Origin of the sequence: Nitrobacter winogradskyi Nb-255 (genome assembly GCF_000012725.1) — a bacterium.
GTDB classification, from domain to species: domain Bacteria; phylum Pseudomonadota; class Alphaproteobacteria; order Rhizobiales; family Xanthobacteraceae; genus Nitrobacter; species Nitrobacter winogradskyi.
In genome coordinates, this window is sequence record NC_007406.1 from 2823136 (window position 1) to 2880327 (window position 57192).

The 57192-nt window shown below is 63.8% G+C and carries 52 protein-coding genes (2 of these 52 cut by a window edge); 28 read left to right on the forward strand and 24 right to left on the reverse strand.

Features of this window, described 5'->3' with window-relative positions:
* Positions 1-425, reverse strand: partial view of a glycosyltransferase family 39 protein gene (locus tag NWI_RS13495; protein WP_011315800.1) — the 5' portion only. The gene continues 1144 nt to the left of window position 1, outside the view; only the first 425 of its 1569 coding nucleotides appear in the window; it begins with the start codon at positions 423-425; the stop codon falls past the left edge of the window.
* 208 nt (positions 426-633) lie between these two features.
* A complete protein-coding gene (locus NWI_RS13500; protein ID WP_244374916.1) occupies positions 634-1368 on the reverse strand; it encodes a ribonuclease HII in 735 nt (244 codons plus the stop codon).
* A gap of 148 nt (positions 1369-1516) precedes the next feature.
* Here NWI_RS13500 and NWI_RS13505 point away from each other — a divergent pair, with 148 nt between their 5' ends.
* Positions 1517-1846 carry a DMT family transporter gene (locus NWI_RS13505; protein ID WP_011315802.1) on the forward strand — a complete coding sequence of 110 codons (330 nt, stop codon included), beginning with the start codon at positions 1517-1519 and terminating at the stop codon, positions 1844-1846.
* 50 nt (positions 1847-1896) lie between these two features.
* On the opposite strand, the gene NWI_RS13510 is transcribed toward NWI_RS13505, so the two are convergent.
* The 3 genes from NWI_RS13510 to ypfJ all read right to left on the reverse strand — a co-directional run bounded on the left by NWI_RS13510 (position 1897) and on the right by ypfJ (position 4627).
* A complete protein-coding gene (locus NWI_RS13510) occupies positions 1897-3057 on the reverse strand; it encodes a PA0069 family radical SAM protein (RefSeq protein WP_011315803.1) in 1161 nt (386 codons plus the stop codon).
* Between the two features lie 66 nt (positions 3058-3123).
* Complete coding sequence (gene moaB / locus NWI_RS13515; RefSeq protein ID WP_011315804.1) at positions 3124-3687, reverse strand: molybdenum cofactor biosynthesis protein B; 564 nt, start codon at positions 3685-3687, stop codon at positions 3124-3126.
* Positions 3688-3700: 13 nt separating this feature from the next.
* Positions 3701-4627: a KPN_02809 family neutral zinc metallopeptidase gene (gene ypfJ, locus NWI_RS13520; protein ID WP_011315805.1), complete on the reverse strand. Its 927-nt coding sequence runs from the start codon at positions 4625-4627 to the stop codon at positions 3701-3703.
* A 579-nt stretch (positions 4628-5206) separates the two neighbouring features.
* Here ypfJ and NWI_RS13525 point away from each other — a divergent pair.
* A complete protein-coding gene (locus NWI_RS13525) occupies positions 5207-6337 on the forward strand; it encodes a site-specific DNA-methyltransferase (RefSeq protein ID WP_011315806.1) in 1131 nt (376 codons plus the stop codon).
* A gap of 359 nt (positions 6338-6696) precedes the next feature.
* Positions 6697-7380: a glutathione S-transferase family protein gene (locus NWI_RS13530; protein ID WP_011315807.1), complete on the forward strand. Its 684-nt coding sequence runs from the start codon at positions 6697-6699 to the stop codon at positions 7378-7380.
* A gap of 38 nt (positions 7381-7418) precedes the next feature.
* Here NWI_RS13530 and NWI_RS13535 read toward each other — a convergent pair whose 3' ends face one another.
* Positions 7419-8666 carry an A/G-specific adenine glycosylase gene (locus tag NWI_RS13535; protein WP_011315808.1) on the reverse strand — a complete coding sequence of 416 codons (1248 nt, stop codon included), beginning with the start codon at positions 8664-8666 and terminating at the stop codon, positions 7419-7421.
* A 188-nt stretch (positions 8667-8854) separates the two neighbouring features.
* Between NWI_RS13535 and NWI_RS13540 the strand changes: the two genes are divergently transcribed.
* The 4 genes from NWI_RS13540 (at position 8855) to NWI_RS13555 (ending at position 14928) form a co-directional block, all read left to right on the forward strand.
* Positions 8855-9334 carry a DUF721 domain-containing protein gene (locus tag NWI_RS13540; RefSeq protein WP_041345120.1) on the forward strand — a complete coding sequence of 160 codons (480 nt, stop codon included), beginning with the start codon at positions 8855-8857 and terminating at the stop codon, positions 9332-9334.
* Between the two features lie 110 nt (positions 9335-9444).
* Positions 9445-10107 (forward strand): DsbA family protein, encoded by a 663-nt coding sequence (locus tag NWI_RS13545; RefSeq protein ID WP_011315810.1) that lies wholly within the window; start codon positions 9445-9447, stop codon positions 10105-10107.
* Positions 10108-10338: 231 nt separating this feature from the next.
* A complete protein-coding gene (smc, locus tag NWI_RS13550; protein ID WP_011315811.1) occupies positions 10339-13845 on the forward strand; it encodes a chromosome segregation protein SMC in 3507 nt (1168 codons plus the stop codon).
* Positions 13846-13881: 36 nt separating this feature from the next.
* The gene (locus NWI_RS13555) at positions 13882-14928 is read left to right on the forward strand and encodes a small ribosomal subunit Rsm22 family protein (RefSeq protein ID WP_011315812.1); all 1047 of its coding nucleotides are present in this window, start codon (positions 13882-13884) and stop codon (positions 14926-14928) included.
* 11 nt (positions 14929-14939) lie between these two features.
* Here NWI_RS13555 and NWI_RS13560 read toward each other — a convergent pair whose 3' ends face one another.
* Positions 14940-15293: a YbaN family protein gene (locus NWI_RS13560; protein ID WP_049750641.1), complete on the reverse strand. Its 354-nt coding sequence runs from the start codon at positions 15291-15293 to the stop codon at positions 14940-14942.
* A gap of 259 nt (positions 15294-15552) precedes the next feature.
* Between NWI_RS13560 and NWI_RS13565 the strand changes: the two genes are divergently transcribed.
* Both NWI_RS13565 and NWI_RS13570 read left to right on the forward strand, forming a co-directional pair.
* Positions 15553-16113, forward strand: a complete 561-nt coding sequence (locus NWI_RS13565) for a LemA family protein (RefSeq protein WP_011315814.1) — start codon at positions 15553-15555, stop codon at positions 16111-16113.
* A 102-nt stretch (positions 16114-16215) separates the two neighbouring features.
* Positions 16216-17367 (forward strand): M48 family metallopeptidase, encoded by a 1152-nt coding sequence (locus tag NWI_RS13570; protein ID WP_011315815.1) that lies wholly within the window; start codon positions 16216-16218, stop codon positions 17365-17367.
* 48 nt (positions 17368-17415) lie between these two features.
* Here the strand turns inward: NWI_RS13570 and NWI_RS13575 are convergent, their stop codons facing one another.
* On the reverse strand, positions 17416-17955 hold the full coding sequence (locus tag NWI_RS13575; RefSeq protein WP_011315816.1) for an adenine phosphoribosyltransferase: 540 nt from the start codon (positions 17953-17955) through the stop codon (positions 17416-17418).
* Between the two features lie 146 nt (positions 17956-18101).
* Positions 18102-20285, reverse strand: coding sequence for an anthranilate synthase component I (locus NWI_RS13580; RefSeq protein ID WP_011315817.1), 2184 nt, complete (start codon positions 20283-20285; stop codon positions 18102-18104).
* A gap of 440 nt (positions 20286-20725) precedes the next feature.
* Between NWI_RS13580 and NWI_RS13585 the strand changes: the two genes are divergently transcribed.
* Positions 20726-21223 carry a YbhB/YbcL family Raf kinase inhibitor-like protein gene (locus tag NWI_RS13585; protein WP_041345122.1) on the forward strand — a complete coding sequence of 166 codons (498 nt, stop codon included), beginning with the start codon at positions 20726-20728 and terminating at the stop codon, positions 21221-21223.
* Between the two features lie 233 nt (positions 21224-21456).
* Here the strand turns inward: NWI_RS13585 and NWI_RS13590 are convergent, their stop codons facing one another.
* Together NWI_RS13590 and petA are read right to left on the reverse strand one after the other, a co-directional pair.
* Positions 21457-23520: a cytochrome c1 gene (locus tag NWI_RS13590; RefSeq protein ID WP_011315819.1), complete on the reverse strand. Its 2064-nt coding sequence runs from the start codon at positions 23518-23520 to the stop codon at positions 21457-21459.
* A gap of 51 nt (positions 23521-23571) precedes the next feature.
* The gene (gene petA / locus NWI_RS13595; RefSeq protein ID WP_011315820.1) at positions 23572-24099 is read right to left on the reverse strand and encodes a ubiquinol-cytochrome c reductase iron-sulfur subunit; all 528 of its coding nucleotides are present in this window, start codon (positions 24097-24099) and stop codon (positions 23572-23574) included.
* A gap of 202 nt (positions 24100-24301) precedes the next feature.
* On the opposite strand from petA, the gene NWI_RS13600 reads away from it, so the two are divergent.
* From NWI_RS13600 to hemF, 4 genes are all read left to right on the forward strand, one after another.
* The gene (locus NWI_RS13600) at positions 24302-24772 is read left to right on the forward strand and encodes a tRNA (cytidine(34)-2'-O)-methyltransferase (RefSeq protein WP_011315821.1); all 471 of its coding nucleotides are present in this window, start codon (positions 24302-24304) and stop codon (positions 24770-24772) included.
* Positions 24769-25401: a 7-carboxy-7-deazaguanine synthase gene (gene queE / locus NWI_RS13605; RefSeq protein ID WP_011315822.1), complete on the forward strand. Its 633-nt coding sequence runs from the start codon at positions 24769-24771 to the stop codon at positions 25399-25401. The genes NWI_RS13600 and queE overlap by 4 nt, the downstream gene beginning before the upstream one ends.
* An 82-nt stretch (positions 25402-25483) precedes the next feature.
* Complete coding sequence (locus tag NWI_RS13610) at positions 25484-25855, forward strand: 6-carboxytetrahydropterin synthase (RefSeq protein ID WP_011315823.1); 372 nt, start codon at positions 25484-25486, stop codon at positions 25853-25855.
* 36 nt (positions 25856-25891) lie between these two features.
* Entirely contained in the window at positions 25892-26794 is a 903-nt protein-coding gene (gene hemF / locus NWI_RS13615) for an oxygen-dependent coproporphyrinogen oxidase (RefSeq protein WP_011315824.1), read from the forward strand.
* A gap of 19 nt (positions 26795-26813) precedes the next feature.
* On the opposite strand, the gene NWI_RS13620 is transcribed toward hemF, so the two are convergent.
* The 4 genes from NWI_RS13620 to NWI_RS13635 are packed head-to-tail and all read right to left on the reverse strand — an operon-like array spanning position 26814 to position 29606.
* The gene (locus tag NWI_RS13620) at positions 26814-28070 is read right to left on the reverse strand and encodes a CCA tRNA nucleotidyltransferase (protein ID WP_011315825.1); all 1257 of its coding nucleotides are present in this window, start codon (positions 28068-28070) and stop codon (positions 26814-26816) included.
* Positions 28067-28330 carry a DUF6111 family protein gene (locus NWI_RS13625; protein ID WP_011315826.1) on the reverse strand — a complete coding sequence of 88 codons (264 nt, stop codon included), beginning with the start codon at positions 28328-28330 and terminating at the stop codon, positions 28067-28069. Before NWI_RS13625 ends, NWI_RS13620 begins: the two co-directional genes overlap by 4 nt.
* Entirely contained in the window at positions 28327-28992 is a 666-nt protein-coding gene (locus tag NWI_RS13630; protein WP_011315827.1) for a CoA pyrophosphatase, read from the reverse strand. The genes NWI_RS13625 and NWI_RS13630 overlap by 4 nt, the downstream gene beginning before the upstream one ends.
* An 8-nt stretch (positions 28993-29000) precedes the next feature.
* Positions 29001-29606 (reverse strand): DUF1285 domain-containing protein, encoded by a 606-nt coding sequence (locus NWI_RS13635; protein WP_011315828.1) that lies wholly within the window; start codon positions 29604-29606, stop codon positions 29001-29003.
* Between the two features lie 246 nt (positions 29607-29852).
* On the opposite strand from NWI_RS13635, the gene NWI_RS13640 reads away from it, so the two are divergent.
* The 6 genes from NWI_RS13640 (at position 29853) to NWI_RS13665 (ending at position 39812) form a co-directional block, all read left to right on the forward strand.
* Positions 29853-30866 carry an AAA family ATPase gene (locus NWI_RS13640; RefSeq protein WP_011315829.1) on the forward strand — a complete coding sequence of 338 codons (1014 nt, stop codon included), beginning with the start codon at positions 29853-29855 and terminating at the stop codon, positions 30864-30866.
* Positions 30866-31807, forward strand: a complete 942-nt coding sequence (locus tag NWI_RS13645) for a DUF58 domain-containing protein (RefSeq protein ID WP_011315830.1) — start codon at positions 30866-30868, stop codon at positions 31805-31807. Before NWI_RS13640 ends, NWI_RS13645 begins: the two co-directional genes overlap by 1 nt.
* Positions 31807-34617 carry a DUF4159 domain-containing protein gene (locus tag NWI_RS13650; RefSeq protein ID WP_041345653.1) on the forward strand — a complete coding sequence of 937 codons (2811 nt, stop codon included), beginning with the start codon at positions 31807-31809 and terminating at the stop codon, positions 34615-34617. The genes NWI_RS13645 and NWI_RS13650 overlap by 1 nt, the downstream gene beginning before the upstream one ends.
* A 9-nt stretch (positions 34618-34626) precedes the next feature.
* A complete protein-coding gene (locus NWI_RS13655) occupies positions 34627-36690 on the forward strand; it encodes a membrane protein (RefSeq protein ID WP_011315832.1) in 2064 nt (687 codons plus the stop codon).
* A gap of 170 nt (positions 36691-36860) precedes the next feature.
* On the forward strand, positions 36861-37286 hold the full coding sequence (locus NWI_RS13660) for a DUF2946 family protein (RefSeq protein WP_011315833.1): 426 nt from the start codon (positions 36861-36863) through the stop codon (positions 37284-37286).
* Between the two features lie 126 nt (positions 37287-37412).
* Positions 37413-39812, forward strand: a complete 2400-nt coding sequence (locus NWI_RS13665; RefSeq protein ID WP_011315834.1) for a TonB-dependent receptor domain-containing protein — start codon at positions 37413-37415, stop codon at positions 39810-39812.
* 185 nt (positions 39813-39997) lie between these two features.
* On the opposite strand, the gene NWI_RS13670 is transcribed toward NWI_RS13665, so the two are convergent.
* Both NWI_RS13670 and NWI_RS13675 read right to left on the reverse strand, forming a co-directional pair.
* Positions 39998-40525: a GNAT family N-acetyltransferase gene (locus NWI_RS13670; RefSeq protein ID WP_041345654.1), complete on the reverse strand. Its 528-nt coding sequence runs from the start codon at positions 40523-40525 to the stop codon at positions 39998-40000.
* 79 nt (positions 40526-40604) lie between these two features.
* Positions 40605-41093 carry an NUDIX domain-containing protein gene (locus NWI_RS13675; protein ID WP_011315836.1) on the reverse strand — a complete coding sequence of 163 codons (489 nt, stop codon included), beginning with the start codon at positions 41091-41093 and terminating at the stop codon, positions 40605-40607.
* Positions 41094-41319: 226 nt separating this feature from the next.
* Here NWI_RS13675 and NWI_RS13685 point away from each other — a divergent pair, with 226 nt between their 5' ends.
* A complete protein-coding gene (locus tag NWI_RS13685) occupies positions 41320-42225 on the forward strand; it encodes a metallophosphoesterase family protein (RefSeq protein WP_011315837.1) in 906 nt (301 codons plus the stop codon).
* A gap of 113 nt (positions 42226-42338) precedes the next feature.
* Here NWI_RS13685 and NWI_RS13690 read toward each other — a convergent pair whose 3' ends face one another.
* Positions 42339-42692 (reverse strand): DMT family protein, encoded by a 354-nt coding sequence (locus NWI_RS13690; RefSeq protein ID WP_011315838.1) that lies wholly within the window; start codon positions 42690-42692, stop codon positions 42339-42341.
* Positions 42693-43132: 440 nt separating this feature from the next.
* Here NWI_RS13690 and NWI_RS13695 point away from each other — a divergent pair, with 440 nt between their 5' ends.
* Entirely contained in the window at positions 43133-43630 is a 498-nt protein-coding gene (locus NWI_RS13695; protein WP_011315839.1) for a hypothetical protein, read from the forward strand.
* Between the two features lie 65 nt (positions 43631-43695).
* The gene (locus tag NWI_RS13700; RefSeq protein WP_187147981.1) at positions 43696-43884 is read left to right on the forward strand and encodes a hypothetical protein; all 189 of its coding nucleotides are present in this window, start codon (positions 43696-43698) and stop codon (positions 43882-43884) included.
* 140 nt (positions 43885-44024) lie between these two features.
* On the opposite strand, the gene NWI_RS13705 is transcribed toward NWI_RS13700, so the two are convergent.
* Genes NWI_RS13705 through NWI_RS13715 form a run of 3 tightly spaced genes read right to left on the reverse strand, consistent with a single transcriptional unit; the run spans position 44025 to position 45092 of the window.
* A complete protein-coding gene (locus tag NWI_RS13705) occupies positions 44025-44312 on the reverse strand; it encodes a DUF3297 family protein (protein WP_011315841.1) in 288 nt (95 codons plus the stop codon).
* Positions 44309-44785, reverse strand: a complete 477-nt coding sequence (locus tag NWI_RS13710) for a glutathione peroxidase (RefSeq protein WP_011315842.1) — start codon at positions 44783-44785, stop codon at positions 44309-44311. The genes NWI_RS13705 and NWI_RS13710 overlap by 4 nt, the downstream gene beginning before the upstream one ends.
* 49 nt (positions 44786-44834) lie before the next feature.
* Complete coding sequence (locus NWI_RS13715) at positions 44835-45092, reverse strand: DUF6894 family protein (protein WP_011315843.1); 258 nt, start codon at positions 45090-45092, stop codon at positions 44835-44837.
* Positions 45093-45382: 290 nt separating this feature from the next.
* Between NWI_RS13715 and NWI_RS13720 the strand changes: the two genes are divergently transcribed.
* The 5 genes from NWI_RS13720 to NWI_RS13740 all read left to right on the forward strand — a co-directional run bounded on the left by NWI_RS13720 (position 45383) and on the right by NWI_RS13740 (position 52276).
* Complete coding sequence (locus NWI_RS13720) at positions 45383-48235, forward strand: bifunctional transaldolase/phosoglucose isomerase (protein ID WP_041345655.1); 2853 nt, start codon at positions 45383-45385, stop codon at positions 48233-48235.
* Positions 48236-48496: 261 nt separating this feature from the next.
* Positions 48497-49513, forward strand: coding sequence for a phosphogluconate dehydrogenase (NAD(+)-dependent, decarboxylating) (gene gnd, locus NWI_RS13725; protein ID WP_011315845.1), 1017 nt, complete (start codon positions 48497-48499; stop codon positions 49511-49513).
* Positions 49510-51024, forward strand: a complete 1515-nt coding sequence (zwf, locus tag NWI_RS13730) for a glucose-6-phosphate dehydrogenase (RefSeq protein WP_011315846.1) — start codon at positions 49510-49512, stop codon at positions 51022-51024. The genes gnd and zwf overlap by 4 nt, the downstream gene beginning before the upstream one ends.
* Entirely contained in the window at positions 51021-51761 is a 741-nt protein-coding gene (pgl, locus tag NWI_RS13735) for a 6-phosphogluconolactonase (RefSeq protein ID WP_049750585.1), read from the forward strand. Before zwf ends, pgl begins: the two co-directional genes overlap by 4 nt.
* Positions 51758-52276 (forward strand): gluconokinase, encoded by a 519-nt coding sequence (locus tag NWI_RS13740; protein ID WP_011315848.1) that lies wholly within the window; start codon positions 51758-51760, stop codon positions 52274-52276. The genes pgl and NWI_RS13740 overlap by 4 nt, the downstream gene beginning before the upstream one ends.
* Before the next feature lie 222 nt (positions 52277-52498).
* Here NWI_RS13740 and NWI_RS13745 read toward each other — a convergent pair whose 3' ends face one another.
* The 3 genes from NWI_RS13745 to NWI_RS13755 all read right to left on the reverse strand — a co-directional run.
* The gene (locus NWI_RS13745) at positions 52499-54292 is read right to left on the reverse strand and encodes a glycoside hydrolase family 15 protein (RefSeq protein ID WP_041345657.1); all 1794 of its coding nucleotides are present in this window, start codon (positions 54290-54292) and stop codon (positions 52499-52501) included.
* Between the two features lie 254 nt (positions 54293-54546).
* A complete protein-coding gene (locus NWI_RS13750) occupies positions 54547-56397 on the reverse strand; it encodes a putative bifunctional diguanylate cyclase/phosphodiesterase (RefSeq protein WP_041345658.1) in 1851 nt (616 codons plus the stop codon).
* A 511-nt stretch (positions 56398-56908) separates the two neighbouring features.
* A protein-coding gene (locus tag NWI_RS13755) for a multicopper oxidase domain-containing protein (RefSeq protein ID WP_041345128.1) crosses the window boundary here: on the reverse strand, positions 56909-57192 show its final stretch. It continues 667 nt past the right edge of the window; 284 of the gene's 951 nt are visible here — the last part of the coding sequence; its start codon lies off the right edge, out of view; its stop codon occupies positions 56909-56911.

A 57192-nucleotide genomic window follows, 5' to 3' on the forward strand; every position in this document is an offset into this window, starting at 1 on the left:
CATAGAGGAAGGGCGAGCACCTGCGGGCCGAATGTCAGGCTCGGAGCTCCGAACGCGGTCACCGTCATGGTCAGCAGCAGGGCAAGGACCGCTTGCTGGCTGCCGACGATGGTACGGGCCAGTTCAAACAGAACCCGGAAGGCGACAATGATGCAGAATTGCGACAACAGGTAGATGCCGAACATGTGGCTGCCGGCCGCTCGATAGGCGATGTCGGCGAGCCAGAACGCCAGCGGCGGCCCGAGATCGGTTCCGACCTGATATTCCCGGCCGAACGCCAGCGCGGTCGCGAGACCGTCTGGCGGCCCCCGGTACAACAGCAGCGGCACGAGCAGCCACATCGCCGCCTGAAACAGCGCCACGATCCAGAATACCAGAAGCGGCCTGGCGCGGATCAGTTCGACAACCAGCGATGTGAAACGCATGAAGGACCTGATGGCGACGGGTCTTGCGGAGCTCTTGAGGCGCGCCGGAGCGAAGTGGCTGCGAGTGATAAGGCGCGTGTACCTTTGAGGCAACCGGCCTGCCCAGGGCATTTCCCTTCTGGTTGAATCAGAAGCGAAGCTCTGGATTATTGTTTTGACGCGTTTTCTTCACGCGAACCGGTCCCCACTTCGCTCGAAAACGCTATGGTCAGATGACAGCCTCGACCGCTACCGTGGCCGACGTTTCACTGATGGAAGCGCTTGCTCCGGCGAGCAGCGCGCGATGACGCTCGCGCGCGGCGACAACCGGGGCGAAGAAACTGCGATGATGAGAGCTTGGCCCAAGACGGCCGAGCGCTTCGAGATGGCCGGGGACCGCGTAGCCCTTGTGTGTCTCGAAGCCGTAGCCGGGGCAATCCCGCGCCAGCTTGCACATCAGCCGGTCGCGCGTGACCTTGGCGACGATCGAGGCGGCGGCGATCGACAGCACCAGGCCATCGCCGCCGATCACCGGCTCGCACGCGCAAGCGATATCTATTCTGTCGCGCCCGTCGACGAAGACGTGCTTCGGCGTGTCCGGCAGCGCATGAACCGCGCGCGCCAGCGCCCACAGTGATGCGCGCAGGATATTGTCGCGGTCGATCCGCTCGATCGGCGCGCAGGCCACCGCGAAAGATGCGGTCGCCACGATCTCCTCGAACAACTCCTCGCGGCGCGCGGCGGTCAGGCGCTTGGAGTCGTCGATGCCTTTGGGAATATGGTTCGGGTCCAGCACGACCGCGGCGGCGACCACCGGCCCCGCCAATGGCCCGCGCCCGACCTCATCGCAGCCGGCGACCGGCCAGACGCCGCACTCCATCAGGTCACGCTCACGCATGAAACTCGGCGCAACGTTGATAGTCCCTGCTTTCAGACGACGCTTCGGAGGCGTTGCGCGAATCATGGCGTGATGGTGCGGTGGACCGCCCGACGGCGCAACCCGCAAACGGCGGATTATTCCCGCAATTCGCTTCCGTCCCGCATCGGATTGTCGTGCCCGGCAGCTATTCGTGAGGCCACCCTAAACATTTCAACATCACAAGAGAACAGCCATGAACGCCTGGGGACTTCTTGCCATCAGCATCGTCGCCGAAGTCACCGCAACAACGCTGCTCACCAAATCCGAAGGCTTCGGCAAGCCGGTCTACGGCGTTGCCGCGCTGGCGATCTTCGCCGGCTGCTTCTGGGCGCTATCGCAGGTTTTGACCCGCATTCCGGTCGGCGTCGCCTATGCCATCTGGTCCGGGGCCGGCGTGGTGCTGATCTCGCTGATCGGCGCCATATTCCTGCGCCAGTCGCCAAGCATGATCCAGATCCTGTTCATCAGCTTGATCGTGGTTGGCGCGGTCGGTCTCAACCTGACCACCAGCGTGTCGCAATGACCATCGTTTCCTTCTGACGAGATACCGCGTTCGCCTCCACCCTGACACCGTCAGAACAGGCTCAACTGCTGCCCGCTACGTTTCGGCCTGGCGAAATGGTCAGTCGTCAACTTCGAGCGCTTCCTGTTGAGCCCAAGCTTCTCGCAGGCGATCTCGAAGCGGCGGCCGATCATCCATGCGATCGGTCCCGCGCCCTTCATCCGCGCGCCCCATTGTGAATCGTAATCGCGGCCGTTGCGCATGTCGCGGATCATCGTGAACACATGACGATAGCGATCGGGATAGTTCGCCATGAGCCATTCGCGGAACAGGTCGCGCACTTCCAGCGGCAGCCGCAGCAGCACATAGTTGGCTTCCCTGACACCGGCATGGGCGGCCGCATCGAGAATCCGCTCGATCTCGCTGTCGTTCAGCACCGGGATCACGGGGGCCACCATCACCGTGGTCGGAATGCCTGCTTCCGACAGCTTGCGCAATGCCTCCAGCCGCCGCATCGGCGTTGACGCCCGCGGCTCCATCGAGCGTGCGAGCCGGGCGTCGAGCGACGTCACTGAAATCGCCACCTTGGCGAGATTGCGCTTCGCCATTCGCGCAAGAATATCGATGTCGCGTGTCACCAACGCCGATTTCGTGACGATGCCGACCGGATGCGACGCACGCTCCAGCACTTCGAGGATGCCGCGCATGATCCTGCTGCCGCGCTCGATCGGCTGATAGGGATCGGTGTTGGTCCCGATCGCGATCATTTTCGGCTCGTAGCCCTCAGCGGCCAGTTCCTTCTCCAACAGGGCGGGCGCGTCCGGCTTCGCGAACAGCTTCGATTCGAAATCCAGCCCCGGTGACAGGCCGAGATAGGCATGGGTCGGCCTTGCGAAACAGTAGACGCAGCCGTGCTCGCAGCCCCGGTAAGGATTGATCGAGCGGTCGAAACTGATGTCGGGCGACTCGTTGCGGGTGATGACTTTCCGCGCGGCGTCGACAGCGAGCGTGGTTTTGAACGGCGGCAGATCGTCGAGGCTTTGCCAGCCATCGTCGAATGCGGTTCGCGCCTCCGCCTCGAATCGACCGCTGACATTGGATTGCGCGCCGCGTCCCCTCCGCCGCTCGCGATCGATCGCGACCTCAAGCTCGGCGAAGGATGACGCGAACGCCGATGCGGGAGGCGACGTGACGACCGGGTTTCTGCGGGTGGCGGGCGAGGTTCTGCTCATGGCGGAACAATAGCAGCCACACAGAACAAAGCAAGAACATATTTCGAGCCTTTCCGATCGGGCGGCTCAGGCCGACGCTCCCCTCGCCTTCGGGCGGCGAAGATGTTCGTCCAGCCGCGGCATGATCTCGACGAAGTTGCAGGGGCGGGTGCGGTAATCAAGCTGGTGCGAGAGGATGCCATCCCAGCCGTCCCGGCAGGCGCCGGGAGACCCCGGCAAGCAGAAGACGAAGGTGGAACCCGCGGTGCCGGCGGTCGCGCGGCTCTGTATCGCCGAAGTGCCGATCTTGGCGTGGCTCAGCATGTGGAAAGCAATCGAGAAGCCATCCATCCGCTTCTCGAAGAGCGGCTCGACGGCCTCGGGGGTAACGTCGCGCCCCGTGAAGCCGGTGCCGCCGGTGGTGATGATGACGTCGATACCGGGGTCGGCGATCCATTTTTTGATCAACGTGCGGATCGCTTCAACATCGTCAGTGACGATCGCGCGCGCGGCCAGCTTGTGACCGGCGGCGGTGAGCCGCTCTGCCAGCGCCGCGCCCGACTTGTCCTCCTCAAGAGATCGCGTGTCTGACACTGTCAGCACCCCGATGTTTAGAGGAACGAACGGCTTCGTCTCGTCGATGGCCGGCATGGCGACTTCTCACTCACAAATCATCCGTCGCGAAGGTGTTGCAGGCCTGCACGGTGCCCTGCTGGTAACCGGTCATGAACCAGCGCTTGCGCTGCACTGCGGAGCCATGTGTGAACGAATCCGGCACCACACGGCCCGTCGACTGGCGCTGCAGCGTATCGTCGCCGATCGCCGATGCCGTGGTCAGCGCGGCTTCGATGTCACCCGGCTCCAGGAAGTTGGGACGTTTCTTCGCCTGGCGATTGACCCAGACGCCAGAAAGGCAATCCGCCTGCAGCTCGACCCTGACCTGCAGCGCGTTCGCCTCCGCCTTGCTGCCGGCCTGCTGCTGCAATCGGGTCACGCGCGGCAGGATACCGAGCAGGTTCTGGATGTGATGCCCAGCCTCGTGCGCGATGATGTAGGCCGCTGTAAACCGGCAAGCGCTGCCCGAGCAGCCGCGAAAGCGCGTTTCCACCTGCTTGAAGAACTCGGTGTCGAGGAAGATCTGCTTGTCCGGCGGACAATAGAACGGCCCCATCGCGGACTGCGCCATGCCGCAGCGGCCGCCGTTCGTGGCGTTACGGAACAGCACGATACGGGGCCCGGAATAGCGCTGCCCACTGGCCTTAAAGATTTCATCCCAACGATCGTCGATCTCGCCCAGCACGCCGGAAATCATGCTGCCCATCTCGTCGGTCGGCGCGCCGGGCTTGCCCTGCGAGCCGCGGCCGTCCGTCTGATAGCTCGGCGCCTGACCGCCGCCGGTCAGGATTTCCGCACCGCCGATCAAAAGGCGCGGATCGATGCCGAAGGCATAGCCGACAATGCCGAGTATGAGAATGGTGCCGATGCCGAGACCACCGCGCCCTCTTGGAAAGCCGAACCCGCCGCCGCCGAAGCCGCCTTGCCCGCGACGGTCGTCGATGTTGTCGCTCCGGCGAAAATCATCATCACGCATGAGGTTCGTCCTCGTGTCCGATCGATCGGTCACCTGCCCGCAAGTGGCGGCGCCCAGCTAAAATACTCATCTCGTTAATCAATAACCTGCCCGGCAACAATTGCCTATAGCGTTTTCGATCGAAGCGGGATCCGGTTCGCGTGAAGAAAGCACGCCGAATCAATAACGGAGAAGAGTCTTCCGCCGGTTCCTTGGGACCCTCACGCCGCCATCCCGAATTCGTGGCGACCACCTGGGGCGAACGTCGTATTCGACGCGTGGCGCGGACAACAATTCTTTCAATGGAGAGCGCGGGTTTCAGGTTCAGACAAACTGTCCTGGAAGAGCTTTCCAAACAGCACGAACAACATTGCTTCCCCCGCGCCGATGACGACACCACGACCCGCCTTCGCGCGCGAACCATGACAACGGCTGCGGGCGCCCGCTTGTAAACCTTCCACTGTTTGCGGAGCCTGCACCCGGCTCAACGAAAGCTTTCTGCAATTAAGTCGATTTTTACTTTGGCAGGTCACTATAGCGTCAGTCGGTTGTTAGGTCCCGCGTCGCCGACAGCGTCGCCTGAGTCAGAGTATTCGAGTCATGGGTGTGTCGCGTCGCGGGGCGTCTGCAAGGGCGCCCCGCACTAAATTTGACTCTCCCGTTTCGCGCATCATCATTGGCGATTGCGTCGCCGGGATGTCGAAACTTCAAGCCGGATCGGCCGATCTGATCTTTGCCGATCCGCCGTATAATCTGCAACTCAAGGGCGATCTCAAGCGTCCCGACGAATCGCACGTCGACGCTGTGAACAGCGATTGGGACAAGTTCTCGTCCTTCTCCGCCTATGATGAATTCACCCGCGCCTGGCTGCTCGCCTGCCGCCGCGTCATGAAACCGTCGGCCACCATCTGGGTGATCGGATCGTATCACAACATCTTCCGCGTCGGCGCGATCATGCAGGATCTCGGATTCTGGGTGCTCAACGACATCGTCTGGCGCAAGACCAATCCGATGCCGAACTTCCGCGGCCGCCGCTTCACCAACGCCCATGAGACCATGATCTGGGCCGCGCGCGACGAGAACGCCAAAGGCTACACGTTCAACTACGAAGCGTTGAAAGCCGCCAACGAGGATGTGCAGGCGCGCTCGGACTGGCTGATTCCGCTTTGCACCGGCAACGAACGGCTGAAGGACGAGGACGGCCGCAAGGTTCATCCGACCCAGAAGCCCGAGGGTCTCCTGGCGCGGGTGCTGCTGTCGTCGTCGAAGCCGGGCGATCTCGTCATCGATCCGTTCAACGGCACGGGCACCACCGGCGCTGTCGCCAAGCGCCTCGGCCGCAACTATATCGGTTTCGAACGCGACCGGACTTACGCCGCCGCCGCCGAGAAACGCATCGCGGCGGTCGAACCGCTTCCCGAAGCCACCCTTGCCCCCTTCATGACCGCTCGCGAGGCGCCGCGCGTGGCGTTCTCCGAGCTGATCGAGCGCGGCATGATCTCGCCCGGCGCAAAACTCGTCGATGCGAAGAAGCGCCACGGCGCGCTTGTGCGCGCCGACGGAGCCATCATGCTCGGCGACAAGGTCGGCTCGATCCACCGCATCGGGGCCGTGGCGCAAGGCGCGGGCGCCTGCAACGGCTGGACCTTCTGGCACATCGAAACCAGCAAGGGTCTCAAGCTCATCGACGAACTGCGGGCCGAAATCCGCAGCCAGATGGCGAGCGACTGAACACCTGTCACACCCGACATAATGCCGGGCGCACGGCGGTTAGAGCATTTTCCAGCGAAGTGGATACCGGTTCGCCGCAAGAAAATGCGACCAGACAATAAATTTCTGAAGCATTCTCGCTTTTGGTTCAATCAGAAGCGAAGCTCTGGATTATTTGTCCTAACGCGCTTTCTTCACGCGAAGCGGTATCCATCCTCGGGTCGAGCCGGAGGACATGCTCCGCTCGAAAACGCTATGGTAAAACTCGCCCGTTGCATTGATCCCGGAATCCACGCAGTGAATGGCGGTCTTGCGAACGTCCTCCGGTCATTCCCGGTTCAGGTCTCGCCCTACTCAAGCACGGACAGTGGAGTTTTCCGATGATCAAGTTCTATTTCAACGGCGCGCCGAACCCCAACAAGGTCGCGCTGTTTCTGGAAGAGGCCGGCCTTCCTTTCGAACTCGTGCCGATCGACACCCGCAAGGGCGATCAGTTCAAACCGGAATTCCTGAAAGTGAATCCGAACGGCAAGGTCCCCGCAATCGATGACGACGGCGTGTTCGTCTTCGACAGCAACGCGATCCTGCTTTACCTCGGCGAGAAGACGGGCAAGTTCATGCCGGAAAACACCCCGGCCCATCGTGCGCAAATGTTGTCGTGGATGATGTTCATCGCAAGCGGGCTGGGGCCGTATTCAGGACAGGCCGTGCATTTCAAGGATTACGCGCCGAAAGGTCTGGACTACGCGCTCAACCGCTATCAGTTCGAGGCGCATCGTCACTACAAGGTTCTCGACGACCATCTTGCCGGCAACCGCTACATGGTCGGCGACACCTATTCGATCGTCGATATGGCGTTCTGGGGCTGGGCTCGCATGGCGCCCCGCGTGATCGGCGACAGCGTCGCCAAATATCCGAACTTCAAACGGCTGCTGGATGAGGTTTCGGCGCGTCCGGCGGCGGCGAAAGCGATCGCGCTGAAGGATAAGTTCACCTTCAAAACGGAAAACGACGAGGAAGCGCTGGGCTTCCTGTACCGTCACATGAAGACGAAGGTGTCCTGATCCCTCGCCTCGTGGGTAATAAATATAGGCCCTCCGGCTTACGCCGGAGGGCCTTCTTGTTGCTTGCGACGGGTTGCGAGCGCATGGATTTCCATCTCATCACCCAAGCCGTGCGCAATGACCTTGCGCATCAGGTTGGGCAGCGCTTCATCGTTCAGCCGGGCGATCGGGACCCAGCGCATCCCCTCCGGCGCGGCGGTCCGCCTGGCGACGGCTGCGGTATAGACAGCAAGCTCCAGCGGGAAATGCGTGAAAACATGCGTGACCGCGCCAGCCTTGCGCCGCCAGCGCGGCGCGCTTTCAAGGCACGGCGCCTGCTTCAGGGCGGCCGTATCATCCTGCGCGGCGAGCCACGTCGATGTCGGAACTTCGGTCATGCCGCCGAGCAGGCCTTTTGCCGGCCGTGTACGAACCAGCACCTCGCTGCCGCGCCTCACGACGAAGGCCGCGCCGCGCCGCAACTCGCCTGCCTTTTTCGGGGTCTTGCGAGGAAAGGTCTCCTGATCGCCGCGCGCCCGCGCGGCGCAATCATCGCTCAGCGGACACAGCACGCAAGAAGGCTTCTTTGGTGTACAAATGGCGGCGCCAAGGTCCATCAAGGCCTGCGCGATATCCCCAGCGCGTGTCTTCACGTCGCTAGCGCGGCTCTTGCCGTCGCGACCAGCGCGTGTCTTCACGTCGCCAGCACGGCTCTTGCCGTCGCGCCCGGATCGTGATGGCCCGAGCAACGTCGCGGCCAGCGTGTGAATGCGCGGCTTCGCCTTCGGCAGCGGCTCGTCCACGGCGAAAAGCCGCGACACCACACGTTCGATATTGCCGTCGACCGGCATGGTGCGTCGATTGAAGGCGATGGCGGCGATCGCCGCCGCGGTATAGGGACCGATCCCCGGCAGCGCACGCAGATCCTCTTCCGTGTCGGGAAACCGGCCGCCGTGATCGCGCAGCACCTTGACGGCGCAGGCATGCAGATTGCGCGCGCGCGAATAGTAGCCGAGCCCCGCCCACATCCGTAAGATATCGTCGAGCGAGGCGCGCGCCATCGCCGCGACGTCCGGCCAGCGCGCCAGGAACTTTTCGAAGTAAGGCCCGACCGTCTTCACGGTGGTCTGCTGCAGCATGATCTCGGACAGCCAGACCCGATAGGGATCGACCGGCTCGCCGGGCAGCGCGCGCCACGGCAGAAGGCGGCGGTTGCGGTCGTACCACTCCAGCAGCAACACCGGGCGGTTGCGGTCTCCGCCTTGCATCTTGTGCGTGTGACGTATCGCCGTTGCCGCTCGGGCCATCGCGCCATTCTCGTCGATGGAATCAACCTCTCCACGTCATGCCCGGCCTCGTGCCGGGCATCCACGTCTTTTTTGTGAGTTGCCGCAAAAGACGTGCAAAAAACGGGGGATGGGCCGGAACACGTCCGGCCATGACGCCCTCGCGCCAGGCGCATCCAAACGAAAACCCGACATGCTATAGTCCGCCAATGTCCAAGCCCGGCCCGATCTCAGCCAAGCCGCTGTCCGCCCTGCTCGGCCGTGTCTTCTCCGATGCCTATGCGCGGCAGGGATTCGCCTCTCGCGAACTGGTGACCCGCTGGGCGGCCATCGCCGGACCCGAAATCGCCGCGCATTCCGAACCGATAAAGATCCAGTGGCCTCGCCCGGTCGAGGGGCAGCAGCAGGAACCGGCGACGCTGGTGTTGCGGGTCGAAGGTCCGGTCGCGCTGGAGATCCAGCATTCGTCCAATGTCATTTTGCAGAGAGTCAATCGCTTCTTCGGCTGGAACGCGGTCGGCCGGCTGGCCCTGCGCCAGGCTCCTTTGTCGCGCAAGACCTCGCGGCGGAGCGCCCGGCCGCCTGACGCGACCGACGTGGCGAGGGTGGCGGGAACGCTGACCTCGATCGAGGACGACGATCTGCGCGCCGCACTGGCGCGCCTGGGAGCCTCGATCAAGCGGAATTGACGCCATCGTGGACCGCGCTTCCCGCAAGCGCGCCATTGCCACAATTCTGGTTTCAAGCTAGCGAACAAAAGTGTCTTCAGGCGCGCTTGCGCCGTTTCGGGAGCAGACCCTTGATCATCACGCGCCGCGCTTTCAATGCCGCCCTCTCGCTGACCGGCCTCGCCGCCGTCGCAGGTCTTTCGCCCTGGCGCTTTCTCGGCGTCGCCCAAGCCCAGAACGCCACCGCCGCCGACGTCGCCAAACCCGTCTCGCTGCCCGACATGGCGCTCGGGCCCAAGGATGCCGCCGTCACCATCACCGAATACGCCTCGATGACGTGTCCGCATTGCGCGCGGTTCGCCGAAGACGTGTTCCCGAAGATCAAGACGGAATACATCGACACCAACAAGATCCGCTATGTATTCCGCGAGTTTCCGCTCGACATCAAGGCCGCCGCCGGCGCGATGCTGGCCCGCTGCATCGCCAAGGACGACGCCGGAAAATATTTCGCGGTGATCGACACGCTGTTCAAGTCGCAGGACACATGGACGGGATCAAAAACCACGGAATCGCTGAAGCTGATCGGCAAGCAGACCGGACTGACGGAAGGTGAGGTTGAAAACTGCCTGAAGGATCAGGCCCTGCTCGACAAGATCGCAGCCGACCAGAAATACGCCAATGAGGTTCTGAAGGTGAATTCGACGCCGTCGTTCTTCATCAACGGCGACATGGTGAAGGGCGAGATCGCATTCGAGGACTTCAAGAACAAGATCGATCCGCTGTTGAAAAAGTGAGATCAGCAGGCAGGCGCGTGGCGGACAGCGGCCGGGGTTCCAGGGTGTTTCCTCGCTCGAAAACGCGATAACCTTTGAAAAAGCCTCTGGAAAAGCCTGTCCGCGCTGTTGCCCCGGCACGCCGCCATGGCCATTGTCGGACCTCGCGAGGCGCGCGGCCCAAAGCTGCCGACAGGACATATGGTATTGTGACTGTGGGCTGATTCGCGTCTTGCCAGCAGCAGAGTGTCCATGAAACTCACGCGCCTTCGCCTTCACGGCTTCAAGTCGTTCGTTGAACCCACCGATTTCGTGATCGCGCCAGGTCTCACCGGCGTGGTCGGGCCGAACGGCTGCGGCAAGTCCAATCTGGTCGAGGCGCTGCGATGGGCGATGGGCGAAACCTCGTACAAATCGCTGCGCGCCGCCGACATGGACGCGGTGATCTTCGCGGGCAGCGGCAACCGTCCGGCGCGCAACCACGCCGAGGTGGTGATGTCGATCGACAACTCGGATCACTCCGCGCCGGCCGCTTTCAACGAGTCCGAGGCGCTTGAGATTTCGCGCCGGATCGAGCGCGAGTCCGGTTCGGTCTACCGCATCAACGGAAAGGACGTGCGCGCCCGCGACGTGCAGATTTTGTTCGCCGACGCCGCCACCGGCGCGCGCTCTCCGGCGCTGGTGCACCAGGGCAAGATCGGCGAGATCATCCAGGCCAAGCCCGAACAGCGCCGCCGCGTGCTGGAAGACGCCGCCGGCGTGGCCGGCCTGCATGCGCGCCGTCACGAGGCAGAGTTGCGGCTGAAAGCCGCCGAGACCAATCTCACGCGCGTCGAGGACGTGATCGGCCAGCTCGCCGGCCAGATGGAAGGGCTCAAGAAGCAGGCGCGGCAGGCGATCCGTTATCGGGACGTCGCCGCGAAGGTCCGCAAGGCGGAGGCGACGCTGTTCCACCTGCGCTGGCTCGAAGCGCAGGCCGAGGTGGCGGAAGCCGCCCGGACCCATGACCTCAATGTCCGCGAACTGGCCGAACGCACCCGCGAGCAGGCCGAAGCCGCCCGCCTCCAGGCGGAACGCGCGGCTGAACTGCCGGCGCTGCGCGAGGCGGAGGCCCGCGCCGCCGCCGGCCTGCAGCGCCTTATCAACGCGCGCGAGACGCTGGATCGCGAAGAGGAGCGCGCGAAGGAGCGCGCCGCCGAACTCGATCACCGGCTGACGCAGTTTGCCTCCGATGTCGAACGCGAGCAACGGCAGTCATCCGACGCCGACGCCGCCTTGCAGCGGCTCGATGTCGAGGACACAGAACTGAAGGACGAGATCAAGTCGCGTGTCGAGACGCGCAGCGGCGTCGATGAACGCGCGGCGCAGGCGGAAGCGACGCTCGCCGCGGCCGAGGCCACGTTCGCCGATTTGACGCGGGTGCTGGCCGACCTCACCGCCAAACGCAACCAGCTTGAAGCGAACGCGCGGACCCATCGCGATCGTCTCGCGCGCATTGATCAGCAGATCGCGGACGTGCAGCGCGAGACCGAAGCACTGGCGCAGCAGACCAGCGGTTTCGGTGATCTCGACGCGCTGACCGCGGCGATCGAAAACGCGCAGCAGGCGCTGGCGCAATCGGAAAGTTCAAGCCGCGAGCGCGAAGCCGAACATGCCGCCGCGCGAGGCCAGCTCGATGCCGCCCGCGTCGGCGTGGAAGCGGCGCGCGGACCGCTGCAGGACGCCGACAAGCGCGCGCAGCGGCTCGAAACCGAAGCCAAGACCATCGCCAAGATCCTCAACGGCGAAAGCAAGAACCTGTGGCCGCCGATTATCGACGGCGTCAGCGTCGACAAGGGGTACGAGAAGGCGATCGGCGCCGTGCTCGGCGACGACCTCGACGCGCCGGTGGATCCCTCCGCGCCGATGCGCTGGACCGGCGCGGATGTGACGGCGGACGACCCAGTGCTGCCCGAAGGCGTGGAATCGCTTGCGGCCCATGTGCAGGCGCCGCCTGAACTGGCCCGGCGCCTTGAACAGATCGGCGTCGTCGCCAGGGAGCGCGGCGCGGAACTGGTGGCCGATCTGAAGACCGGCCAGCGGCTGGTCTCGCTCGAAGGAGACGTCTGGCGCTGGGACGGCTTCGTGACCGCGGCCCATGCGCCGACCGGCGCGGCGCGGCGTCTCGCCGAGCGCGCGCGGCTTGCCGATATTGAGAGTGAGATCGAGCGCGCACGCTCTGAGGTGTCAGAGCGGCGTCAGGCGCTGGAAGCGGCGCAGCAGGCCGTCGTCGCCGCCAGCCAGACCGTCGCCGCCGCCGCATCCGCCGAAAGCGATGCGCGCAATGCCTGGCGCGCGGCGCAGCGCGAGGTCGATGCGGCGCGCGAACGCCATGCGCGGGCCGAGCGCGAGATCAATCGCCACGCGGCGCGACGCTCGGCGCTGACGGAGGCGCACAGCCGCCTGACCAACGATCGCCTTGAGGCCGCTAGCGCCCATGAAGCCGCGACATCAGCCCTTGGCGAACTGCCGCCGAGCCTCGATACCGAAACAAAGCTCGGCGAGGTGCGGGCCGAGATCGACGGCCATCGGCGCGCCGCCGCGCAGGTGCGCGCCGAAGCGCAGGCGCTGGCGCGCGAAGCCGAACTCGCGGATCGCCGACTGCAAGCGATATCGGCCGAACGCAACGAATGGCAAACCCGCAAGCAGAGCGCTGCCTCGCAGATCGCGACCATCGAGGCCCGCGTGACCGAGGTCAAGGCCGAGCGCGCCGACCTCGACAACGCTCCCGCGCTGTTTGCGGAGAAGCGCAGCGCGATCATCAGCGAGATCGAGCACGCCCAAAGGGATCGCAGGGAGGCGGCCGACGCCCTCGCCGCCGCCGAGGCCGTGATGGCGGAAACCGATCGCGCCGCGAGAGTCTCGCTGGAAGCGCTGTCGAGCGCACGCGAGGCGACGGCGCGCGCCGAGGAGCGCATGGACGGAAGCAAGCGGCGGCTTGAGGATACCGAGCGGGAAATCCGCGACATGCTCGAGGTCGAACCCGACGCGGTGGCTTCACTGGCCGAAATTCAGTCCGGCGTCGATCTGCCGCCGCTGCCGGAGATCGAGGCCGATCTCGAAAAGCTGCGCCGCGACCGCGACCGTCTCGGCGCCGTCAACCTGCGCGCCGAGGAGGAACTGCGCGAGGTCGACACCCAGCACGGCTCGCTCGCCACCGAGCGCGACGACCTGGTGGAGGCCATCAAGAAGCTGCGCACCGGCATTCAGAGCCTCAACCGCGAGGCACGCGAGCGGCTCCTGACCTCATTCGAAACCGTCAATACGCATTTCAAGCGGCTGTTCACCGATCTGTTCGGCGGCGGCGAGGCGGCCCTGCATCTGATAGAGAGCGACGATCCGCTGGAAGCCGGTCTCGAGATCATCGCCAAGCCGCCCGGCAAGAAGCCGCAGACGCTGTCGCTGCTCTCCGGCGGCGAACAGGCGCTGACGGCGCTGGCGCTGATCTTCGCGGTATTCCTCACCAATCCGTCACCGATCTGCGTGCTCGACGAAGTCGATGCGCCGCTCGACGACCACAACGTCGAACGCTTCTGCAATCTCCTGCATGAGATGACGTCGTCCACCGAGACGCGCTTCATCATCATCACCCACAATCCGATCACCATGGCGCGGATGAACCGGCTGTTCGGCGTGACCATGGCCGAGCGGGGCGTCTCGCAACTGGTGTCGGTCGATCTCGAGAACGCGGTGAAGATTCTCGACCAGCACGTCGCGTGACAATTTTACCCTCCCCCTCCAGGGGAGGGTAAAGCCATGATCCCACCCGATCTACCTGCCGAACTGAAAGCCGCATTGCAAAGGAAGGCGCAGGGCCTTTCCCGCAACGATGCGGCCGCTCGCGCGGCGGCGATCTCGCAAACCTATCGGAGCGGCGGCGGTTCGAACACGATCAGAAACGAATCCGACGCGCTTGCCTACGCGCTGGCGCGGATGCCCGCGACCTATGCGGCCGTGGTGGCCAGTCTCAATGCGCTCCGCGAAACACGTCCCAAGTTCACGCCGCTCAGCCTGCTCGACATCGGGGCCGGACCTGGAACAGCGACATGGGCCGCGGCCCAGGCGTTCGAATCCCTCGACGCGTTCTCGGCGATCGACTCCAATCCGGCGCTGCGGTCGCTCGCGCTCGATCTCGTGCGTGATGACTTACGTCTCGCCGGGCTCCGCTATGCGCAACGCGAAGCATCGGCCGGGCTTCGCGATGCGCCTGAAAGCGCCGATCTCGTCATCGCTAGCTATGTCCTCGGCGAGATGCGGATGGAGCGGCAGGCCGCGCTCGCCGAGTTGATGTGGGCGGCGACGCGCGACACGCTGGTTGTCGTCGAACCCGGCACGCCCGCCGGCTACCAGCGTATCCTCGGCTTGCGGCGTCAACTGATCGCGCAAGGCGCGCATGTCATCGCGCCCTGCCCGCACGACGGCGAATGTCCGCTCGCCGCGTTCCCGGACGAAACGGGCGCCGCTTCGCCTCGGGGGAACGCGTCCCGCCAGAATGCCACGCCGGACTGGTGCCATTTCGTGCAGCGGCTGCCCAGATCCCGCGCGCACAAGCATATCAAGGGCGCGGAACTTCCTTTCGAGGATGAAAAATTCAGCTACGTCGTGCTGGCGCGAACGCCTGACAGGCCGCGTCCGGCGCGGGTGCTGGCGCCCCCAATGCTCACCAAGGCGGCGATGCGGCTCAAGCTGTGCCGGCCCGATGGCAGCGTCGGCGTCACGACGTTTCTCCGTCGTGACAAGGCGAGCTATGCCCGCCTGCGCCGGATCGGTTGGGGCGACGCCGTCAACCTGACCGAGACGTGATCACTTGAAGATCAGGATGGCCGCGTAAAGACGTAGGCCAGCCCGGTCAGCATCAGAAGCGCCACCGCCGCCGTGAGCCACGGGCCAGGGTGGCTGCCGAACCAGAATCCCGCAAAGCCGATCGCCATGCCGCCCAGCGCCATCAGCTTGGCTTTTACCGGGATCGCGCCGCGCTCCCGCCAGGCACGCAGCAGAGAGCCAAAACGCGGATGCTGCAACAGCCAGTTCTCGAGCCGGGGCGAGGAACGGGTGAAACAGGCCGCGGCCAGAATCAGAAACGGCGTCGTCGGCAGCACCGGCAGGAATGCGCCGATAAAGCCGAGCGCGACGAAAAAGATGCCCGCCACCAGAAAAACGCCGCGCATCATCCGCGACGTGCCGACACGCGAATCCAGGGCACCGGCCGCACCTGCGCCAAAAGATGGTTCGTCCGCTATCATTTGCTCGCCATCCTGATCCGCCACGTCCACATCCTAGCTTCACACAGAACAAAATACCGGACAACTTGAACTTTTCTAACCGTTTTCCCGACCAAGAACCGCTGTCTTCCGGCGGAGCCTGCCGTTCGCGCGGAATTTCGTCTACGGTGACCGCTTTCGCGTCGTCTCATCAGGAGCTCTTCTCATGTCGACCGGCTTGATTATTTTCGGCGTCATCGTGGCCGCCGCCGTGTTCGCGCTTATCGCGTATAACCGGCTGGTCGCACTCAGCCAGCGCGTCGGACAGGCCTTCGCCGACATCGACGTGCAGCTCAAGCAGCGTCACGATCTGATCCCGAACCTTGTCGAAACCGTGAAAGGCTACGCAGCGCACGAGCGCGGAACGCTGGATGACGTGATCAAGGCCCGGAACATCGCGATGTCCGCGCAAGGGCCCGCGCAGGTCGGCGCCGCCGAGAACCAGTTGAGCGGCGCGCTTGGCCGGCTGATCGCGTTATCGGAGGCTTACCCGGATCTCAAGGCCAACGCCAATTTCCAGCAGCTTGCCAGCGAACTGTCGGACATCGAGAACAAGGTCGCCGCAAGCCGCCGCTTCTTCAACAACGCCGTCCAGGAGTACAACACCGCCATCCAGCAGTTGCCGGCGGCGCTGTTCGCGGGCGCGTTCGGTTTCACGCCGAAGGAGTTTTTCGATCTCGGCGCCAGCCGCGCCACCGTGGAGCAGACGCCTCAGGTGAAGTTCTGAGGTTCTCGCGATGCACCGACACCGGCAGGACAGACTTTCTACGCCCCTCCAGGCGAGGAAAGGGATCGTCCGCGCGACAAGCCCTGCAAACGGATTCGCTTGATGGCGGCCTACGGTCTCTACACCCACATCGCATCGAACAAGATCCGTTCGATGTTTCTGCTGGGTGGGCTGTTCGTGCTGATCTACGTGATGGTGTTCGTCGGCGCGCTGATCGCCGAAGTGTTCCGGCTCGGTGCGGACTATCCGGCGGGGTTTTATATCCGACAAGCCTGGCATGACCTGATCGTCGCCCTCCCCTGGGCCACGGCAGGATCAGTGCTGTGGATCGTGATCGCCTATTTCTTCCACCAGTCGATCATCGACGCGGTCACCGGCGGCCATGACGTCAGCCGCAAGGAACAGCCGCGGCTTTACAACTTGCTGGAAAACCTCTGCATTTCGCGCGGCATTCCGATGCCCCGGCTGAAGGTGATGGACACCGACGCGCTCAACGCCTTCGCGACCGGCCTCAACCGCCGTCAGTATGCGATCACCGTCACCACCGGTCTGATGAACGGGCTCAACGACGAAGAGATGGAAGCGGTGCTCGGCCACGAGTTGACCCACATTCGCAACGGCGACGTGCAGTTGATGGTGGTCGCCGTCATCATCGCGGGCGTCGTCGGCTTCGTCGCGGAACTATGTTTCCGTACCTTCCTGCGCAGCGGCGCACGACTGAGCGGCGGCAGCGGGCGGACGTCGCGCTCATCATCCTCCCGCGGCGGCAAGAGCGGCGGCGCCGTCATCGCCGTGATCCTGGCGATGGTGCTGATCGTGCTGGCCTGGTTCCTGTCGCAAGTGGTGCGGATGGCGCTGTCGCGCTCGCGCGAACTGATGGCTGACGCGGGCTCGGTTGAACTGACCAAGAATCCCGACGCCATGATCTCGGCGCTGCGCAAGATCGAGAACCGCGGCGAACTGCCGGGCGTCACCTCGGCGGTGATGGAAATGTGCGTCGACAACCCGCGTCAGGGTTTCGCCGACCTGTTCGCTACCCATCCGTCCGTCGATACGCGCGTGCGCGCGCTGGTGAGATATGCCGGCGGCCGCGATCCCGGACCGATGCAGTTGCCCGCCGAGAGCGCCGTGGCCGATCCAGAATTACCCGATCTCCCGCCGGGCCCCTGGAGCAAGCCCCCGATACCGAACGCGACGACACCTGACGCCGCGCCGCCGCCGTCTGTTCCCGACCCATGGAGCCATCGCTCCTGATCTTCATCAGCCGTAAACGGTGCTTTGATCCCACCCTTGATGAAGGGATCAATGTCCCTCGAACGCCATCAGCGTCCGCACCGGGACATCCATCGCGCGCAGCTTGGCGGCGCCGCCGAGATCCGGCAGATCGATGATGAAACAGGCCGCCACCACGTCAGCGCCGATCTGGCGTAGCAGCTTCACCGCGCCCTCGGCGGTGCCTCCGGTGGCGATCAGATCGTCCACCAGAATGACGCGCTCGCCCCTGGCGATGGCGTCGACGTGCATTTCCATTTCGTCCGTGCCGTATTCCAGCGCATAGGCCATCCGTACGGTCTGGTGCGGCAGCTTGCCCTTCTTGCGGATCGGCACGAAGCCCGCGGAGACCTGATGAGCTACCGCGCCGCCCAGGATAAAGCCGCGCGCCTCGATGCCGGCGACCTTGTCGATCTTCGAGCCGGCCCAGGGATGCACGAGCTGATCGACGGCGCGGCGGAACGCGCGCGCATCGCCGAGGAGCGTGGTGATGTCCCGAAACATGACCCCCGGCTTGGGGTAGTCCGGAATGGTGCGGACGGAAGCCTGCAGGTCATCTTCGAAAGTCATTCATGTTTCCCCATCAACAGATCGTGCGTCATGCCCATGCCTGTCACGAGCATCCACGTTTTTGAAGGCGTTACCGGATCAACGACGTGGATGGCCGGGACATAGGCGAACGCCGTTCTTCGAACGGCTATGCCCGGCCATGACGATCATACGGCATCATTGCTGTTCTCGCGTCGTTCCCTCCCCAGCCGGAACGCGTTCTCCACGATCCGCAAGCCGACCTCGCCGCCGAGCGACATCAGCGATTCCGGATGAAACTGCACGCCGCCGACCGGCAGCGACTTGTGCTCGATCGCCATCGGCACCCCGTCGTCGGTGGTCGCCGTTATTTCCAGCACCTCGGGCAAACGGTCGCGCTCGACATAGAGCGAATGATAGCGGCCGATCACGATCTCGTTCGGTAGATTGCGCATCAGCCGGCCGCCGCGATTCTGTACGCGCGACGGTCTGCCATGCGCCGGCTGCGCAAGCTGACCGAGACGCCCGCCGAAATACTCACCGATCCCCTGCAAGCCGAGGCAGACGCCGAACACCGGCATCTTCTTCTCCAGCGCGAGACCGATGGTTCGGGCCATGCCGAAATCCTCCGGCCGGCCGGGACCGGGCGACAGCACCAGCAGGTCATAGCCTTGCCTGTCGAGCATGTCCCGCGCGTGGACGTAGCGCACCACGCTGACCCGCGCGCCGACCTGCCGGAAATAATCCGCCAGCATGTGCACGAAGCTGTCGTCGTGGTCGATCAGTAGCACGCGTTTTCCCGAGCCTGTCGCATCCGGCGCCACGGCCGAGAGCGGCTTCGGGGCATCGCCGCGCAGCGCCTGAAACAGCGCCGCCGCCTTGGTCTGGCACTCGCGATCCTCGAGTTCCGGCTTGCTGTCGAACAGGCAGGTCGCGCCGACGCGCACTTCCGCGAGGCCATCCTTCATGCGGATGGTGCGGATGGTCAGGCCGGTGTTGATCGAGCCGTCGAAGCCGACGACGCCGAACGCGCCGGCATACCAGCGCCGCGTCGAGCGCTCGTTGTCCTCGACGAACTGGATCGCCCACTTCTTCGGCGCGCCCGTCACCGTCACCGCCCATGCGTGGGTGAGGAATCCATCGAGCGCATCGAAGCCCGACCGCAGGATGCCTTCGACATGATCGACCGTATGAAACAGCTTCGAATAGGTTTCGATCTGGCGGCGCGCGAGCACCTTGATCGTGCCCGGCATGCAGATGCGCGCCTTGTCGTTGCGATCGACGTCGGTGCACATGTTGAGTTCGAACTCGTCCTTCTCCGAGTTGAGCAGTTCGCGGATCTGCTCGGCGTCGCCGATGGCGTCGGCGCCGCGCGCGATGGTTCCGGAAATCGGACAGGTCTCGATGCGGCGGCCGTCGCTGCGCACGAACATTTCCGGCGAGGCGGAGACAAGAAACTCGCCGTCCCCGAGATTGACCAGCCCGCCATAGGGCGATGGATTGATCCGGCACAGCCGCTGAAACACCTCGGCCGGCGAGCGTTCGCAGGGCTCGGCGAACAACTGCCCCGGCACCGCCTCGAACAGGTCGCCGCGCGCGAACGCGGCGCGCGCGGTTTCCACCGTTGCCTGATATTCGCCGGGAGCGTGATCGGTGAAGCCCTGGCGAGATGTCTTCGCATAGACGCTGTCGGGCGTATCGCGCGGCTGCCCTTCGGTGGAGCGGCCTTTCCATGCGAAATCGTACGACAGTACGACGCCATGGCCCGCGGCGCGGTCATAAGCCAGCAGGCGATCCGGAATGAACAGCACGATGTCGCGCTGATCGGGTTCACGCGCGCGTTTCTGCACCAGATCTTCAATCTGGAACACGAGGTCATAGGCGAACGCGCCGTACAGCCCGAGCATGGGATCCGCCGTCGACGCGAAAGCCGCCACCAGCGCCCGCACCAGCGACATCACGCTTGCGCGCCGGGTACGCTGGTCTTCCTCCACCGGAGCATCGCCGCGGACAATATGACCGGCGATCCGGCGGGCGGTCTTTTCGGTGACGACCGCGCAGGGCTCGCTCAAGGTCTCGCCAAGGAAAGCGATCAGCACCTCGCCGCGAGCATTGGCGGCTTCGATGGTAAAATTGAATCCCGTAGTTTCGATCTTCAGCGGCGGATCGGCAAAGCCGAGGTCGAAACTCTCATAACGGCCCGGCACCGTCGTGCCCGATGACAGCACCACGCCGCGGCGGCTGTCGAGCAGTCCGATCAGGTCGTCGAGCCTGCTGCCGCCGGTAAAATGTTCGATCGACCGGCTGATCGAGAGGCCACCGGCGGTCAGGTACTCGCTTTGCGCGGGAAGGGAAAAGGCGGTCCTGTTCATGCAGTCCTCTTACGAGACTTGCGGAGAGAGCGCCACACAGGACAAACAAAAAGGCCGTCGCTCTGCATGACGGCCCTCGACGATTAGAAAGAAATGCAAAATCGTATCAGCCACCCTTCAGAAGGTGGGTCGCCAGAAGCGGCGCGGGCGAATGACGGTATCCATGGCGGCGAAGTCATCATTCCGGTGGTGCGATGTCAAGAGCGTTCACCGGCGACGCGCCGCTTTGGGACAGGATCCTGCTACATCCTGATCCAACTCAGGTGTGTCAGTATCGAGATGCCCCCCTGAAGCATTTCCGCTTCCGATTGAACGGAAGCGGAAGCTCTGGAATTGTTGTTTTGACGCTTTCTGCACGCAAAGCCGAATATCCATCCTCGGGTCAAGCCCGAGGAAATGCTTGGCTAGAGAACGCTACAATTCGACACCGGGAGAACATCATGGCCTTCAAAGTCGTGAGCGACAGTTTCAAGGACGGCGACTACCTCAGCACGGATCATGTCGTATCGGCGGATTTCGGTTTCGGCTGCGCGGGCGGCAACCGCTCGCCGCACCTGCGCTGGAGCGGCGCGCCGGAAGGCACGAAGAGCTTCGCCGTGACCTGTTTCGATCCGGACGCGCCGACCGGCAGCGGCTTCTGGCACTGGGTGGTCATCAATATTCCGGCCTCGGTGAGCGAACTTGAACTCGACGCCGGCAATCCCGATAGCGGCAAGCTGCCGGCCGGCGCCCTACAGACCCGCACCGATTACGGCGCCGCGCGCTACGGCGGCCCCTGCCCGCCGGAAGGCGATCATCCGCATCGATATGTCTTCACCGTGCATGCGGTCGGCGGCGACATCAACGCCGACGCCGACACCTCGGCGGCGGTGATCGGGTTTCAGCTTCATTTCAACACGCTGGCGAAATCAGCGGTGATGGGCCTGTTCAAGCGCTGAGCGAGGTTCGTCTCGAACGAATGCGTAATACGAGAGAGGCGGTTCGTTCAATCATCGTCATGGCCGGACTTGTTCCGGCCATCCACGTCTTGGAAACCGGGGAAAAAGAAGATCTGGATGCCCGGCATAAAGCCAGATATGACGAAGAGGAATGCCCTCGCCGTTTGAACCGGCTTCGCTTAAAAAAAGGCTCCCGCTAGGGAGCCTTTCTGATTTGAGAGCGCGCCGCAAATTCAGTGCGCGTCAGCCCAGACCGCCCGCTTGGTGAAGTAGAGCAGTCCCGCAAGGATGACCATGAAAATCATCACCTGAAAGCCAAGCCGCTTGCGCTCCTCGAGCTTCGGCTCCGCGGCCCACATCAGAAACGCCGCCACATCCTTCGCATACTGATCGACGTTCTGCGGCGCTCCGTCGTCGTAGGTGACCTGATCGTCCGACAGCACGTTCGGCATCTTCATGGCATGGCCGGGGAAGTACCTGTTGTAGGTCGATCCGTCCGGCAGCTTGAACCCTTCCGGCGGGGTATCCTCGAACCCCGTCAGAAGAGCGTGGATGTAGTTCGGGCCCTTCTCCTGAAACTGGGTGAAGGCGTCGAAGATGAACTGTGGGAAGCCGCGCTCATAGCCGCGCGCCTTGGCCATCAGAGAGAGATCGGGCGGAGCCGCGCCGCCATTGGCCGCGCGGGCAGCGTTCTCGTTCGGGAACGGCGACGGAAATTTGTCGGCGATGCGTCCCGGCCGCTCGAACATATCGCCGGCGTCGTTGGGTCCGTCCTTCACCTGAATCTCGGCGGCCAGCGCCTCGGCCTGGGCGATCGAGAGGCCCGGGCCGCCCGGATCCGTCAGGTTGCGATAGTGCACAAGGTTCATCGAATGGCAAGCCGCACAGACTTCCTTGTAGACCTTGTAGCCGCGCTGCAACTGGCCCTGATCGAATTTTCCGAACGGGCCGGCGAACGACCAGCTCATCGAGGGCGGTGTCGAGCCATGATCGGACGCTCTTGCCGTCGAGCCGCTGTCCAGCGCGAGCAACCCAGCAACTCCGATCACCGCCAGGGCCGAGGCCACGACGCTTTTCTTCTTCCCCAGCACGTCATCGGCGATGGAATTGGGGACGGCTCGCGGCTTCTCGATGCGACTCAGGATCGGCAGCACGATCAGGAAGTAGGCGAAGTAGCACGCCGTCAGGATTCGGCCGGCGATCACATAGACCCCCTCCGGCGGCTTCGCGCCGAGATAACCGAGCCCCAGACACACGCCGACAAAGATCCAGAAGCACTGCTTGGCCAGCGGACGATAGCGCATGGAGCGGGTCTTGGCGGAATCGAGCCAGGGCAGGAAGGCCAGGACCAGAATGGCGCTGAACATCGCCACCACGCCCGCGAGCTTGTCCGGGATCGAGCGCAGGATCGCGTAGAACGGCAGATAGTACCATTCCGGCACGATGTGCGGCGGCGTCACGCCCGGATTCGCCGGGATGTAGTTGTCGGGATCGCCGAGATAGTTCGGGATATAGAAGACAAACCAGAAATAGAACAGGATGAAGCAGGCCAGGCCGAACCCATCCTTGATCGTCGCATAGGGTGTGAACGGCACCGTATCCTTCGACGACTTGGGCTCGACCCCGGCCGGATTGTTCTGTCCCGCGACATGCAGCGCCCATACGTGCAGCACGACCACGCCCGCGATCACGAACGGCAGCAGGTAGTGCAGCGAGAAGAAGCGGTTCAGCGTCGGATTGCCGACCGAGTAGCCGCCCCATAGCAGGGTCACGATGCTTTCGCCGAAATAGGGGATGGCGGAAAACAGATTGGTGATGACGGTCGCGCCCCAGAAGCTCATCTGGCCCCACGGCAGCACGTAGCCCATGAAGCCGGTCGCCATCATCAGCAGGTAGATGATGACGCCGAGGATCCAGAGGATCTCGCGCGGCTCCTTGTAGGAGCCGTAATAAAGACCGCGAAGCATGTGGATATAGACGGCGATGAAGAACATCGAGGCGCCGTTCGAATGCAGGTAACGCAGCAGCCAGCCGTAATCGACATCGCGCACGATGGCTTCGACCGAGTTGAAGGCGAGATCAGCGTGCGGCGTATAGTGCATCGCCAGGATCACGCCGGTGACGATCTGCACGCCCAGCATGAAGGAGAGGATGCCGCCGAACGTCCACCAGTAGTTCAGGTTGCGCGGCGTCGGATAGGCGACGAACGAGGAATGAACGAGACCGAAGATCGGCAGACGGCGCTCGATCCATTTAAGGACGGGATTCTTCGGCTGGAAGGTGGAGGGTCCGCTCATGATGCGATCCTGACGAATGAGACGACGCGTTCGGTTCGGGACGGCTGGGCCTTAGCCGATCTTGATCTTGCTGTCGGAGATGAAGGCGTAAGGCGGCACCGGCAGGTTGGAGGGCGCGGGGCCCTGGCGGATACGGCCGGAGGTGTCGTACACCGAGCCGTGGCAGGGGCAGAAGAAGCCGTCATAAGCGCCCTCATGCGCGATCGGCACGCAGCCCAGATGGGTACAGATGCCGATGACAACCAGCCACTGGTCATGGCCTTCCTTGACGCGCGCCGAATCCGGCTGCGGATCAGGCAGACTCGCGACATTGACGTTGCGGGCTTCCTCGATCTGCTTCTTGGTGCGGTGGCTGATGAAGATCGGCTTGCCGCGCCAGAACACCTTGATGTCCTGCCCTTCGGCGATGGGAGAGAGATCGACCTCGATCGGCGCGCCCGCGGCGACCGTGGAGGCGTCCGGGTTGAGCTGGGCCACCAGCGGCCAGGCCGCGGCGGCGGCGCCGACGGCGGCGACCGCCCCGGTCGCCACAAAAAGGAAATCACGGCGGCTTTGTCCTGCCGAAGACGATGTCGTCACGATTCCAACCCTTTCCTACCCGCTGCCGGTCTTGTTGCTATGAGGTGTAACCATTCCAGGGATGCATCTTGCAAGCGGCCGTTTTATTGGCACCCTCGCCGGATCAGCGCAAGTGCGCTATCGGTCTCATTCGTGCAGCGCACAAAATGCGGCAGCCGCGAAGCCATCTCAGGGAAGTCATCTCGGGACAATCATCGAGCCAATGCGGATCGCACTATTTCAACCCGATATCCCGCAGAACACCGGGACAATTCTGCGTCTTTGCGCTTGCCTCGGCGTTGAAGCCCACATCATCGAGCCCGCCGGATTTCCGGTCTCGGACCGGCATTTCCGCCGGGCGGGCATGGACTACCTCGACCAGGTCACCATCGTGCGCCACGATTCCTGGCTGAAATTCGAGCAATGGCGCGCCGGCGACGGCGGGCGGCTGGTCCTGTTCACGACCAGGGGCGCCCTGCCCTATCTGGACCATCGTTATGCGGCTACCGATATTCTGCTGTTCGGCCGCGAAAGCGCCGGGGTCCCGGATGCCGTGGCAGCCGCCGCGGACGCACGTCTGGTGATACCCTTGAGGCCCGCACTACGTTCGCTGAACGTCGCCATGGCAGCCGCCATGGCCGTGGGCGAGGCTCTGCGGCAGACAGAACCGGCCCTGACGGAAAGGATCCCGTGAGTTACGCGGTCAAGGAAATTTTTCTGACGCTGCAGGGCGAAGGCGCCCATGCGGGCCGCGCCGCGGTATTCTGCCGCTTCTCCGGCTGCAACCTCTGGAGCGGCCGCGAAGAAGATCGTGCTTCAGCCACCTGCCGGTTCTGCGACACGGATTTCGTCGGCACCGACGGCACGCTGGGCGGACGCTACGCCAGTGCCGATGCGCTGGCCGACACCGTCGCCGGACAATGGGCCGGACCGGCCGCCCATCGCTACGCGGTGTTGACCGGAGGCGAGCCGCTGTTGCAGGTCGACAAGGCGTTCGTCGACGCGCTGCACGCCCGCGGCTTCGAAATCGGAATCGAGACCAACGGCACCCTTGCGCCGCCCGACGGCATCGACTGGCTGTGCGTCAGCCCAAAAGCTGGCGCCGATCTGCGCATCAGGCGAGGTCACGAACTCAAGCTGGTCTATCCGCAGGCGGATGCCCGGCCCGAGGATTTCGCGGATCTCGCCTTCGATCGGTTTTCGTTGCAGCCGATGGATGGGCCGGACGCGGCCGAAAACACCGCGCGCGCCGTCGACTATTGCCTGCGGCATCCGCAGTGGCGGCTCAGCCTGCAAACACACAAGACGCTTGGGATCAGGTAGAAATGGACGAGCGGCAACGCGTAAAGACGTCATGCGCCGACGCGGGCTCCACCCGCGCATCCATATGGAGGCGAACTTCAAAATGTGGGAGTTGACGAAATCGTTCCGCTTCGAGGCCGCGCACGCGCTGCCGGGAACGACATTGGGAGCCGCGAGCATGGAGATCCACGGCCATTCGTTCCGGGCCGAGGTGAGCCTGCGCGGCACGCCCGATCCCGCGAGCGGAATGGTGCTCGATCTCGGCCTGCTCGAACGGGGCATGGGCGAGGTCCGGAACAAGCTCGACCATAAGCTCCTCAACGACGTCGAAGGACTTGGCCCGCCGACGCTGGAGAACCTGGCGCGCTTCATCTGGGATCATGTCCAGCACGCGGGAGCCGTGACCCGCGTCAGCGTGCATCGCGACAGCTGCGGCGAAAGCTGCGCCTATTTCGGTCCGCATGTTCCGTCGTAAAGAATGAATCGGTTTCATCCCGTGAAGGAGACCTCGATGGAGGCAACCCGGTTGGAGGATCGCACGCTGGAGGATCGCAAGGCCCGCGCGCGATCCTGGTTCGAGCAACTGCGCGACGATATCTGCTCGGCTTTCGAGAAGCTGGAAGACGACGCTCCCGCCTCACTCTATCCCGGCAGCGCGGGACGTTTCGTCCGCACGCCGTGGGAACGCACCGACCACACCGGCAAGCCCGGAGGCGGCGGCGTCATGTCGATGATGCACGGGCGGCTGTTCGAGAAAGTCGGCGTGCACTGCTCGACCGTGCATGGCGAATTCGCGCCGGAGTTTCGCGCGCAGATTCCCGGAGCGGCGGATGATCCCAATTTCTGGGCGTCGGGCATCTCGCTGATCGCCCACATGCGCAACCCGCATATTCCCGCCGTTCACATGAACACGCGCTTCGTGGTCACCACGAAAGCGTGGTTCGGCGGCGGCGGCGACCTGACGCCGGTGCTGATGCGGCGGCGCACGCAGGAGGACCCGGACAGCGTCGCGTTCCACGCGGCGATGAAGGCCGCCTGCGACGCTCACGCCGCCATCGCGCCGTACGACAAATACAAGACCTGGTGCGACGAGTATTTCCATCTGCCGCACCGCAAGGAAGCGCGCGGGATCGGCGGCATCTTCTATGACTGGCATGACAGCGGCGACTGGAACGCTGATCTCGCCTTCACGCAGGACGTCGGACGAGCGCTGCTCAAGGTCTATCCCGAACTCGTGCGCCGCAACTTCAGCACGCCGTGGACGGCGGCCGATCGCGAGGAGCAGTTGATCCGGCGCGGACGCTACGCCGAATTCAATCTTCTCTACGATCGCGGCACCATTTTCGGGCTGAAGACCGGCGGCAACGTGGAGTCGATCCTCTCCTCGATGCCTCCCGAGGTGAAATGGCCATAAAGGAGTATTTCCGCCCAGCTCACAGCCGGTGATCGCGCGTGAACCGTGCGACGGTCTGATCGGCGATCGCCGAAAGCCGGGCGGAGTCGAGCGGGAAATCCTCCGCGAGCCAGGCGTCTTCCGCGAGCGTCAGAACGTGTCCGAGCGCAGGACCTTCCGCGATTCCGCGAACGATGAAATCCTCGGCCTTCAGAGGAAAGGCAGGCGGCTGCCAGCGCCGCGGCAGGGTTGCGACGTTTAGCCACGGAGCCGGATCGGCGCCGAGCCCCGCCTTCGACCAGGCCTGCATCAGCCGGTCACGAAAGCGCGTCGCGCCAAGGCGGTACAACCGCCGGCGGGCGGTCGCCTCGTCCATGCTGCCGAGCCGCCACCAGCGATGTCCCATCGAGTCCAATTGTTTCGCCTCGGCATTGGAGAGCCGCAAGCGCTGCGCGAGCCGCCGCGCATCTTCGGTCACCGACACCGCAAGCGCCGCGAGCCGGCGGATCGGATCCGGCGCAAGTTCGAGCGCGGATTCCGCCGCCATCATCGCCGCGAGCGGCCCGCGATAGGCCACCCCGCCGAAAACGGCCAGCAGCAAGCCGCCATCCTCCATCGCCACCGCCGCTTCCACGGCGCCATCGGCGAGAAGCAGCTTCAGAATCTCCGCCCGCAGGCGTTCGGCCGACAGCGTGGCGAGTCCGGCGCGGCCGCGAATGCAGGCGAGATAGCCATCGCGATCGGGCTCGCCCGCGCCATAGGCGGCGTGGATCCGGAAAAAACGGAGGATGCGCAGGTAGTCCTCTGCGATACGACGGTCCGGATCGCCGATGAAGCGCACCCGCCTGGCCGCGATGTCGTCGAGGCCGCCGACATGATCGTGCACCGTGCCGCCGCTATCGACCGACAGGCCGTTGATGGTGAAATCGCGACGCTGGGCATCGCGCGCCCAATCCCGGCCGAAGGCAACCCTGGCCTTGCGGCCGAAGGTTTCAACATCCTCGCGCAGCGTCGTGACCTCGACCGGCTTGCCCTCGACGACCAGCGTAACGGTGCCGTGCTCGACCCCGGTCGGAATGCTCCTGATGCGGGCCGCGGCCGCGCGGCGCATGACTTCCTCGGGCGGCGCGGTGGTGGCGATGTCGATCTCGACGACGGGCAGGCCCATCAAGGCGTTGCGAACGGCGCCGCCGACGACCCGCGCTTCCTCGCCGTTTCCGCCGAGCAGCGAGAGAACGCGTACCGCCGGACCTGATTTCAGCCAGCCCGCATCGCATAGCGAGCGGGCCGCGTTCACCTCTCGGCTCCGGGCACAAGCTTGCCGTTCTCGATATGGGCCGGAATATAGGTCGAATCCGGCGGCGCGCCGGAAAAATTCGCCAGCAGAATGAAACTGACGACGACCAGCACCAGCGCCGCGAGCGAGAGCCTCAAGACGACATGCGCCGGCCATGAGGCGGCGATCATGAAATCCACACGGTTGGCGATGAGATATGCCGCGTAAACGGCGAACGGAATCAGGAAGATTCCGAGCTCCATTAGAATTGGACGCATCATTTCAGATAGACTCGCTCGTACAGTACGCGCAGGATCCCGGCAGTCGCACCCCAGATATTTCGCTCGGCGAACGGCATCTCGTAGAACGAGCGCGTTCTGCCGCGGAATTGCTTCCGGCCGAGTTTGTGATTGAGAGGGTTCATCAGAAACGACAGCGGCACCTCGAATGCGTGGTCCACTTCATTCGTATTGATGCGAAGATCAAATCCCGGCCTTACCCGCGCCAGTGTCGGCAGGATGCGGAAGCCGAAACTCGTCCCGTAAAGATCAAGATACCCGATCGGCTCCACGAAGTCGCGGGTCAGCCCGACTTCTTCCCACGCCTCCCGCAGCGCCGCGTCGATCGGCGAGGCGTCGGTGGCGTCGATCTTGCCGCCGGGAAACGCGATCTGACCGGCATGCTCCTTGAGATGCGCCGCACGCTGCGTCAGCAGCACCGTCGGCTGTTCGCGCGCGATCACCGGAATCAGCACCGCCGCCGGCCGGATCGGCGTTTCCAGAGCGATCGTGCGGAGCACTGCATCGTTGTCATCGTCACCGGTCAAGGGAACGATGCCGGCGTCCGTGAGCCCCGGCGGGATGTCGAAACGCAGCCGCTCCCGCGCGCGGTCGAAAAACTCCCCGGCGCCGATCGTGGTGGCGGCGGCGCCAGTCCTCACCATGGGCACGTTCAACCTGCGTCCCTCACCTGCTCGGCATCCGCCATCGCAAAGAACTCGCCTCCCGATTCGATGCCGAACATCATCTTGTTATCGACCATCCGTTGCGCGCCCATGTCAACAAGATCATAATACAACGCCCTCGTCACTTTGGCCCAGAGACCGGCCCGAACGTGCAGATAAGGCTTCAATCCGCCGCCCGCCGAGGGCTCAAAACGCAGCCAGTGCCCGGAATCGCATGGCACCCAGTCGCCGACGTTGGTGCGAAAGTGCAGCAGACGGCCGCCTGCATCCCGATCCTCGATCATCTCGACGGCCAGAAACGGCGCGTCGTCGACGCTGATGCCAACCTTCTCCACCGGCGTCACCAGAAAGTGGCTATCGCCTTCACGTTTCAGGATCGTGGAGAACAGCCGCACCAATGCCGGACGGCCGATCGGGGTCCGCATGTAGAACCAGGTGCCGTCGCTGGCGATTCGCATATCCAGATCGCCGCAAAACGGCGGGTTCCACAGATGCACCGGCGGCAGACCCTTGCCGGGCGGGCCGGCGGCGTCACGGGCGGCCGATATCAGCCCGTCCAGTGTCCGGCTCTCCGGCTGCCCTTGCTTCGCCATGGTTTACCCTGAGGTTGCCCCGCTTGTTCTGGCACAAAACAGACGCAAGACCAATGGGCGCGGGCCGGATGCCGGAACCGGCGCTTAGGCTCCCGATTGTGACTCCCCGTCCGGAGGTCAACTCCCCGACGATGACAGACGATCACATGGGGATAGTTTAATTCGAGGAATACACAGCGATCGCGTATGTTTAACAGTTCATGGCGTGACGGCGCGGATGGCGCGGCCACGCGCAAGGAGTGACGGATGGCCGCCGCAGACCCCGACAAAGGCGTTGAGAAACTGGAGGACGTGATCGTCCGCTCCGCAGAGCAGGTCGCGGAGCAGATTCGCGCGGCGCGGGACGCGATTTCCAACGTCATCTTCGGTCAGGACCGGGTGATCGAGAACACGCTGGTGACCATCCTTTCCGGCGGTCACGCGCTCCTGATCGGCGTTCCCGGCCTCGCCAAGACCAAGCTCGTCGAAACGCTCGGCGTCACGCTCGGACTCGACGCCAAGCGCGTCCAGTTCACGCCTGACCTGATGCCGTCGGATATCCTCGGCGCCGAGGTGCTGGACGAGAGCAGCATCGGCAAGCGATCCTTCCGCTTCATTCCCGGACCGGTCTTCGCACAGCTTTTGATGGCGGATGAAATCAACCGCGCCAGCCCGCGCACGCAGTCAGCACTCTTGCAGGCGATGCAGGAGCAGCACATCACCGTCGCCGGCGTGCGCCACGATCTGCCGAAACCCTTTCATGTGCTGGCGACGCAGAATCCGCTGGAGCAGGAAGGCACCTATCCGCTGCCGGAAGCGCAGCTCGACCGTTTTTTGATGGAGATCGATGTCGGCTATCCGGATCGCGACGCGGAACGCCGCATCCTGTTCGAGACCACCGGCGCCGGAGAGGCCCTCGCGAAAGCCGCGATGAACGCCGACGCCGTTCTTGCCGCGCAGCGGCTGGTGCGGCGGCTGCCGGTCGGCGACAGCGTGGTCGAAGCCATACTGTCCCTGGTGCGCTCGGCGCGTCCGGGCCCGGAGAGCGGCGAAACCGGAAAGCTGATCGCGTGGGGACCGGGACCGCGCGCCAGCCAGTCGCTGATGCTGGCCGTGCGCGCCCGCGCGCTGCTTGACGGACGCCTTGCACCGTCGATCGACGACGTCCTAGACCTCGCCGAGCCGGTGCTCAAGCATCGCATGGCGCTGACGTTCTCGGCTCGCGCCGAAGGCCGCTCCATTGCCGACGTCATCAGACAACTTAAATCGCGGATCGGTTGATGGTCGCAGCCGCCGGGCACGTCAGGCAGGAAATCGAAGCCGTCAGACGTGCCGATGGTGAAAGCCGCACGCTGGCGGCGTCGCTGCCGCGTCTGGTGCTGGAAGCCCGGCGCATCGCCGCCAACGTCATTCATGGCCTGCATGGCCGCCGCCGTCCTGGCCCCGGCGAAAGCTTCTGGCAATACCGGCGATTCGTGTCCGGGGAGCCGTCGCAGAACGTCGACTGGCGCCGCTCCGCGCGCGACGATCATCTCTACGTCCGCGAGCACGAGTGGGAGGCCGCGCACACCGTCTGGATCTGGCCCGACCGCTCGGCGTCGATGGCCTTCGCCTCCCGACATGCGCGCGACAGCAAGCTCGAGCGCGCCCTGATCGTGACGTTCGCACTGGCCGAATTGCTGGTTGCCGGCGGTGAACGCGTCGGCGTTCCCGGACTGGTCAATCCGACCGCGAGCCGCGACGTCATCGACAGGATCGCCCAGGCGATGCTTCATGACGATCGCGCCCGCGCCAGTCTGCCGCCCTCGTTCGTGCCATCGGCCCGGTCGGAGATCGTACTGCTGTCGGACTTCTGGTCGCCGGTCGCCGATATCCGGACCATGCTGGCCGGGCTGTCGGCTTCAGGCGCGCACGGCACGCTCTTACAGGTCGTCGATCCCGCCGAGGAGACGTTCCCCTATTCGGGACGCGTCGAATTCGTCGACCCCGAGGACGGCCGGGTCATCACCGCCGGGCGAGCCGAACGATGGGCCAGCGACTACGTCAGGCGCGTCGCGCTGCACCGCGACCAGATCCGCACAGAGACCAAAGCACTCGACTGGCTGTTCTCGACTCACACCACCGACCGGTCCGCCGCCGAACTGCTGTTGTTTCTCCACAGCGGCATGATGGCGAGCCGGGGAAGCGGCGGCGTCTCGGCCGGAGCGGAGCGCACCGCATGATGCCGGCCCTTCCGCTGTCATTCCTGCAACCGCTGATGCTGCTCGGCCTGCTCAGCCTGCCGCTGCTATGGTGGCTGCTTCGCGTGATGCCGCCGCGCCCGCGCCGCATCGATTTTCCGCCGACACGGCTGCTGTTCGACATCGCGCCGAAGGAAGAAACGCCCTCGCGCACCCCGTGGTGGCTGACGGCCTTGCGGCTTGCTGCGGCGGCGCTGGTGATTCTCGCGGCCGCCGGTCCGGTGTGGAATCCGAAAACCGGCGCGGCCCGCGGCGCCGCGCCGCTGACGATCCTGCTCGACGATGGCTGGAGCGCGGCATCGAGCTGGGAGACGCGGATCAAGGCGGCGGATGAGCTGATCACTGAAGCCGACGGCGACCGGCGGGGCGTCGCCATCGTGCCGTTGTCGGAGCCGGCGCGCGACATCACGCTGATGCCGGCCGGAACCGCGCGCGTGGCGCTACGCCAGCTCGTGCCGAAACCCTTCGCCGTCGAACGCGTCGCAACGCTGCCGGCGCTCGAACGCTTCCTGAAAGCGACGGGCGACAGCGACATCGCATGGCTGTCCGACGGCATCGACAGCGGGCGCGGGGTTGAATTCGTCGACGGACTTCGCAAGGTGATCGGCGATCGTTCGCTGACCGTCGTCGAGGGCGGCGCGCCGCCCGCCCGCGCGCTGACCGCGGCGGAGAATGCGGCCGCCCGGATGACCGTGAAGGTGCTGCGCGCCGCCGCGAACGGCTCCGATTCCGGGATGGTCCGGGCGCTCGACCAGAAAGGCGCGCCGATCGGCGAAGCGCCATATGCGTTCGCGCTTCAGGATCGCGAAACCGAAGCCGCGTTCGACCTGCCGCTGGAGTTGCGCAACGATATCGCCCGGCTGGAGATCGCCGGGGAACGGTCGGCGGGCGCGGTGCAATTGCTCGACAAGCGCTGGCGAAGGCGCGCCATCGGCGTGGTCAGCGGATCGAGCGCCGAAAGGGCGCAGCCGCTGCTCGCGCCGACCTTCTATTTGAGCCGCGCGCTGGCGCCGTTCGCCGATGTCCGGCTCGACGACAAGAGCGCCCCGCAGCAGGCCATCACCCAGTTTCTGGATCAGAAGCTGCCGATGATCGTCATGGCCGACGTCGGGGCGCTGTCACCGGAACTGCGCCATCGGATCGACGACTGGATCGGCCGTGGCGGCGTGCTGGTGCGGTTCGCGGGACCGCGTTTGGCGCAGGCGGACGACGGCCTGGTCCCGGTCAAATTGCGGCGCGGCGGCCGCAGCCTCGGCGGCAGCCTGACCTGGGAAAAGCCGCAACATCTCGCCGCCCTGGCCGAGGACGGACCGTTCGCCGGCCTGCCGGTGCCGAATGACGTGACCGTCAGCCGGCAGGTGCTCGCCGAACCGGATGCAACGCTGGCGGCGAAGAGCTGGGCGTCGCTGGTCGACGGCACGCCGCTGGTGACCGGCGAGCGCCGTGGCAAGGGCCTGCTGGTACTGTTCCACATCAGCGCCGACATGCGCTGGTCCGATCTGCCGATGTCCGGCACTTTCGTCGAGATGCTGCGGCGGATCGTCGATGCCTCCGGCTACACGGCGAACATCGGCAGGATCGACACGAACACCCGGACGGAAACCGCCGCGCCGCTGCGGACGCTCGATGGTTTCGGCGTTCTCACGCCGCCGCCCGCCACTGTCAAACCCCTGCCGGTCGATGATCGCGGCCGTGGCACCATCGAGCACCCACCGGGATTCTACGGCCCGGTCGACGCGCCGATCGCCGTCAACACGCTGGCGGCCACCGACCGGATCGTGCCGCTCGACACGTCGAACCTGACGGCGCGGCGGGCGAGTTTCACCAATGCCGAGCCGCATGATCTGCGCGGCGTCCTGCTGTCCTCGGCGCTCGCATTGTTTCTAGCCGACGCCGTCATCGTGGCGCTGCTCGGCGGCGGCCTGGCCATGCTGCTGCGCCGACGCGCGGCCCACGCGGCGCTGGCGGTCGCGCTCGCGCTGCCCGCGATCGCGATAGCGCCCTCGCCGTCCCGCGCCGACGCCGCAAGCGACACGTTCGCGATGAAGGCCGTGGCGCAGACCCGGCTCGCCTATGTCGTGACCGGCGACGCCGGCGTCGACGCCATCGTCAAGGCGGGAATGAGCGGACTGACATTGTTCCTGGCGCAACGCACAGCGCTTGAAGCCGGCGAGCCGGTCGGCGTCGATCCGGCCCGCGACGAACTGGCGTTCTTCCCGCTGATCTACTGGCCGGTGGTGCCGGGCGCGCCGAAGCCGCCGCAAAAGGCGCTCGACAGGATCGACGCCTACATGAAGCAGGGCGGCACCATTCTGTTCGACACCCGCGACGCGATCGACGCGCTGCCGGGGACGGACGGCGAATCCCAAACGCCCGGAATGCAGCAACTGCGCATCATCCTGGCGTCGCTCGACATTCCCGAACTCGAGCCGGTGCCGCACGAGCATGTGCTGGCCAAGACGTTCTATCTTCTGCACGGCTTTCCGGGCCGCTTCACCACCGGCCAGACCTGGGTCGAGGCCCTGCCGCGCAGCGAGGATGACGAAGCGGCTTCACGGCCGGCACGCGGCGGCGACGGCGTCTCGCCGATCATCATCACCTCGAACGATCTCGCGGGCGCCTGGGCCATGCGTCCCGATGGCCAGCCAATGCTGCCGCTCTCTCCGGGCAAGCCGCGCCAGCGCGAATTCGCGTTCCGCGCCGGGGTCAACATCGTGATGTACACGCTGACCGGCAACTACAAGGCCGATCAGGTTCATGCGCCTGCGCTGATCGAACGGCTGGGACAGTAGGACCGCGGCATGCAGTACGGCATCGCCTTCGCCCCGCTGGTTCCCACGATCGTGCTGTGGAGCGCGCTCGCCGCGATCGTCGTGATCACGGTGCTGCTTCTGGTCGGCCGCGCGCGCGGCGCTGCGGTGCGCGTCGCGGCGCTGGCGCTGATCCTGCTCGCGCTCGCCAATCCGTCGTTCACCCGAGAGGAGCGCGAACCGCTGGCATCGGTGGCCGCCGTCATCGTCGACAAAAGCCCGAGCCAGAATTTCGGCGACCGTACCGATCAGGCCGCGAAGGCGCGCGACGCGCTTGTCGACCGCCTCAAGCAGGTCAAGGGACTTGAAGTCCGCATCGTCGATGCGGGCCAGGCGGACGGCGAGACCGACGGCACTCGGCTGTTCTCGGCGCTTTCCTCGACCCTGTCCGATGTGCCGACCGACCGCGTCGCCGCGGCCTTCCTGATCACCGACGGGCGCGTTCACGACATTCCGGACAACGTCGCCGCGCTCGGATTCAAGGCGCCGGTCCATGCCCTGATCACCGGCCATACGAACGAACGCGACCGCCGCGTCGCGATCGTCGCCGCGCCACGTTTCGGCATCGTCGGCCAGAGCCAGACCGTTACCTACCGGCTCGACGACCAGGGCGTCAGCGGCGAACTCGCGAAAGTGGTGGTGCGCCGCGACGGCGACGTCATCAGCGAGCGTAGCGTTCTGAGCGGGGAAACCGTGAAGGTCGATGTCGGCATCAAACATGCCGGACAGAACATCATCGAGATCGAAGCCTCTCCGCTCGCGAACGAACTGACGCTGGTCAACAATCGCGCCGTGGTGCCGATCGACGGCGTCCGCGACAAGCTGCGGGTGCTGCTGGTATCGGGCGAGCCGCATTCGGGCGAGCGTACATGGCGCAACCTCTTGAAGTCGGACCCGAGCGTCGATCTGGTGCACTTCACGATTCTGCGTCCGCCCGAAAAGCAGGATGGTACGCCCATCCACGAACTGTCGCTGATCGCTTTCCCGACGCGTGAGCTGTTTCAGGAGAAGATCAACGAATTTCAGCTCATCATCTTCGACCGCTACGCGCGCCAGGGCGTGTTGCCGACCGCCTATTTCGACAGCATCGCCCGTTACGTGCGCGCGGGCGGCGCGGTGCTGGTTTCGGCCGGCCCGGACTACGCCTCGACCACCAGCATCTGGCGGACGCCGCTGGACGCCGTGCTGCCGGCCGAGCCGGTCGGCGTCACTGAAAAGCCGTTCCACGCCCGGCTCAGCGAAGCCGGCAAGCGCCATCCCGTCACGCGGGGGCTCGAAGGCTCCGCGAGCGATCCGCCGCGCTGGAGCCGATTTTTCCGCGAAGTCGACACCCGCAACGTTGCGGTGCCGCCGGTCATGACCGGAGCCGACGGCCAGCCTTTGCTGTTGCTGTCGCGGTATGACGAAGGCCGGGTGGCGCTGCTTCTGTCGGATCACATCTGGCTGTGGGCAAGGGGTTTTGAGGGCGGCGGCCCGCATCTCGACCTGCTGCGGCGGATGTCCCACTGGCTGATGAAGCAGCCCGAGCTCGAGGAAGAAACGCTGCGGCTCGCGGTTCAGGGCAAGGACCTCGTCGTGCAGCGCCAGACCATGGCCGACACCGTCGCTCCGGTCACCGTCACCTCGCCCTCCGGCAAGACTCGCGAACTGACGCTGGAGGCCGCGGAGCCCGGCTTGTGGAAGGCGGCCTTGGCGGCGGACGAACTCGGATTGTGGCAGGCGACCGACGGCACGCTGAAAGCCCTGATCAATGTCGGTCCCGCCAATCCGAAGGAGTTTTCCGAGGTCACCTCAACCGTCGGAGGGCTCCGGCCGATCGCGCAGGCCAGCGGCGGCGACGCCCGACGGATCGCGGATGGCTCGGCCATCAACATTCCACGCATCGTCCCGGTGCACGCCTCCAGCGTGTTTCGCGGCGAAGGCTGGCTGGGCGTGCGGATGCGCGACGCCAGCGTGGTCCGCGGCGTCGGCGTGCTGCCGGTGTTCACCGGACTGATCGGCCTGTTGCTGCTGCTCGGCGCATTTGCCGCGACCTGGCTTCGGGAAGGACGCTGAACCGATCCGGTCGCGCCATTCCGTTGCATAAAACCCACAGTGCCGATCCGGCGGTTCCTCAATCAGACCGCCGAAGCATGTCTCCGTTGACATCCGGCCGGAACCCAGGCGTTATATTATAACATCCGAGCCGCTGCGGAACGATCCCGCGAGGGCATAGGGCAGATGCAATGAAGTGGTTCCGATCGAACATCAAACATGGATCGCGGCTAGCGCTGCTCGCGCTCGCGATCCAGTTTGTGCTGTCGTTCGGCCATCATCACGGCGCGGTGGCGCTCGCGGCGCCCGCCATCGCGATGCAGGCCAGCGACGCCGCCGGGACCGGGACCGACAAGACCCTCGCGACCCACGACAGTGATCCCGCAAATGCATCGGCCCCGCGACCCGCCGAACCGACGTCAGGCGCAGATCAGGACAGCGATCACTGCGCCGTCTGCGCCGTCCTTGCGCTCGCGCGGACGGTGCTGTTCTCGGTGCCTCCGGTTCTGCCGCTCCAGGACGCGTATCATGTCCTCTATCTGACCGCCGCGGCCGAATTCAATCACCTCGAATCGCGGCGTGTCGCCTTTCAGCCGCGCGCCCCTCCTTCGTCCTGACGTCGATCCGGCAAGGGCCGCCGCGCCGCGCGGGGCCTTTGACCGACGAATTTCGCAAGTTGCTTATCGACTTCGACGGCCCCCGACCGCTGCGAGCGGAGCGTCGGCCGTGTCAGGACCAGCCAGATGCCCTTTTCTTCCAGTCGTTTTCTTGCGATGGCGCGCCTCGGCGCGATGTCGCTTCCAGCCCTTGCCATGGGAATCCCCGATGACGTTTCCGCCCAGACCGCCCTGCCCGGAATCGTGGTCAACGCGCCCAGTCCGATCGTGCGCCACGCACGGCCGGCTCCAACGACACCGGCGCGCACAGCCCGCCGCGGCACGACAAGGCCTTCCGCGCCGCAGCCACCCGAGATAGCCAGCGCACCGCAGCCGGCTTCCAGCGATCTCCGGGGCACGCTCCCCATCGTGACCGACCAGTTCGCGACCGTGACCGTGGTGACGAATGAAGAGATTCGCCGCAACGGAGCCGCGACGCTGGGCGACCTGCTTAATGACAAGCCCGGCATCACCGGCTCCTCCTATGCACCCGGCGCATCGAGCCGGCCCATCATCCGCGGCCTCGACGTCAATCGCGTCGGCATCGTGGAGAACGGCATCGGAAGCAATGGGGCCTCCGATCTCGGCGAGGACCACTTCGTGCCGATCGATCCGCTTTCGACCAATCAGGTCGAGGTGATCCGCGGCCCGGCGGCGCTGCGTTACGGGTCGACGGCCATCGGCGGCGTGGTCAGCGCCAGCAACAATCGCATACCGGAGCAAATGCCGTGCGGTCCGACGCCGTGGCAGGCTTACGGTTTCGGGGTCAAGCCTCCGGTCACCGCCAATGGCTGCCTCAATGCCGAGACCCGCTCGGCGCTTTCATCCGTCAACAACGGTCTCGAAGGCGCCGTGCTGATCGACGCCGGCGCCGACAACGTGGCGGTTCACGCCGACGCTTATGGCCGCCGCGCCGACGACTACGCGATTCCCGGCGGCCGCTACCAGGCCAATACCTCGAACCGCAGCATGGGCGCATCCGTCGGAGCGTCATACCTGTTCGACGGCGGCTTCATCGGCGCGTCCATCGCTCACAACAACGTCCTCTACCATATCCCCGGCGATCACGGCGCCGACTTCAAGGAGCGTATCGACGGCCGCCAGAACCGCGTGACCGTCAAGGGAGAATATCGCCCCGATTCCGCGCTGATCGACGCCGTCCGCATCTGGCTCGGCGCCGTGGACTACAGGCACCACGAACGCGGACTGGAGGACGCCCACGATCTGTCCAGCGACGGCATCCATCAGACCTTCACCGACCGCTCGCAGGAAGGCCGGCTCGAGGTCCAGCTCGCGCCGTACATGCTCGGTGCCATCCCCGTCACCACCGCGATCGGCATTCAGGGCGGACATCAGGATCTCACGGCGAGCAGTCCAGAGAACGCGGGGGCGCTCTACAACGGACTGTTTGCGCCGAACTCGAACTCCCGGATCGGAACCTACATCTTCAACGAGTTTCAGCTCGCGCCCACGACGCGCGCGCAAATCGCCGGTCGCGTGGAGCATGTGTGGCTGAACGGCACGATGCCGGACTTTCCGGCCAGTTTCATGCCGGACGGGTCGGCGCAGCTGCCGATCGCGCGCGATCTCTCCTTCACGCCGGCCAGCGCCAGCGTCGGCCTGCTGCAGGATCTGCCGGGTGACCTTGTCGCCAGCGTCACCGGCCAGTTTGTCCAGCGCGCGCCGAAGCCGGCGGAGCTGTTCTCCCGCGGCATCCATCACGCCACCACCACTTTCGACATCGGCAATCCGAACCTGAAGATCGAGACCGCGCAATCGGTCGAAGTGGGTCTGCGGCGCGCCAAGGGCCCGCTCCGCTTCGAGGCGACGGGCTACTACACGCGTTTCAACAACTTCATCTACCGGCGCCTGACCGGCGCATTCTGCGACGACGACTTCGCCTCGTGCCACACCCACGATCATCACGATCACGACGATCATGACGACCACGATCATGATGATCACGACGACCACGGCCACGACGACGCGCACGGCCACGGACACCACCTCAACCAGGCGGTTTACAGCCAGCGTGACGCCACGTTCCGCGGCGGCGAATTGCAGTTTCAGTACGACGCGATTCCGTTGTGGAACGGCATGTTCGGCATCGAGGGGCAGTACGACATCGTCCGCGCGACTTTCACGGACGGCACCAACGTGCCGCGGATTCCGCCGCAGCGCCTGGGCGGAGGTTTCTTCTACCGCGACGCCAACTGGCTCGCCCGCATCAACCTGCTCCATGCCTTCGCGCAGAACAACGTGAGCGATGTCGAGACGCCCACCCCCGGTTACAACCGGCTGCGGGCCGAGATCAGCTATACGACCATGCTGCCCGGAAACCACTGGCTGGGCGGACAAGCGGTGACCGTCGGTCTCGTCGGGGACAACCTGCTGAACGAGCAGATCCGCAACGCCGCCGCCTACAATAAGGACCAGGTGTTGCTGCCGGGGCTGAACGTGCGGCTGTTCGCGAATGTGAAGTATTGAATCCGTCCCGGTGATGCCCGGCTTATGCCGGGCATCACCGCAACATCAAACGGCGGATTGCCTAGAGCCTTTTCGCTTCTGATGTAATAAGAAGCGAGGCTCTATATTGTTGTTTTGACGCGTTTCTTCACGCGAATAGGTCATCCACTTCGCTTGAAAACGCTCAAAAGCAAAAAGCATCGATCTCAACTTCCCGCAGCCTCCCGCGCGAACGTCCAGTCCGGCCGGATCATGCCGGATACGCCCTCGAACGCGCCAGCAGCCAGCTCACACACCAAAAGCCGCGCCCGATCGACCGGACCCGGCATGTCGGCCTGTCCTTTCGGAATCATCCTGAAACCGGCGCGACCGTAATAGGATTCATCGCCGACAAGCACGACGAGACGATGCCCTTTCGCTTTCGCGTCTCCGAGCGCGCGCTCAAGCAGCGCGTGCCCGATCCCCCGGCCACGGAACGGCGGCTCGACCGTCAGCGGACCGAGGAGCAGCGCCGGCGTGTCGCCAATGCAGACCGGCAACAACCGGACCGAGCCGACCAGCAGCGTGCCGATGCGCGCGGTCAGGGAAAGTTCAAGCAGATGATCGACATGCTCGCGCAGGCGGTAAGCGCTGAGCACGAAACGGCCGGGACCGAAAGTGCGTTCGTGCAGACGCTCGATGGCCTGCGCGTCACCGGCGGTTTCGGTCAGGAGGGTAAGGGACAGATCTGACATGAGGAAGGCGGATAGCATCTGCCAGGGGCGCGGTCCATCGCCCGCCACTGATCACAGCCGGTAGTTGCGGGCGGTCCGCTCACCCGCGCCAGGTAGGCACCGGCGCTTCGTGATATAGAACTTCCGCGATCCGCAGCCGCGTGCCGGCCGTGGTGTCGGCCGGCAGGGCATCGGCGGCGAAAAAACCGCAATCGATGATCTCCCGGTTTGGTTCGGGCTTGCGATCCTGCCGGAAGTCCCGGACGACATAGACAGTGACGTGATCCCGCCGCGAAACATGGCTGTTGAAAAAAATGCCGTGCAACACCGGTTCGCCGCAGATTTCGATTCGCCCTTCCTCCATGAGCTCGCGCTCCAGCGCCGTAAGCGACGCCTCGCCGACCTCGACGCCGCCGCCCGGCAAATGCCAGCCCGCCACATAGCCGTGCCTGACCAGAAAGACCCTGTTATCGGCGTCGAGCACAACGCCGCGCACACCGAGCGTCATGCCGCGGGCGAACCGAAAATACAGGTGAAACAGCCGGCGCCGCGCGGACTCCTCAAAGCGCCGCAAACGGTGAAAGTTCATGATATCGTAAGCCCCCGACACCGCGCGAAGCGAGCGCTTGCTTTCGCATGATCGCTTGCATCATAGCGGCGCTCTTGCCAAAACCTCAGAATATTCCCGGATACGAGGTAAAAGTGAAGCAGCTTCATGACAGGGAAAGCGGCACGCTATCGCGGCGGGCAACGCACCGGATCGCCGTCACCGGTATGACGGTGTTTTTCCCCAGCACTCCGACCGGCAGCGCCTGATGACTGCACTCACGCTCGCGCACCTGTCCGATCCGCATCTTGGACCGCTGCCGCCGCTGCGGCTGCATCAGCTCGCAGGCAAGCGCGCGATCGGCTATCTGAACTGGAAGCGTGGCCGGCACGCCATCCATCGGCGTGATGTGCTGGATGCCCTGGTCGCCGATATCAAGGCGCAATCACCCGACCATATCGCTGTGACCGGCGATCTCATCAATCTCGCCCTCCCGGACGAGTTCACGCAAGCGCGCGCATGGCTAAGCCAGGTCGGCGCTCCCCACAACGTCACCCTCGTGCCCGGCAACCACGACGCCTATGTTCGCCCGACGCAAAAACAGATCTCCGAATGGGAAGACTATATGCGCGGCGATAACGCCGGCGAAGGGACGCCGCTTTCATTTCCGTTCCTGCGCCGCAGAGGACCGCTGACGCTGATCGGGGCTTCCTCGTCGGTTCCGACGCGTCCATTCATGGCCACCGGCCGGCTCGGCCCCAAACAGCTCGATGCGCTGGATCGCGGACTCTCACAGCTTGAGAGCGATCCGAACTTTCGCGTGCTGCTGATCCATCACCCGCTGTCTTCGAAAGACTCGTACAAACGGCTGACGGATGCCGACGCGCTGCTGGATCTTCTGAAGCGGCGCGGCGTGAACCTGATCCTGCACGGCCATGATCATATCCATTCGACCATGTGGTTCGACGGACCGCAGGGCCGCATTCCCGCCATCGGCGTGCCGTCGGCATCCGCGATGCCGCATCGGCATTATCCGCCCGCCGCCTACAACCTGTTCTCGATCACGCCGGACGGGAACGGCTGGCGCTGCGAGCAACAGGTGCGCGGCTTCGCCGATCAGGCAGCGATCGAGCGCAAGGAAGTCAGCGAATTGCAGCGGACACAGCTCATCTAGAGTCTTTTCACGTTTCATGGAAACGGTGAACGACTCTATCTTTATGTTTTGACGGGTTTTCTTCACGCGAACCGGATTCCACTTCGCTCGAAAACGCTATAGCCATCGCGCGATCACCATTTGTGGAAAATGAAAAACGCGCCGAGGGCAACGAACGCGAAGCCCAGGCCGTGATTCCAGCCCAGCGGCTGTTTCAGATACAGCACCGAGAAGCCGGCAAAAACGACAAGCGTGATCACTTCCTGAATGGTTTTGAGTTCGGCCGCGGAATAGACCGCGCTGCCCCAGCGATTGGCCGGCACCGCAAGCCAGTATTCGAAGAACGCTATTCCCCAACTGGCCAGAACAATCAGAGGAAGCGGGCTCTCCTTGAATTTCAGATGCCCGTACCAGGCGAAAGTCATGAAAACATTCGAGCAGAACAGCATCAGGATCGGCAGGAGCCACGACGGAATCGCGATGGGCATGGTTTTCGGCTTTCGGGAATGATCGGGGAAAGGCGCCGACCGCTCGCAACCCGTATCCGGGATGCAAGGAAAATCGGTCGCCAGCTTACCAAGGTTTCCATTCATCGGAGTTTCAGGGAACGAAGATGAAACCCCTTAACCTGTCTCGCGGACTGACGGACAATACGCAACATCAGCGAAGCAAAAAATCATCGCGCCGCAACCGCACCCCGCTCGGAAGGCCGCGCGTCTCGATCACTGAAAGATGCGCCGCGGCCTTGCGCTTCCGGGGCAGGTATTTTTTGGTTCGGGATGCCGGCGCGAAAGACGAGAGCCAACCCATCGCCGATATGTGCTTTAGATAGGACAGATGCGGGCGATCCCTATGCCTCCGGGATCGCTGCGCTCGCCCGGCCGAATAACGACACCGTTGTCGCCGCGGCGAAGGACGGGTCGCGGTCGTGATCGCAGCCGGCGACACGGCACAGCGCCGCCTCGCGGCGGGAAGCCTCAATGGACCGGTGGCGGCCGGCGACGGTGTGATCGCTTCCGCCGGACCGCGACAGGACGTGCTGCTGCGCTGGCTCGATGATCTCGACCGAGCCGTCCCCGTGCCGGTCGGCATCGCCATCGACGGTCTGTTCGTCCGCGATGACGGCCGCTATCTCGTCGCCTGGTCGGCACGAGAGCCCGAGGCCGTCATCGTCGACGTGGCGCGCAGCCGTGTTGCCGGCGGCGTTCGAACAGACGATATCGTCGATGAGGCGGCATCGGCCGGCTCCGCTATTTTCCTCACGCATCGCACATCGCCGACGGTGATCGCCATCGATCTGGCGCCCCTGTCCTCGCGCGAGGCCACTTTCGCCGAGCGCCGCGTGCGGCTGCCCCTGATCGCCGGCGCGAACCGGGAGCACAGCCGAAGCCGCGTCGCGTATCGCCGGCGATGGCCAGCATGTTGACGGTGCGTCCCGGCTCCAACGTTGCGTACGCGATCGCATCAGGCGGCGGCCTGAGTGACGCGCCGATGGCGGCCATCGCGATCCGGGGCGACCAGCCGCGCATGATCGCGCGCTTCGACCAGCGCATGGTCGAAACATCGACCGTTCGTTTCGAAGCAAACCTTCGTCTGGCGAGAGGCGGCTCGTTCACTGACCCGCACGCGCTTCCTCGAAGCTGCTACGAGTGTCCGCGTTCAATGCGCCGGTTGGCCTGACCTCGACTACAGACGGTTTCCGAAGAACAGAACAGAGCTTGTCGAGTTCACCCAGATAACCCGCCAGGCTTTCCGTTTCTGATCTCATCAGAAGCAAGGTTTAATGGTTTTGATCTGACGCGTTTCTTCACACGAACAGGTCATCCACTTCGCCGGATAACGCTCCAAGCTTGATCGCCGGTCCGGAAATAGGGTTCGACCGTGCCGCTGAGCTTGATCGTCAGCGGATTGCCGTGGCGATCCCTGGCATTGCCGGCGGCAACACGTATCCAGCCTTCGCTGACGCAATATTCCTCGACGTTGCTCTTCTCGACGCCCTTGAAACGGATGCCGATATCGCGCGACAGAAGCTCGGCATTATAATATGCGCTGCGCGGATCGGTGGACAAACGGTCGGGCAAATGGTCCTTCGCGGTCTGGTCGTTCAAAGCAGGGCCTCGATTTCTTCCGTCAGTTTTTTGGGGTTGGTGGTCGGAGCGTGGCGGGCAGCCACCCTCCCCTGCCGGTCCACGAGAAACTTGGTGAAATTCCACTTGATCGACTCGCCGAGCAAACCCGGCTTCTCGCTTTTCAGATGCCTGAACAACGGATGCGCATCCGCACCGTTGACATTTATCTTTTCGAACATCGGAAAAGTCACGTCATACTTGCTGGCACAGAACTGCTGAATGTCGGCGGCGGAGCCCGGCTCCTGCTTGCCGAACTGATTGCAGGGAAAACCCAGCACGGAAAATCCGCGCGGGCTCATCGTCCGGTGCAACTCTTCAAGATCCTTGTACTGCGGCGTGAACCCGCAAGCGCTCGCGGTGTTCACGATCAGAAGGACGCGACCTTCAAACTGCTTCAACTCGCAAGGCTGGCCGTCCAGCGCGTTCGCGGAAAAATCAAAAACGCTGGCCATTCAACAACCTTTCGATCAGGCAGCGACCGAGCGCCCATCCCATGCCCGGTCAATGCCGCGTGGAAGACCGGGCGACGGGGTTCAGGATCGCTTCGGTGAACGGAAATTCGAGCACGATCTCGCCGGTAGCGTCGGTCACTTCCAGCACCGCATTGAGAATCGCCCGCTGTTCGCCGTCGGACTTGAGGATTTCGCGAATCGTTTTCCGGGCGGCGCGCCAGGCATGATCGGGATCACGCAACTCCTCGCCTTCCGGATCGAGTATCAGGTCGTTTCCGATGCGGGTATTAAAGAAATATCGGGGCATGAACGCGAACCCAATGACGGCCTAGCCGGACTTTACAGCCAGCCATTCCCACTAGTTCTTTATCGAACGACAGGCTCGCCCTGCAATAGGCTTTATTTGTCGCAAAATTGCGTCCGTCCTGCTTCAAACGCCTGATAATTCCTCCTAGCGGATCAATATTCCGCCTCAAACGTTAGCAACGGGGCCTGCTCTTGATCAGGCCATCTTTTCTTCGTCATGTTGACACAGCGCGGCTTGCGAAGGGCATGGAATTTCTCCAAACGGCGCGTCCTCGAACCGAGAAGAACGTCATGAATCCTGTCAGAGAACTCCAGAACCACGGCCAGGCCATCTGGCTCGATTTCCTTGCGCGCGGTTTCATCACCAAGGGTGATCTGAAAACGCTGGTCGATAACGATGGATTGCGCGGGGTCACCTCCAATCCCTCGATTTTCGAGAAAGCGATCGGAAGTTCGGACGAGTATGACAGTGCTATCGTCAGCCTGATGAAGAAGGGCGACCGGTCGGTCGCCGATCTCTACGAGCAGCTCGCGATAGAGGACATCCAGCACGCCGCCGACGTGTTGCGGCCAGCCTACGACCGGCTCGACGGCGCGGACGGTTTCGTCAGCCTAGAGGTCTCGCCATATCTTGCGAACGACACCGAGGGGACAATCGCCGAGGCCAGGAGGCTGTGGAAGTCGGTCAATCGCAAAAACCTGATGATCAAGGTGCCGGCGACGCCGAACGGCCTGCCTGCGATCCAGCAACTGATCTCGGAAGGAATCAGCGTCAACATCACGCTGCTGTTCTCGCAGAAGGTTTACGTCGAAGTGGCTGAGGCGTATCTGGCCGGACTTCAGAACTATATCCGAAATGGCGGCGACCCCGCGCATGTCGCAAGCGTCGCCAGCTTCTTCGTCAGCCGGATCGACAGCGCCGCCGACAAGCAACTCGACGAAAAGATCGCGCAGGCCAACGATCCCGCGGAGAAAGCGCGTCTTGCCGCGCTCAAGGGCAAGGTCGCGATCGCCAATGCCAAGCTCGCCTATCAGGAGTACAAGCAGTTGTTCGCAGGCGAAGACTGGCAAAAGCTCGAGGCCGAAGGCGCCAGACCGCAACGGCTGCTATGGGCTTCGACCGGTACCAAGAACAAGGACTACCGCGACGTTCTCTACATTGAGGAATTGATCGGCCCGGATACGGTCAATACCGTGCCACCGGCGACCCTTGACGGTTTTCGCGATCACGGCGAACTGCGGGACAGTCTGGAGGAAAACCTCGATGACGCGCGGCAGGTGCTCGCCGCGCTCGCGGACGCCGGAATTTCGCTCGACGCGATCACCCGGGACCTCGTGACGGAAGGCGTAAAGCTGTTCGAGGACGCGGCCGACAAACTGCTCGGCGCCGTCGCCCGGAAGCGGGAAAAGATTCTCGGCTCCGCCATCGATCGGCAAACCTTGTCGCTCGATCCATCGACCGCGAAATCCGTTGAAGCGAAGGCGGACGACTGGCGAGCCGCCGGCGCCGTCCGCAAGCTGTGGCAAAAGGATAAGTCCGTGTGGACCAACACGGACGAGGACAAGTGGCTGGGCTGGCTGACGAGTCCCGCCGCCGAGCTTGATCGGGCGGCTGACTACGAGGACTATGCGTGGCGGGTGAAGAAGCAGAAATTCACCGACGCGGTCGTGCTCGGGATGGGCGGATCAAGCCTCGGTCCGGAGGTGCTGGCGAAGACTTTTCCGAAGGCGGCGGGTTTCCCGAAGCTCCATGTGCTGGACTCGACCGATCCGGCCGAGATCCGTTCGCTTGAAGCCGCGATCGACATCGCGAGAACCGTCTTCATCGTGTCCAGCAAGTCCGGCGGGACGACGGAACCTAACGCGCTGAAGGACTATTTTCACGCGCGGGTGGCCAAGGCGATCGGCGCTGACAAGGCTGGCCACCGCTTCATCGCGATCACCGATCCGGGCTCCTCGCTTGACGCGGAGGCGGCAAGGCTCGGCTATGCGCGCACCTTCCACGGCGATCCCGAGATCGGCGGCCGCTATTCGATCCTGTCTCCCTTCGGCCTGGTTCCGGCGGCGACGGCCGGAATCGATGTGACGGGATTGCTTGAGGGCGCACTCGTCATGGTGCGATCCTGTGGCGCCCAGGTCCCGCCGCATGACAACCCCGGCGTCCAGCTCGGATTGGCGATGGGTCTTGCCGGACGCGAAGGCCGCGACAAGGTCACCATCCTGGCGTCTCCGAAGATCGCTGATTTCGGCGCATGGGCCGAGCAGCTGATCGCCGAATCGACCGGCAAGGAGGGCAAGGGCCTGATTCCGGTCGACGGGGAACCGCTCGGCGATGCGAGCCTCTACGGCGATGACCGCTTCTTCATCGATATCCGCACGGCGGACGAAGAGGATGCCGCCCATGATGAAAAGTTGCGCGCGCTCGAAAACGCCGGACATCCCGTGGTTCGCATCGTGATGAACTCGATCGAGCAGATCGGTCAGGAGTTCTTCCGTTTCGAGATCGCGGCCGCGGTCGCCGGCGCGGTTCTCGGCATCAATCCGTTCGACCAACCCGACGTCGAAGCGGCCAAGATCAGGACTCGCGAACTCACGTCGGCCTTCGAAAAGACAGGCAGGCTTCCGGATGAAGAGCCGGCGATCTCCGCCAACGGCTTCGATATCTACACCGACGCCGAAAATGCGCGCGCGTTGCGCGAAAAGGGCGCCGACGGCGAGTTGTCCTCCTGGCTCAAGGCGCATCTTTCGCGCGCCGAACCCGGCGATTATGTCGCCTTGCTGGCCTATGTCGCGCGCAATGAAGACCACATCGGCGAACTGCAGCGGATGCGCCTCGCCGTTCGCGACCGGAAGAAAGTCGCCACCTGCGCCGAGTTCGGCCCGCGCTTCCTGCATTCGACTGGCCAAGCCTACAAGGGCGGTCCGGATAGCGGCGTCTTCCTTCAGATCACCGCCGACGATCCACGGGATTTGAAGATCCCCGGCCGGAAGATGAGCTTCAGCATCATCAAGGCTGCGCAGGCGCGCGGCGATTTCGATGTGCTCACGCGGCGGGGACGACGGGCGCTTCGCGTTCATCTCAAGGGAAACCTGAAATCAGGCTTGTCGCGGCTCGACGATGCGATCAGCCGGGCTCTGATGTGACCGTAGCCATGACGGGTGGGATTGTGACGCTGCCTCGATCATCACCAGGAAACCAAGGTTCCGCAAGCTGCGCTAAACCGGCCCCTGCCCTCGCCGTCCGTTCGTCCGACGATTCTCGTTCGCCAACCGCCGCGAAACATACGAGGTGTTGCGCCCCCCCTTGATCCTCAAGCATCATGATTCCCCAAGCGTCACTGAACAATGGGACCGCGAGCGGAGTATCGAGACCACGAGCCCGCGCCCGGAGAAGGAATCGGACGAATGCAGATAGGCATGATCGGGCTGGGACGGATGGGAGCCAACATCGTTCGCCGTCTGATGAAAAAGGGAGGCCATCACGCCTTCGTCTACGACATCAGCGAGCAGGCCGTCGCCGCGCTTGCCGCGGAAGGAGCCACGGCCGCGACTGATCTCGAAGACTTCGTCCGCAAGCTCGAAAAGCCGCGCGCGGTCTGGATCATGCTGCCCGCCGGAGCGGTGACGGAATCCACCATCGCGACGATCGCCGGACTGCTCGATGGCGACGATGTCATCATCGACGGCGGCAACACCTTCTGGCAGGACGATATCCGGCGCGCTGGAACGCTGCGCGAGAAGGGCATCCATTATGTCGATGTCGGCACCAGCGGCGGAGTGTGGGGCTTCGAGCGCGGCTATTGCATGATGATCGGGGGCGAGAGAGCGGTGGTTGATCGTCTCGATCCGATTTTCGCGGCGCTGGCGCCGGGCCACGGCGACATTCCGAAAACGCCGAGCCGGGACGGCCGCGATCCGCGCGTCGAGCAAGGCTACCTCCACACCGGGCCCGTCGGCTCCGGCCATTTCGTCAAGATGGTGCATAACGGAATCGAATACGGCCTGATGCAGGCCTATGCCGAAGGTTTCGACATACTCAGGAACGCGAACGTCCCCGCGCTGCCGGAACAGCATCGATTCAAGCTCGACCTCGCGGATATTGCCGAGGTCTGGCGTCGCGGCAGCGTCATTTCATCCTGGCTGCTCGATCTCACCGCTTCCGCGCTGGCCCGCAGCGAGACCCTCGAAGCCTACTCCGGATTTGTCGCGGACTCGGGCGAGGGCCGCTGGACCGTCAACGCCGCCATCGATGAAGCCGTTCCCGCCGAAGTTCTGACCGCGGCGCTGTTCGCGCGATTTCGCTCGCGTCAGCAACATACCTTCGCGGAGAAAATCCTCTCGGCGATGCGGGAAGGATTCGGTGGACACAAGGAGCCCGGAGAAGCCGATCCCTCCACAAAGGAAAGGACCGCGAATCGATGACGGTCGCAAGCAACATACCGCGCAAACCGGAGCCGTGCTGCTTCGTCATCTTCGGCGCCACCGGCGATCTCACCCATCGCCTGATCATTCCGGCGCTTTACAATCTTGCCGAATCCGGCTTGCTGCCGGAGCCGTTTTGCATTGTCGGCGTCGTCCGCAAGCAGATGTCGGACCAGGATCTCCGGCAGAGCCTGATGGAGGGTTTGAAGAGGCACGCCACGCGGCCCGTCAAAATCGACATCGCCGAAAAGGTGCTCAACTGCCTGACGTGCATCGAAGCCGATCCCTCCGATCCGTCCTCTTTCGATGCTCTGAACGGGGTGTGTGAAGGACTTGCGACGAAAACGGGGACCTGCGGCAACCGCCTGTTCTATCTCGCCGTGCCGCCAACGGCCTTCGCGCCGATCGCGGAGCAACTCGCCCGCGTCGGGCTGCTGCGAGAGACAAGCGGCACATGGCGCCGCCTGGTCGTCGAAAAGCCGTTCGGGACCGATCTCGCATCCGCCAGATCGCTCAACGCCAGGCTGCTCAAGTTCGCCAACGAACATCAGATCTATCGGATCGACCACTATCTCGGCAAGGAGACCGTCCAGAACATCCTCGTTCTTCGTTTCGCCAACGGCATGTTCGAACCGATCTGGAATCGCAACCACATCGACCACATCCAGATCACCGTCGAGGAAAAACTGTCGGTCGGACATCGCGGCAGTTTCTACGACGCCACCGGAGCGCTGAGAGACATGGTGCCGAACCACCTGTTCCAATTGCTGTCGCTGGTGACGATGGAGCCGCCGACGCGGTTCGAAGCCCATTCGGTGCGTTCGCAGAAAGCGGAGGTGCTGGCCGCGATCCAGACGCAGACGCCGGAGGAGGCGCTGAGAAATTCGGTGCGCGGACAATATCACGCCGGGCAGGTCGGCGGCGAGGCGGTCGTCGATTATCGCAGCGCCCCCAACGTCAAGCCCGACAGCACCACCGAGACCTATGCGGCGCTGAAGCTGACCATCGACAACTGGCGATGGGCCGGCGTTCCGTTCTACCTGCGAACCGGAAAGGCGCTCGGCCTCAAGCGCACCGAGGTGGCCATCAAGTTCAAGCAGGCGCCGTTCGCGATGTTTCGCTGCACGCCCGTGGACCAGTTGTCGCACAACTATCTGGTCATCGGCATCGAACCGGCCGAAGGCATCACCATGCAATTCAACACCAAGGTGCCCGGTCCCTCGATCTCGATCGACGGCGTCGAGATGAAATTCCGCTACAAGGATTACTTCCACGCCGCGCCGAGCACCGGCTACGAAACCCTGATCTACGATTGCATGACTGGAGACAACATCCTGTTTCAGCGCGCGGACGGCGTGGAGGCCGGCTGGCAGGCGGTGCAGCCGTTCCTGGATGCCTGGAAGAAGGCCGGCGCCGACGGGTTGGTCGGCTACGAGGCGGGCAGCGAGGGTCCGCGTGAAGCCGACGACCTGCTGGCGCGGGACGGCAACCAATGGCGCGAGCTGACATGACATCCGCTGCACCCGACCGCGGCTTTCAGGTGCTGCCGGACGCCGAGGCGATCGCAACCGAAGCCGCTGAACGTATCATCCTTCGGATTACGGAAAATGCGACGCGGCCGGCGATATGCCTGACCGGGGGTTCCGGTCCGAAAGCGCTATATGCGCTGCTGGGAAGCCCGCGCTATCGTTCGCGCATCGCCTGGGATCGCGTTCACTGGTTCATAGGAGACGAGCGTTTCGTGAGCGCAAGCGACGAGCGCAACAACATGACGATGGCGAGAGAGATTTTTCTGAACCGTTGCGCCCCGCCGGGCAATATCCATCCGATGCCAACGGACGCATCCGATCCGGATGCGGCGGCACGGCTTTACGAGCGCGAACTGCAAGCGTTTTACGGAGCGGATCGACTTGATCCAGCCAGGCCGCTTTTCGATCTTGTCCTGATGGGGCTTGGACCGGACGGGCATACCGCCTCGTTGTTTCCCGGAGATCGAGCGCTCGACGAAACCGAGCGATGGGTTGTCGGCGTGGACCGCGCGCCCGTCGAGCCTCTCGTGCCCCGTGTCACCCTGACGCTTCCGGCGCTGGCTTCCTCCCGCGAGATGCTGTTTCTTGTCAGTGGTGAAGCCAAGCGCGGCATCCTCTCGAAGGTCAGGGCGGACGCCGATCTGCCCGGTACGCGCGCTCGCTCCAACGGCATCACGACCTGGTTGACCGATGTCGCGGCCGCAGGATCGACGGCATGAATGCGGGCGGAGGCGCCGCCTTTCGCGCGCTGATCGTCATGGGTGTGTCGGGATCGGGTAAAAGCGTCATCGCGGACGCGCTGGGCCGGCGGCTGGGATGGATCGTCGAGGACGCCGACCGCTTTCATGCAAAAAACAGTATCGATAAAATGCGCGACGGCATTGCGTTGACCGATGACGACAGGCGGCCGTGGCTGCGCGCCGTCGCCGCCGAGATCGGCCGCAGGCGCGCAGACGGCACGAGCGTGATCATGGCCTGCTCCGCGCTCAAGCGCGCCTATCGCGATATTCTCGTGCAGGGCAGCAGCGACACCCGCATCATCTACCTGCGCGGCGACAAGGACCTGATCGCGAGCCGTCTCAAGACGAGAAGCGAGCATTTCATGCCGCAGGGACTGCTCGCGAGCCAGTTCGCGACACTGGAGGAGCCGACCGAGGATGAGCGGCCCATCGTCGTCGACATCGACGCGACCATAAAAGACATCACTGAACGCATCATCATCGCGCTCGATTAGAGCATGATCCCGCCCCGAAGGGCCGCGCCAGCGCAAAGTGGGTACCGGTTTTCGGAAAAGATCATGCTCAAAACAAAAAGATAAGCGACGGGTCTGATTCAACGCAGTTGAAACAGACCCTATAGCGCTTTCGAGCAAAGTGGACGCCGGTTCGCGTCAAGAAAGCGCGTCAAAACAAAATCATAGAGCCCCGCTTCTGATTCTATCAGAAGCGGAAAGGCTCTAAGCCTTCGCCCGCTGCATCGCCGGCTTGCGGGCGGCGTTGAGATTGTGGATGGTGTTGACCAGCGCAATATGGGTCAACGCCTGCGGGAAATTTCCGGTCATGCGACGGGCGACCGTATCGTACTCTTCCGACAGCAGGCCAAGATCGTTCGCTACCCCCGCAACCCGCTTCAGCAGCACCTCGGCGCGCTCGATATCGCCGCGCAGCACATAAGCGTCGGCGAGCCATAGCGTACAGGCCAGAAAAGCTCCCTCGATCGGCGGCTGCTCGTCCGTCACCGCGCGCGGATCGTGCCTGAGCACGAATCCGTCCGGCATCAGGTGCTGCTCCACCGCCGCCAGCATTCCCGCGACACGGGGATCGGAAGCCGGCAGAAAGCCGACCGATGGAATAAGAAGCGTGCTGGCATCAAGCAGCTTCGAGCCGTAGGATTCGACGAAAGTGTTTTGTTCGCGATCAAAACCCTTTTCGCAGACGTCGCGATGAATCATCTCCCGCAGTTCACGCCAGCGCTCGACCGGCCCGTGAAAGCCGAAATGCTCCACGCTCTTGACGCCGCGGTCGAACGCCACCCAGGCCAGCACCTTCGAGGAGACGTAGTGCTTGCCAGGTCCCCTCAACTCCCAGATGCCGGAATCCGTTTCATTCCAGATCCGGCCGAGATGCTCGAGCAACTGGCATTCCAGATCCCAGGTCGGCTCACGCAATTTGAGGTTCGCCTCCCTCGACTGGTGGAACGCGTCCATCAACTCGCCGAAGACATCAAGCTGCAACTGGGCATAGGCCGCGTTTCCGATCCTGACCGGCCGCGCGCCCTCATAGCCGGGCAGCCAGTCGGCTTCCCATTCCGTCAGGCGACGTTGCCCGAGGATGCCGTACATGATCTGCATGTCTGCGGGCGAGCCGGCGACCGATCTCAGCAGCCAGTCGTGCCAGTCCGAAGCTTCGTCGTGATAGCCGCTGTTCATCAGCGCGAGCAGCGTGAAGGTCGCGTCGCGCAGCCAGCAGAACCGGTAGTCCCAGTTGCGCGCGCCGCCGAGCTTTTCGGGAAGCGAGGTTGTGGGCGCCGCGACGATGCCGCCGGAGGGCGCATAGATCATGGCTTTCAGGGCAACCAGGGAGCGCATCGCAAGATCACGATACGGACCGTCATAGTCGAACTTTCCGCACCAGTCGCGCCAGAACGCCTCCGTGTCGCGCAGTGCCGCCGCGGGATCGATCGGGGCTGGAACGGCCAGATGCGATGCGCTGTAGGCCATCACGAACGGGATCGTCTGCCCTGCGCTGACCTCGAAGTCGGCGACGGTGGTCATGTTCTCGCCGCGCGTCTCGACCGGCGTGCGCAGCACCAGCATGTCCGGCCCGCAGATGGCGAGCAGCGCCCGATCCTCGGTACGGCGGACCCATGGCACGTCTTTTCCGAAACCGAACCGGATCACCAAATCCATGTGCATCCTCACGCGACCGCGGTCCCCCCGGACGAGGCGGACGATATCGGTCGCCGTGTCGCGTGGCGGCATGAAGTCGATCAAAGTGACCGCGCCGCCGGCCGTCTCAAAGCGGGTTTCGAGGATAAGGCCATCTCCGCGATAGCCATGGCTCGAATGCTCGATCTTTTCCGAAGGAGCGATCCGCCAATGGCCATTGCGCTCATCGCCCAGAAGGGCGGAAAAACAGGCATCGGAATCGAAGCATGGCCAGCAAAGCCAGTCGATCGATCCCGTCCGGTCGACGAGCGCGACGGTCTCGCCGTCGCCGATGATTCCGTAGTCTTCGATTCTGCTTGGCAATTTGGCAGATCTCGGCGGGTAAAGCTGAAAACAGGACGCGAGCCGAAACAGGATGACGAAACGGTCAGTATTATTCATCGGCGAGCGGTTGGCCATCCCGTCCGGTGAGTTTTCGGAAGAACAACCTCTTGCGAGTGGAGAACGATGTTCTAGAGCATTTTCCGGCGAAGTGGATACCGGTTCGCCGCAAGAAAATGCGACCAGACAACTATTTCTAGAGCATTTTCCGATTCAACTTGATCGGATCACATACTCTAGGGGCTGTAGCCGGTGGCGCGGGAATAAGTCAGCCGGTTCTCCTGCAGCGGACGGCCAATCGAACTCGTGCTTCGTTTGCTCACCGCGCGCTTGTCCGATTCGAGATCTTCGAGAAAGACGGGCTCCGAGAAATAGAAACCCTGCGCATACTTGATCCGCGTCGCTGCCTGCAAATAAGCGAGTTCCTCGAACTTCTCGACGCCCTCCGCGATCACCGTCATTCCCAATGCATCACCGAGAGATTCAATGGCCTTCAAAATACCCTGGCTGCGCGGGCGCTTGTGAATATCGACGATGAATGACCGGTCGATCTTGATTTCGTCAGCGGTGATATCGGCCAGAGCCGAGAGCGAGGAATATCCGATACCGAAGTCATCGATGGAGATCCCGACGCCCAAGCTTCGCAGGACGGGCAGAATTTCCGTCTGGAAACGGGTTTTCGCCACGAACGCATCTTCCGTGACCTCGACGACGAATCGCGCCGGGCAGCCGGTTTTCTCCAGCGCGCGCGCGAAGGATGTCATGAAGGCCACGTTTCCCGCCTGCTTGGCGGCGACGTTGATGCTGATGCTGACGCCCGCGCCGAACCTTTCGTCGATGAGGTCGATGGACCTCATGATCTCGGCCAGAACCAGATGCGTCAACTCGTCGATCAGGCCGAGCTCAATCGCGAGATCGACGAACGTTCCCGGCGCCTGGATGACGCCGTCATCATTGCGCAATCGAACCAGCGCCTCGATGCCCCTGACCTGCTGGGTTCTGATGTCGACCTTGGGCTGGAACGCGCAATAGAACCGCTTGTCGAGAATCGCAAGCCGCAGCGACTGCTCGATCTCCATCCGCGTCAGCGCCTCGCGCTGCATTCCGGAATCGAAGATGACGGCGCCGCCCTTTTTTTCGTTCTTGATGTGATACATGGCGGTATCGGCGTTCTGGCGCAGAACCTCGTAGCTGTCGCCGTGATCCGGATAAATGCTCACCCCGATCGATGCGGAGGCGAACAGCTCCGATCCCTCGATGAAGAACGGCGCCTTGAGGCGCTGCAGCAAAAATCCAATATAGTCGGCGAGTTCGGCGTCGCTTTGGACCGGATTGAGCAGAAGCAGAAACTCGTCGCCGCTGATCCGAGACAGCATATCGGTGCCGCGAAGGCCGAAACTCAGGCGCCTCGCAACCTCGATCAGAAGCTCGTCGCCGGATGCATGGCCGTAATAGTCGTTGATGTGCTTGAAATTGTCGATGTCAAGGAAAGCAACCGCAAACCTGACGGGTTGTTCTCCCTCACGGATGAGGCTGTTGGCGTGCTGCTCGATGACGCGCCGGGTCGGAAGACCCGTCAGATCGTCAAAGTAGGCACAACGAAAAAGCTCCTCCTCGACAGCCTTCTGACCGCTGATATCGACCGAGCTCGACAGCATGAGATTCCTGTCCGAAATCCGGACAGGCTCATGCGTGGTCAGATAGGTCTTTGTCGTATGATCCGTCCGAATGAGTTCCTCGGATATCCGGATCCGCCCCGATTGCAGCACCCCGCGCGCGAGATTGACGCGATCGTTCAACTCTTTTGAGGGGAGCAGCGCGCCTGATCCGGTTCCGACGATAGCGCCCGCGGGCACGTTGAACTGGGCCGCGGCGGCCGCATTCACGAACACGAAATGTCCCTGCTCGTCCTGAACCGTCACGGCTGTCGGAAGTAATCTGACCACCTCGGCGAGGAAATTCACCCGCGAGGGGTCGCCCGCTTCGACACCACAGTCATTCGGGCCGGTCCCGGACTCATCGGGAGGTGTCGGTCCGCTCCCACCAGCGATAACGGAAAACTCACTTCGCTCGGGCGCGCCGGACATGGACTTCCCAACCTTCATCGCGTCTGAAAGGGGAAATTTCCGGACTTTCAGGCTCTTGCTGGCAGCAACGGCGGTCGCGGTCACATACGGCACCACCTTCTGCCTTCCCAAGAGATAACCAGGCACGTTGTAGGTTTAGTTAAATCCGACGCATAAACATGGCCGCACTTTCCACATCAAATGCAAAGCCACTCAAATCAGACCGGATCATCATTACAAGTAAGTGAACGGATTACCGACCAGCCCGGCAATGACCAGACGAGCAGAATATCAGAGTACCACAGGCTGAAGATTCGGGCCGTTGACCGCATCCAGCCGCTTGAAGCGGATGCCCGATCCATGTTCCGTCCGATCTCGCGTCCTGGAGCGTTTCAAGCGAAGCGGTCACCGGTCGCGTGAGGAAAACGCGTCAAATCAAAATCATGGAGCCGCGTCTGATGCTACCAAAAGCGGAAAGACTCAAGAAATCGTGACGTGGAACGCCGAGGACGCTCCACGTCACAGTCTGCCGTCAGCGGACGAGAATCTTATCACCACGCCCCATCGAGGGATCAGCCTTGTCACTGATCATGAGAATCGCGATGCCGCCGGTCAGCGCGGCGCGCATGGAATGATTCACCAGCGCATAGGCGCCTTCCTTCGGTGAGATGAGGTCGAAGGTCGCTGCGTCGCCCGGCGCCAGGGTATAGTTCTGCATCCCGACCATCACGTTCTTCGGATTGCCCGAGGGATAGATCCTGTCCCAGATGCCGGCGATCGGATGAAATCCGGAAAACTCGTTGGGGCCGGCATTGA

What these genes read in the sequence shown, in the direction of transcription:
- NWI_RS13500 (WP_244374916.1), bottom strand. Translation starts at nt 1,368, where the DNA reads ATGATTCGCGCAACGCCTCCGAAGCGTCGTCTGAAAGCAGGGACTATC.
- NWI_RS13505 (WP_011315802.1), top strand. Translation starts at nt 1,517, where the DNA reads ATGAACGCCTGGGGACTTCTTGCCATCAGCATCGTCGCCGAAGTCACC.
- NWI_RS13510 (WP_011315803.1), bottom strand. Translation starts at nt 3,057, where the DNA reads ATGAGCAGAACCTCGCCCGCCACCCGCAGAAACCCGGTCGTCACGTCG.
- moaB (WP_011315804.1), bottom strand. Translation starts at nt 3,687, where the DNA reads ATGCCGGCCATCGACGAGACGAAGCCGTTCGTTCCTCTAAACATCGGG.
- ypfJ (WP_011315805.1), bottom strand. Translation starts at nt 4,627, where the DNA reads ATGCGTGATGATGATTTTCGCCGGAGCGACAACATCGACGACCGTCGC.
- NWI_RS13525 (WP_011315806.1), top strand. Translation starts at nt 5,207, where the DNA reads ATGGGTGTGTCGCGTCGCGGGGCGTCTGCAAGGGCGCCCCGCACTAAA.
- NWI_RS13530 (WP_011315807.1), top strand. Translation starts at nt 6,697, where the DNA reads ATGATCAAGTTCTATTTCAACGGCGCGCCGAACCCCAACAAGGTCGCG.
- NWI_RS13535 (WP_011315808.1), bottom strand. Translation starts at nt 8,666, where the DNA reads ATGGCCCGAGCGGCAACGGCGATACGTCACACGCACAAGATGCAAGGC.
- NWI_RS13540 (WP_041345120.1), top strand. Translation starts at nt 8,855, where the DNA reads ATGTCCAAGCCCGGCCCGATCTCAGCCAAGCCGCTGTCCGCCCTGCTC.
- smc (WP_011315811.1), top strand. Translation starts at nt 10,339, where the DNA reads ATGAAACTCACGCGCCTTCGCCTTCACGGCTTCAAGTCGTTCGTTGAA.
- NWI_RS13555 (WP_011315812.1), top strand. Translation starts at nt 13,882, where the DNA reads ATGATCCCACCCGATCTACCTGCCGAACTGAAAGCCGCATTGCAAAGG.
- NWI_RS13560 (WP_049750641.1), bottom strand. Translation starts at nt 15,293, where the DNA reads ATGCGCGGCGTTTTTCTGGTGGCGGGCATCTTTTTCGTCGCGCTCGGC.
- NWI_RS13565 (WP_011315814.1), top strand. Translation starts at nt 15,553, where the DNA reads ATGTCGACCGGCTTGATTATTTTCGGCGTCATCGTGGCCGCCGCCGTG.
- NWI_RS13570 (WP_011315815.1), top strand. Translation starts at nt 16,216, where the DNA reads ATGGCGGCCTACGGTCTCTACACCCACATCGCATCGAACAAGATCCGT.
- NWI_RS13575 (WP_011315816.1), bottom strand. Translation starts at nt 17,955, where the DNA reads ATGACTTTCGAAGATGACCTGCAGGCTTCCGTCCGCACCATTCCGGAC.
- NWI_RS13580 (WP_011315817.1), bottom strand. Translation starts at nt 20,285, where the DNA reads ATGAACAGGACCGCCTTTTCCCTTCCCGCGCAAAGCGAGTACCTGACC.
- NWI_RS13585 (WP_041345122.1), top strand. Translation starts at nt 20,726, where the DNA reads ATGGCCTTCAAAGTCGTGAGCGACAGTTTCAAGGACGGCGACTACCTC.
- NWI_RS13590 (WP_011315819.1), bottom strand. Translation starts at nt 23,520, where the DNA reads ATGAGCGGACCCTCCACCTTCCAGCCGAAGAATCCCGTCCTTAAATGG.
- NWI_RS13600 (WP_011315821.1), top strand. Translation starts at nt 24,302, where the DNA reads ATGCGGATCGCACTATTTCAACCCGATATCCCGCAGAACACCGGGACA.
- NWI_RS13610 (WP_011315823.1), top strand. Translation starts at nt 25,484, where the DNA reads ATGTGGGAGTTGACGAAATCGTTCCGCTTCGAGGCCGCGCACGCGCTG.
- hemF (WP_011315824.1), top strand. Translation starts at nt 25,892, where the DNA reads ATGGAGGCAACCCGGTTGGAGGATCGCACGCTGGAGGATCGCAAGGCC.
- NWI_RS13625 (WP_011315826.1), bottom strand. Translation starts at nt 28,330, where the DNA reads ATGATGCGTCCAATTCTAATGGAGCTCGGAATCTTCCTGATTCCGTTC.
- NWI_RS13630 (WP_011315827.1), bottom strand. Translation starts at nt 28,992, where the DNA reads ATGGTGAGGACTGGCGCCGCCGCCACCACGATCGGCGCCGGGGAGTTT.
- NWI_RS13635 (WP_011315828.1), bottom strand. Translation starts at nt 29,606, where the DNA reads ATGGCGAAGCAAGGGCAGCCGGAGAGCCGGACACTGGACGGGCTGATA.
- NWI_RS13640 (WP_011315829.1), top strand. Translation starts at nt 29,853, where the DNA reads ATGGCCGCCGCAGACCCCGACAAAGGCGTTGAGAAACTGGAGGACGTG.
- NWI_RS13645 (WP_011315830.1), top strand. Translation starts at nt 30,866, where the DNA reads ATGGTCGCAGCCGCCGGGCACGTCAGGCAGGAAATCGAAGCCGTCAGA.
- NWI_RS13650 (WP_041345653.1), top strand. Translation starts at nt 31,807, where the DNA reads ATGCCGGCCCTTCCGCTGTCATTCCTGCAACCGCTGATGCTGCTCGGC.
- NWI_RS13655 (WP_011315832.1), top strand. Translation starts at nt 34,627, where the DNA reads ATGCAGTACGGCATCGCCTTCGCCCCGCTGGTTCCCACGATCGTGCTG.
- NWI_RS13660 (WP_011315833.1), top strand. Translation starts at nt 36,861, where the DNA reads ATGAAGTGGTTCCGATCGAACATCAAACATGGATCGCGGCTAGCGCTG.
- NWI_RS13665 (WP_011315834.1), top strand. Translation starts at nt 37,413, where the DNA reads ATGCCCTTTTCTTCCAGTCGTTTTCTTGCGATGGCGCGCCTCGGCGCG.
- NWI_RS13670 (WP_041345654.1), bottom strand. Translation starts at nt 40,525, where the DNA reads ATGTCAGATCTGTCCCTTACCCTCCTGACCGAAACCGCCGGTGACGCG.
- NWI_RS13675 (WP_011315836.1), bottom strand. Translation starts at nt 41,093, where the DNA reads ATGAACTTTCACCGTTTGCGGCGCTTTGAGGAGTCCGCGCGGCGCCGG.
- NWI_RS13685 (WP_011315837.1), top strand. Translation starts at nt 41,320, where the DNA reads ATGACTGCACTCACGCTCGCGCACCTGTCCGATCCGCATCTTGGACCG.
- NWI_RS13690 (WP_011315838.1), bottom strand. Translation starts at nt 42,692, where the DNA reads ATGCCCATCGCGATTCCGTCGTGGCTCCTGCCGATCCTGATGCTGTTC.
- NWI_RS13700 (WP_187147981.1), top strand. Translation starts at nt 43,696, where the DNA reads ATGGCGGCCATCGCGATCCGGGGCGACCAGCCGCGCATGATCGCGCGC.
- NWI_RS13710 (WP_011315842.1), bottom strand. Translation starts at nt 44,785, where the DNA reads ATGGCCAGCGTTTTTGATTTTTCCGCGAACGCGCTGGACGGCCAGCCT.
- NWI_RS13715 (WP_011315843.1), bottom strand. Translation starts at nt 45,092, where the DNA reads ATGCCCCGATATTTCTTTAATACCCGCATCGGAAACGACCTGATACTC.
- NWI_RS13720 (WP_041345655.1), top strand. Translation starts at nt 45,383, where the DNA reads ATGAATCCTGTCAGAGAACTCCAGAACCACGGCCAGGCCATCTGGCTC.
- gnd (WP_011315845.1), top strand. Translation starts at nt 48,497, where the DNA reads ATGCAGATAGGCATGATCGGGCTGGGACGGATGGGAGCCAACATCGTT.
- zwf (WP_011315846.1), top strand. Translation starts at nt 49,510, where the DNA reads ATGACGGTCGCAAGCAACATACCGCGCAAACCGGAGCCGTGCTGCTTC.
- pgl (WP_049750585.1), top strand. Translation starts at nt 51,021, where the DNA reads ATGACATCCGCTGCACCCGACCGCGGCTTTCAGGTGCTGCCGGACGCC.
- NWI_RS13740 (WP_011315848.1), top strand. Translation starts at nt 51,758, where the DNA reads ATGAATGCGGGCGGAGGCGCCGCCTTTCGCGCGCTGATCGTCATGGGT.
- NWI_RS13750 (WP_041345658.1), bottom strand. Translation starts at nt 56,397, where the DNA reads ATGTCCGGCGCGCCCGAGCGAAGTGAGTTTTCCGTTATCGCTGGTGGG.